This window comes from Serpentinimonas sp. SMBJO2, from assembly GCF_056341105.1.
This window is the reverse complement of the sequence record NZ_CP150628.1, coordinates 2,481,151-2,538,637: the sequence shown is the minus strand read 5'-3', so window position 1 is coordinate 2,538,637 and position 57,487 is coordinate 2,481,151. Positions and strand designations below refer to the sequence as shown.

The following is a 57,487-nucleotide window of genomic DNA, read 5'->3' as shown; positions in this document are numbered from 1 at the left end:
TTTTTTGCGTGAAAACATCCGCCTCAAACTGCTCAGCGCGCGCTTGGGCGTGTTGACGCGCCAGTTCGACGCCGCCCGGGCCGACGTGCAAGCGGTGCAGGCGCTGGTGCAGCGCTACTTCGACCCCGCCGCCCCCGAAACCCGGCGCGCGCTCGAACAGCTGGCGCAACTGCAAGCCGATATGCAGCAGCCTGATCTGCCCCGGCCCGACGCCACGCTGGCGGCGCTGCAGATCGCCGCGGGCGGCCGCTGACCACGGGGGCCTGGCACCGACATGAAAAACGTGATCTGGTTTTTGCTGCTGGCCGCCGCGGCGGTGGTGGCGGCCTTGTTGCTGGGGGACAACCAGGCGATCGTGAGCGTGTACTGGCCGCCGTGGCGCATCGATGTGTCGCTCAACCTGGTGCTGGTCGGTTTGCTGCTGGCTTTCGTGCTGCTGCATCTGGCGCTGCGTGGCATTGCCCTGCTGCGCGCTTTGCCGCAGCGGGCCCAGCGCTGGCGCCAGCGCCAGCAAGAAAAGGCGGTCTATGTCGGGCTGCTCGAGGCCCTGGTGCAGCACTGGGCGGGGCGGTTTGTGCGCGCCCAGACCAGCGCCGAGCAGGCGCTGCAGGTGCTCGAGCGCCTGCCCGAAGGCACGTTCGCGCACCAGGGCCGCTGGCTGCTGCTGGCGCGCCTGCTGCTGGCCGAGAGCGCGCACAGCCTGGGCAACACCGGGCGGCGCGACGCCACCATCGAAGCGGCGCTGGCCGGCGCTGGACCCGACGCCGCGGCGGCGCGCGAGGCGGCCCTGCTGCGCGCCAGCGCCTGGGCGATCGAAGCCCGCGACGCGGTGCAAGCGCGCCACTGGTGGCAGCAATTGCCGCAAGGCGCGGCGCGGCGCATCCAGGCGCTGCGGCTGCGCCTCAAGCTGGCGCAACTCGAGCGCGACAGCCTGGGCGCGATCGAGATGGTGCGCCAGCTCAAAAAGCACAAGGCTTTTTCCGACGCCATCGCCACCCGCTTGCTGCATACGCTGGTGGGCGAGGCCTTGCAGCAGACCCACGATGCCGAGCAGTTGCTGCGCGTCTGGAAAGGGCTGGACGCCCGGGAGCGCGCCGACGCCGGGCTGGCGCTGGAATTTTTGCACCAGGGGCTGCGCGTCTGGTCCCAGGGGGCTGAAGGAAGCGATGGGGTCGCTGGCGTTGCTGCTGCCATGCCCCTGCCCGAGGCCAGACGCTGGCGCGACGAGGCCCTGCAAACCCTGCTGGCGGCCTACCCGCAACTCGAGGGCGTGGCGCAGCGGCGCAGCATCCGGGTGCTGCAAGACTGGCTGCCGGCGCTCAATGCGCGCTGGCTGGCGCAACTGGATGCGGCGCAGGCCGCCCGCCCGGCCGATGCCGGGTTGCAGTACCTCTGCGGCCTGGCCTTGTTGCAGCGCCAGCTCTGGGGCAAGGCGGGCCAGATGCTGCAGCAGGCCAGCCGCAGCCTGCAAGATGCCGGTTTGCGCCGCCGTGCTTGGCGCGCACTGGCGCAACTGGCCGAGCAGCGCGGCGACGAGGCCGCAGCGCAACAGGCCTGGAAGCAAGCCGCCGCGTGCGCAGAAACGGGGCCTTGAAAGACGCGCCCGCCGGCGGCCGCCTCAATCGGGGTTGCGCATTTTGCGCAAGCGCTGCCGGCGCGCCAGGCGCACCCGCAGCGTCCAGATGGCGCTGACCCCAAAATACACCGCCATACCGAGGGTCACGGCCAGGATCGACAGCCCCAGAATCAGCGGTCTGCCGACTTCGCCCAGCCTGCGCCAGCCTTGCTGGATCTGCTGCGTCAGGGTCAGTTCGCCGGCCTGCACGTGGTCCTGGGCTTTGCGCTCGACGATGCGGGCCAACTCCTCTTCGCTGGCGGCGCTTTCCCGCAGGATCACGCGGCCCAGTTCGTAGGCGGCGTAGTACACCGGCGCAAAGGTGACGGGGTTGGTCACCAGCGTGCTGGCCGCAGCCGCAGGCAGGTGGGCGCGCAGCAGCACCGAGGCCACCGCCGAGGCCGGAATTTGCGCCACCGGGATCAACAGCCCAAAAAAAACCCCGATCGCCATGCCCAGCGCCACACCCTTGCGACTCAGGTGCCAGAGCCGTGGGTGCCCCAACCAGGGCTTCAGCCAGCGCAGCCAGCGGTTTTGCTGCAGGCGTTCGCGCTCGGGCATGAGCTTTTTGAGGCGGTCGAGCATGTGCGGGCAGGGATAAGGCGCTGGCGTGCGATCACTGCGCTGATTGTCGTCGAAGGGCTCGCGGCGCACACGGCGCGCAACCGAAAAATCGGCTCCGCAGAGCGCCGCTGTGGCACTGGCGCCGGCCAAAGCCGGCTATGCTCGCCCCCATGCAACTGCAGGCAATTTTGTATAGCCAGGGTTTTGGCACGCGGCGCGTGTGCAGCGGCCTGATCGAGCAAGGTTGGGTGGCACTGGGCGAGCCCGCCCAGATCTGCCGCGACCCGTGGCGGGAATGCGAGCCCGAGGGGCTGGTGTTTTGGGTGCAAGGCCAGCGCTGGACGCACCAGCGTCTGGCCTACCTGATGTTGCACAAGCCCGCCGGCTACGAATGCTCGCAGAATCCGGGCGCGTGGCCCAGCGTGTATGGCCTGCTGCCCAGCCCCTTGCGCCAGCGTCCGGGCGGCGCGGCCAGCGGCGTGCAGGCGGTGGGCCGGCTCGATCAGGACACCACCGGCCTGCTGTTGCTCAGCGACGACGGTGCCTTCATCCACCGCATGGCCTCCCCGCGCCACCACGTGCCCAAGGTCTATGAGGTGCGCTGCAAGCACCCGCTGCAAGCGGTCCAGATCGAGCGCCTGCTGCAAGGCGTGGTGCTCGACGACGACCCAAAGCCGGTGCGGGCCGCGGCCTGTGAGGCGGTGGACGCGCAGCACCTGCGCCTGACGCTTACCGAGGGCAAGTACCACCAGGTCAAGCGCATGCTGGCGGCCGTGGGCAACCGGGTCGAGGCCCTGCACCGCAGCCGCATCGGCCCCGTGAGCCTACCCGAGGACCTCAAACCCGGCGCATGGCGCTGGTTGACGCCGGAGCAGGTGGCCGGCCTCACGGCCAAGGCCTGAGCCAACGCCTCCGCGCCGCAGGGAGGGCGTCTGGCCGGGTGCGCGTGGTCTTCGGCTTTTCCATGCGGGCATGTGCATCGACGCCAAAGCCGCCACCTTGGGGTATTCTCTGGGGATGCGCACACTGGTCAGTTCATTCTTGCGATCGGCGGCCTATTGCCTGCACCCGCGTGTCATCGCCTGGTCTCTCATCCCGCTGCTGCTGATGGTGCTGGCGGCCTTTGCGCTGGCTTATTTTTTTTGGGACGCGGCCGTGGCTGCGGTGCAGCTCTGGCTCGAGCAGTGGGCGCTGGTGGTGTTTGCCCTGCAATGGCTGGAGTCGGTCGGGCTGGGTTTTCTGCAGGCGGTGCTGGCGCCGCTGATCGTGCTGTTGCTGGCTTCGCCGCTGATCGTGCTCGTCACCTTGCTGCTGGTGGCGGTGGTGCTCACGCCGGTGGCGGTCGAGCTGGTGGCGCGGCGTCGCTTTGCCCACCTGGAGCGGCGCCGGGGCGGATCGTGGCTGGGCAGCTTGGGCTGGTCGCTGGGGCACAGCGTGCTGGCGCTGCTGGCGCTGCTGGTCTCGCTGCCGCTGTGGCTGATTCCGCCGCTGGGGCTGGTGCTGCCGCCCCTGATCCTGGGCTGGCTGAGCTACCGCGTGCTGGCCTTCGACGCGCTGGCCGAACACGCCAGCCGCGCCGAACGCCACGAGCTGCTGCGCCGCCACCGCACCGTGCTGCTGCTCATGGGTGTGTTCTGCGGCCTGCTGAGCGCAATACCCAGTCTGCTGTGGGCTTCGGGCGCCATGTTCATCGCCATGGCGCCGCTGTTGGTGCCGCTGGCGGTGTGGGTGTACACGTGGGTGTTTGCGCTGGCCGCGCTGTGGTTCGTGCACTTCCTGTTGGAGTCGCTGCAGGCGCTGCGCGCCGAAGCCGCCGCCGACATCGAAGCCGCTGCCGCCCTGCCGCCCGAGCCGCAGCGGATCCACGCCGCCACGGTCGAGCCCGAGCCGGAGGCCGCCCGCCCAGGCCCCGGATTGGTGCGTTGAGGGCTGCGGGAGCGCGTGCGCCCCATGGCGGTGCGCATACGCACCAAAAAAGTGCGCTAAAGCGGCGCGCGCGCACGATCGCTGGCCCGCCGCCAAGCGCGGCGCGGGTCGCCGGGCAGTCACCAAGTTGGCACGGTTGCTGCTATAAACTGTGCACAGATTTTGCCCCCCTTTTTCAACGCAACCGGAGTATCCCAAATGAGCAAAAGCGTCGCCGACGTGATGAGCATGGTGCTGACCAACGAAGTCAAGTTCGTTGACTTGCGCTTCACCGACACCCGTGGCAAAGAGCAGCACGTGACCGTGCCGATTTCGCACTTCGACGAAGACAAGTTCAGCTCTGGCCACGCCTTCGACGGCTCGTCGATCGCCGGCTGGAAAGGCATCGAGGCTTCGGACATGCTCTTGATGCCGGACCCGAACACGGCCCAGATCGACCCGTTTTTTGAAGAAACCACGGTCTTTATCCAGTGCGACGTGGTCGAACCCAGCGATGGCAAGGCCTACGACCGCGACCCGCGCTCGATCGCCCGCCGCGCCGAAGCCTACCTCAAGGCCTCGGGCCTGGGCGACACCGCCTACTTCGGCCCCGAGCCCGAGTTTTTCCTGTTCGACAACGTGCGCTGGAGCACCGAGCCCGGCCGCAGCTTCTACGAAATCGAGGAATACGAAGCGCCCTGGAACACCGGCAGCAAGCTCGAAGGCGGCAACCGCGGCCACCGCCCGCGCACCAAGGGCGGCTACTTTCCGGTGCCTCCGGTGGACAGCACGCACGACATGCGCGCCGAGATGGTGCTCATCCTGGAGGCTATGGGCATTCCGGTCGAGGTCTTTCACCACGAAGTGGCGGGCGCCGGTCAGTGCGAGATCGGCACCAAGTTCAGCACCCTGGTCGAGCGCGCCGACTGGACGCAAAACCTGAAATACGTGGTCTGGAACGTGGCCAACAGCTACGGCAAGACGGCCACCTTCATGCCCAAGCCCTACCACGGCGACAACGGCAGCGGCATGCACGTGCACCAGTCGGTCTGGAAAGACGGCAAGAACCTGTTTGCCGGCGACGGCTACGCCGGCCTGAGCGACTTTGCGCTCTACTACATCGGCGGCATCATCAAGCACGCGCGCGCGCTCAACGCCATCACCAACCCCGGCACCAACAGCTACAAGCGCCTGGTGCCGCACTTCGAGGCCCCGGTCAAGCTCGCCTACTCGGCCAAGAACCGCTCGGCCTCGATCCGCATCCCCTACGTCGCCAACCCCAAGGGGCGCCGCGTCGAAGCGCGCTTCCCCGATCCGCTGATGAACCCCTACCTGGGCTTTGCCGCGCTGCTGATGGCCGGCCTCGACGGTGTGGAGAACAAGATCCACCCCGGCGAAGCCGCGACCAAAGACCTGTATCACCTGCCGCCCGAAGAGGACAAGCTGGTGCCCACGGTCTGCCACAGCCTGGATCAGGCGCTCGGCTACCTCGACCAGGACCGCGCCTTCCTGACCAAAGGCGGCGTGTTCAGCGACGCCATGCTCGATGCCTACATCGAGCTCAAGATGGGCGAAGTCACGCGCGCCCGGGTCGAAGTCACGCCGACTGAGTTCGATCTGTACTTCAGCAACTGAAAACAGGGGGCGCGCCGCCTGCTGCTATCATGGCCGGATGATGAGCAAGGCCTTGAAACCAGTGGGCGCGCGCGCGCGGTGGCGGCTGGCTGCAGGGGCGGCGGCGGTGGCCGCTGCCACCGCGCTGGTGGCGCCCCCCGCGCTGGCGCAGGGGCAGATCTGGCGCTGCGGCAACGAGTACACCAACCAGCCCGGCGAGCGCCCCGAGGCGCGCGGCTGCCGCTTGCTGCAGGGCGGAAACTTGAGCGTCGTCGAGGGGCGCCGGCCGGCGGGCAATCAAGCGGCGGCGGATGCAAGCCCCGCTGCCGCCAGCGCCGGCGCGCGCGCTGCCCCCAGCGCCGAGTCGCGCCCCCCGAGTCAGCGCGTGGACCGCACCGAGCAGCAGGCCCGCGACCGCGATGCGCGCCTGATCCTGGAAACCGAACTGCGCCGCGCACAAGAACGGGTGCGCGAACTGCAGGCCGAATTCAACCAGGGCCGACCGCTGCCGTTGCCCAGCGAACGCGGCGACGAGGCCCGGCTGGCGCAGCGCACCGAGGAACTGCGGCGCCGGCTCGAGCGCGCCCAAGGCGACGTGACGGCGATCGAGCGCGAAATCGGCCGCCTGCCACCGGCGCAGCCGACGGCTGGGGCCCTGGGCGGCGCCGGTGCGGCGGGCGCATCGGCCAGCGTGGTTGGTGCGGGAACTGCGACCAGGGCGGTGGCGGGCCCAGCGGCGGGGCAGTTCATCCCTTTGCCCGCAGCGCCGCCCTCGGCGTCCGGCCCGGCCCGTTAGGCCCAGCGCATGAAGGCCACGCGGCCACGTTCGGCGCCCGCTGTGGCCAGCGGGCCCCAGTACCAGGCACTCGATCGGCTCGCCACCCTGGTGGCGGTGGTCGATGCCGGCGGCGCCATCCGCTACGCCAACAACGCGCTCGAAGACGCGGTCGGCCTGTCGCGGCGCACGCTCGCCGGCTTGCCCTTGGCCGACTGGTTTACCGAGCCCAACCTGCTGCAAAACGCTGTATCTGGCGTCAACAGCCACGAATACGCCGTCATACGCTACGACGCGTGGCTGCTGCGGCTGAACAACGAGCCGCTGCCGGTGCACGTGGTGCTGGCCAGAACCGAGCACGGGGGCGAGCTGGTGGTGGAGCTTTTGCCGCTCGAGCAGCAAACGCGCCTGGAGCGCGAACAGCGCCTGCTGGAGCAGGCGCACGCCAACAAAGAGCTGATCCGCAACCTCGCGCACGAGATCAAAAACCCACTGGGCGGCATCCGCGGCGCGGCGCAGTTGCTGCAGCTCGAACCCGATGCGCGCGAATTGGCCGAATACGCCCAAGTCATCATCCACGAAGCCGACCGCTTGCAGGCCTTGGTCGATCGGCTGCTGGCACCGCACCGGCGTGCCCGGGTGGTGGACGACGTCAACATCCACGAGGTCTGCGAGCGCGTGCGCGCGCTGGTGCTGGCCGAGTTTCCGCGCGGCTTGCGCGTGCAGCGCGACTACGACCCCTCGATCCCCGAGTTTCGCGGCGACCGCGAACAGCTCATCCAGGCCGTGCTCAACCTGGCACAAAACGCCGCCCAGGCGTTGCGCGCACGCATCGCAGCCGGCGACGCCGAGATCGTGCTGCGCAGCCGGGTGTTGCGCCAGGTCACCTTTGGGCGCCAGCGCTACCGCCTGGCATTGGAATTGCATGTGATCGACAACGGGCCCGGCGTGCCCGAAGCGATCAAGGACCGCATCTTCTACCCCCTGGTGTCGGGGCGCGAAGGCGGTTGCGGCCTGGGGCTGACGTTGGCGCAGACCATCGTGCAGCAACACCACGGTTTGATCGAGTGCGACAGCGCGCCGGGCCGAACCGATTTCAAGCTGCTCATACCCCTGCCTTGAGCGCCTGCCGACGGTCGGTTCTGGCCGTGACCGGATAGGCTGCAGGGGCAAAAAACGTCGAAAGGAACGCAGGCATGAAACCCATCTGGATCGTCGACGACGACCAATCGATCCGCTTCGTGCTCGAAAAAGCGCTGCAGCGCGAGGGCCTGCCCACGCGCAGCTTCAGCCAGCCGCGCGAGGTGATGGCGGCGCTGGTGGCGGGCGACGACGCCGGCCCGCAGGTGCTGGTGAGCGACATCCGCATGCCGGGCGGCTGCGGGCTGGATTTGTTGCAGCAGGTCAAGCAGCACCTGCCGGGCCTGCCGGTGATCATCATGACCGCCTACTCCGACCTCGACAGCGCCGTGGCCTCGTTCCAGGGCGGGGCCTTCGAGTACCTGCCCAAGCCCTTTGACCTGACGGCGGCGGTCGATCTGATCCGGCGCGCCATGCAAGAGAGCCAGCGCGAGCAGGTGGCCGAAGAGGGCGCGGCCGCTGCGCCCGAGATGCTGGGCCAGGCCAGCGCGATGCAAGACGTGTTTCGGGCCATCGGGCGCCTGAGCCAAAGCCTGGTCACGGTGATGATCACGGGCGAATCGGGCACCGGCAAAGAGCTGGTGGCGCGGGCGCTGCACAAGCATTCGGCGCGCGCGCGCGGGCCGTTCGTGGCCATCAACACCGCCGCCATCCCCAAAGACCTGCTCGAGAGCGAACTCTTCGGCCACGAACGCGGCGCCTTCACCGGCGCCCAGACCATGCGCCGCGGCCGCTTCGAGCAGGCCGAGGGCGGCACCCTGTTCCTCGATGAAATCGGCGACATGCCCTTCGAGCTGCAAACGCGGCTGCTGCGCGTGCTCTCGGACGGGCAGTTCTACCGCGTCGGCGGCCACAGCGCCGTCAAGTCGCAGGTGCGGGTGATCGCCGCCACGCACCAGAACCTCGAGCAGCGGGTGCGCGAGGGCGCCTTTCGCGAAGACTTGCTGCACCGCCTCAACGTCATCCGCCTGCGCCTGCCGCCGCTGCGCGAACGGCGCGAAGACGTGCCGTTGCTGACGCGTTTTTTCCTGCAGCAAAGCGCCAGGCAGCTCGGGGTTGAGCCCAAGCGCATCAGCACCCCAGCGCTGCATGCCCTGGCCGCCTTTGATTTTCCGGGCAACGTGCGTCAGCTGGAAAACATCTGCCACTGGCTCACCGTCATGGCGCCGGCCCAGGTGGTGGAGCGCAAAGACTTGCCGCCCGAGGTGCTGCAGGCCGTGGCGGATGCGGGCGCCGGGGCTGCGCCTGCGGCTTGTGCAGTGGCAGCGGGGGCTGGCGTGGCTGGGGTGGGGGATGGGGTTGGGGCGGCCGGTGCGACGTGGGAGGCGGGCCTCTATGCCCAGGCGCAGGAGCTGCTGGCCGCAGGCCACAACGGCGTTTGGGACCAGTTGCTGCACCGCTTCGAGGCCCGTTTGCTCGAGGCCGCGCTGGCGCACACCCAAGGCCGGCGCATCGAGGCGGCGCAGCAGTTGGGCATCGGCCGCAACACCCTGACGCGCAAGCTGCACGAGCTCGGTTTGGGCTAGCAGGGCGCCAGCCTGCGGCTCAGAGCCCTTGCAACTGCACCCACAGCGGCGCGTGGTCGCTGGGCTGTGGGTGCTTGCGCGGGCTGCGGTCGATCTGGCAGGCCTTGGCCAGCGGGCGCAGCGCATCGCTGAGCAAAATGTGGTCGATGCGCAGGCCACGGTTTTTTTGGAAGCCCAGCTGGCGATAGTCCCACCACGTATAGCTTTTGGGCGGCTGCGCAAACAGGCGGTGCGCGTCGTGCAGGCCCAGCGCCAGCAAGGCCTGCAACTGCGCCCGCTCCACGCTGCTGCAGTGCAGGCTTTCGCGCAGGCCCTCCGGGTCCCAGACGTCGGCGTCGTCGAAGGTGATGTTGAAGTCGCCCAGCAGCAGCAGCCGTGGGTGGCGCTGCATTTCGTCGGCCAGCCAGCCGCGCAGCGCCTCAAGCCAGCGCAGCTTGTAGGCAAACTTGTCGCTGCCCAGCGCCTGCCCGTTGGGGAAATAGGCACCGACCACGCGCAGCGCGGGAGTGCCGGCGCCAGCGGTTATCTGGGCGCTCGCCGTGTCAATCGCACCCAAGGTGGCGGCGATCAGCCGCGCCTGTGGGTCGTCGAAGCCGGGCAGGTTGCGCTGCACCGCGCTCCAGCCCGAGCGCGCCAGCAAGGCCACGCCGTTGTAGGTTTTTTGGCCGTGCCAGACGGCTTGATAGCCGGCCTGCGCGAAAGCGGCGGCGGGAAACTTGTCGTCGCTGAGCTTGAGCTCCTGCAGCGCCAGCACATCCACCGGCGCACCTGCGCTGGCCTGCGCCGCCAGCCAGTCCAACACCTGCGGCAGGCGCACGGTGAGCGAGTTCACGTTCCAGGTGGCGATTTTCATGGTCGCGGCAAGTATAGGGCCCCGGCAGACAGGGCGCTGTTGCGGCCGCTGGGCGCGTCCAGTCGGGGTGCGCTTGGGGCACAGCGTGGGCCCCAAACGCCTGCAGCCGAGCCGCGATCGGCCACAATGGAGTGCCTCGCTGCACCAGCCGCCCATGAAGCCCCACGCCACCTTGCCCGATTTTCGCAACCTCGGGGTGTGGCTGCGCATCTTGCTGCTGGCGCAGGCGCTGCGGCTGGCTTTTGTGGTGCTGGCTGGGCCCGGCGGCCAGCCGTGGCTGGAGCAGCTGCTGCAGCAGTCGGTGCGTTTTGATCCGCCCCTGCTGGCGACCGTGTTGCTGCTCTATCTGCTGCAGCCGCTGCTGGCACAAACCGGCTACCGGCGCGGGCTGGTGCTGGTGGTGCTGCTGGCTGCGAGCGTGGCGGCGCTGTGGCACGTGGCGGTGGAGCAGGGGCTGGGGCTGGCGCTGGCGGGCTCGGCGGCGCACAGCGCCAGCGTGGCGGGGCTGCTGGCGGCGGCGCTGCTGTTTTATTTTGACTGGCGCCAGCAGCGCCTGTCGCCGGCGCTGGCCGAGGCGCGGCTGGCGGCGTTGCAGGCGCGCATTCGGCCGCATTTTCTGTTCAACAGCCTCAACAGCGTGCTGGCGCTGCTGCGCCACCAGCCGCAGCAGGCCGAGGCGGTGCTGCACGATCTGGCCGATTTGTACCGCGCGCTGCTGTCGGAGGCGCGCACCCTGGTGCCGCTGGGGCAGGAGCTGGCGCTGGCGCGCGCCTACATCGAGATTGAAACCCTGCGCCTGGGCGCGCAGCGCTTGCGCATGCAGTGGCGCACCGAGCACGCGCCGCTGCAGGCGCTGGTGCCGCCGCTGCTGCTGCAACCGCTGCTCGAAAACGCAGTGCGCTACGGCGTCGAGCCGGCGCCCGAGGGGGCCGAGGTGTCGTTGGAGGTGTACCTGGACGGCAGCGAGCTGCGTCTGTTCGTGCGCAACTCGCTGGCGCCAGGGCCGCTGGCGGCGGCAGCGGCCGCCGCCGGGGGCAACCACATGGCGCTGGGCAATATCCGCGAACGGTTGCAGCTGCATTTTGATGCCGAGGCGCAGATCAGGCGCTACCACACCGACAGCGAGCACGTGGTGCTGGTGCGGCTGCCGCTGCGCAAGGGCGCGGCTGCAGCGGCGGCTGGATGAGTTTCTTGCAAGGGCACAACGCCCAGGCAGGCGGGTTCAGTGCACCCGCACCGCTTCGGCGACTTCGCCGCGCAGCGAATGCGCCCGTGCCTCGGTGATGCGCAGGTCCAGCAGCTGCCCGATCAGACGCGTGCCATGGCTGCCGGCGTCGAAGTTGACGCTGCGGTTGCAGGCGGTGCGGCCGGTGAGCTCGTGCGCGTGTTTGCGCGATGGGCCTTCGACCAGAATGCGCTGCACGCTGCCCACCAGGCCCGTGGCGATGGCTTGCGCCTGCTGCTCGAGCAAGGCCTGCAGCGCGTGCAGGCGCTGCAGCTTGAGCGCCGGCGGGGTGTCGTCGGGCAGATTGGCCGCCGGGGTGCCGGGGCGCGGGCTGAAGACGAAGCTGAAGCTGGAGTCAAAACCGACGTCGCGCACCAGCTTGAGCAGTTGCTCGAAATCGGCCTCGGTCTCGCCGGGGAAGCCGACGATGAAGTCGCTCGACAGCGACAGGTCGGGGCGCACGGCACGCAGCTTGCGCACCGTGCTTTTGTACTCGAGCGCGCTGTAGCCGCGCTTCATGGCCGCCAGCATGCGGTCGCTGCCGTGCTGCACCGGCAGGTGCAAGTGGCTCACCAGCTTGGGCAGGCGCGCGTAGACCTCGATCAGGCGTGGCGTGAATTCCTTGGGGTGGCTGGTGGTGTAGCGGATGCGCTCGATGCCGGGGATTTCATGCACGCACTCGAGCAGCAGCGCAAAGTCGGCCAGATCGGCGCTGGGTGCCATGGCGCCCTGGTAGGCGTTGACGTTTTGCCCCAGCAGCGTGATTTCCTTCACGCCCTGCTCGGCCAGGGTGGCGACTTCGAGCAGCACCTCGTCGAGCGGGCGGCTGAACTCCTCACCGCGGGTGTAGGGCACCACGCAGTAGCTGCAATACTTGCTGCAGCCCTCCATGACGCTGACGAAGGCGCTGACGCCTTCGACCCGCGCCGGCGGCAGGTGATCGAATTTCTCGATCTCGGGAAAGCTGATGTCCACCTGCGGCCGCTGTTGCGCCGCGCGCGCCTGCAGCAGCTCGGGCAGGCGGTGCAGGGTCTGCGGGCCAAACACCACGTCCACATAGGGTGCACGGCGGACGATTTCCTCGCCCTCCTGGCTGGCGACGCAGCCACCGACGCCGATGAGCACGCCTTTGTGCTTGAGGTGGCGCACCCGGCCCAGGTCAGAAAACACCTTTTCCTGCGCCTTTTCACGCACCGAGCAGGTGTTGAACAGGATCAGGTCGGCCTGCTCCACATCGCTGGTGGGTTCGTAGCCTTCGGCGGCGGCGAGCACGGCGCCCATTTTGTCCGAGTCGTACTCGTTCATCTGGCAGCCGAAGGTTTTGATATAGACTTTTTTGCTCATGGCGGGCAGCGGTTCGTGGTGTAGATCCAGAGGCTGTCGGGGGCAACAGGGCCGCGGATTTTAGCCCGGGCTGGCGGCTTCCTGTGCGGCGCGCTCCATGGCGGCAGCCACGCCCTGCATGAAGCCCAGCAAGGCGGGTGGGGCTTGGGTGTGCTGTTGCAGCAGCAGGGCCAGCTGCCAGGCGTCGCGCGCCTGCCCGATGCGGGTTTGCCACAGGGTGGCGTCCTTGACCCACTGCTGGCTCTGGTGCAGCCGCTTGGCCGGCAGGGTGCTGGCCATGGCCTCGCTGCCGTAGCGCAGCCGTTTGGCCAGCAGGCGCGCTTCGTGCAGCGTGGCCACGTCGAGCAACTGGGCCTGTTCGCCCTGCAGCAGGCGGTGCAGGCGGCGGTGCCAGCCCGCGAGCCTGGCGCCGATCGCGCGTTTTTCGATCGCCATGGGTTGCTGCCCTGCCTGCCACAGATGGCGCGTCAGCGCCAGCAGCGCCTGGCCGGTGGCGGGGTCGAGCAGGGTCTGGCGCAAGCGCGAGCGCTGGGCGCTGCGCGCCGCTTGCAGCTCGGCCAGGGCTAGAGCGCAGGCCTTGGGGGTGGCGTCGTCGGGCGCGGGGGGCACCGGTGCAGCGCCGTCGGCTGCGCCGGCCTGAGCACAGGCCCAGGCGCCGCTCCAGGCGGGCAGGGTTTCGCTGCAGGCCACATCGAGGTTGCGCTGTGCGCCCAAGGCCTCGAGCAGTGGGCGCAGCGCCGCGAAATCGGGGCCGGGGCCCAGCCACGGGCGCAGCAGGCGCAGCAGGCTGCGCCAGCGCCGCCAGCCCACCCGCGCCTGATGCACCCATTCGGGCGCCTCGCTGTGCAGCAGGCCTTCGAGGTTGCGCAGGAATTGATCCAGCGCCTCGCCCAGCACGCGCAAAGCCAGCGCCGGCAGGGCCTCGCCGCGCTGGCGCTCGAGGCGGCGCGCCCGCACCGGCTGCAGCAGTTGCCCGTTGGCCAGCAGACCGGCGCGCTCGGCCTTGCTCAGGTTGCAGGGCAGGCAGGGCAGGCGCCGGGCCAGTTCGTCGGCCAGTTCGAACAAGGCCGTGGGCGCGCCGGCCAAGAGTTCGAGCTCGATTTCCAGCAGCGGCTGCGTCTGCCCGTCGGCGAGCACTTCGCCGGCGTCGAACGCGACCTCGAGCAGCGTGCCGTCGCGGCGCGCCACCAGCCAGGTGGTGCGCAGACAGCGCGTCTCGAAGCAGGGTTGCAGGCGCTCGAACAGCGCGCCATCGGGGTCGAGCGCGTCCCAGGCGGTGCCGCGAAGCCCGGCGCGCTCGGGTTGGTCGGCGGCCACCAGGCACTCCCACTCGCCGCGCTGGCTCAGACCGGCGCTGGACGAGCCTGCCGTCTTGAGGGTCTGCACCCACACCGCAGCGCCCGTGAGCGTGTCGCCTTCGGCGCCCGTGCCTGCGTGCAGATCGCGGCGCTGACGCACGCGCAGGGCGCAGCGCTGCTGCTGCAGCAAGCGCTCGGGGGTATCAAAGTAGCGGTTCACCAGCTGCTGCTGGCGCAGCTTGCGCCGCGCCAGGCTGGGTGCGCGGCGCAGCAACTGCAGGGCCGCCTCGTGCGTCAAGCCCGGCACCAGCAGCTTGAGTTCGATTTCCTGTGGGTTGCTCATGTAGGGTCTGTGGTGCCTGGGGGCCAAAGGTTCCTCTGCCTTTCATTATGGGCGGCGTGCGGTATTTTGGCAAGCTCGAGGCCGCAGCCACAGGGCTGCGCTTGCGGCACAATGCGCAGCATGGATGCGACCTCCCCACCCCTATCGACTTCACCTTCGTCCACCCTGGCCCCGGCCGAGCGTGCCGCAGTGCTGGCCGAGCTCCTGCCCAGTCTGCGTGCGCAGCAGGGCCAGACGCTGGTCATCAAGTACGGCGGCAACGCCATGACCGAGCCCGCGCTGCAGCTCGCTTTTGCCCAGGACGTGGTGCTGCTGCAACTGCTGGGCATGCGTCCGGTGGTGGTGCACGGGGGCGGCCCACAGATCGAAAACCTGCTGCAGCGCCTGGGCAAGCAGGGCCGCTTCGTGCAGGGCATGCGCGTCACCGACGCCGACACCATGCAGGTGGTCGAATGGGTGCTGGCCGGCCAGGTGCAACAAGAAATCGTGGGCCTGATCAACCAGGCCGGTGGCCGGGCGCTGGGGCTGACCGGGCGCGACGGCGGCCTGATCCGCGCCCAGGCGCTGCGCCTGCCCGACGCCACCGACCCCAGCCGCTGGCACGACATCGGGCAGGTGGGCGACATCGTGGCCGTCGATCCGGCCTTGCTGCACACCGTGCAGGCACAGGGCTACATCCCGGTGGTGAGCCCGATCGGTTTCGGCGCCGGCAACGAGCGCTTCAACATCAACGCCGACGTGGTGGCGGCGCGGCTGGCCACCAGCTTGCAGGCCGACAAGCTGCTCATGCTCACCAACATCCCCGGCGTGCTCGACCGCCAGGGCCAGCTGCTGGCGCGCCTGAGCATGGCGCAGATCGAGGCCCTGATGGCCGACGGCACCATCAGCGGCGGCATGATCCCCAAGATCGCCGGCGCGCTCGAGGCCGCCCAAAGCGGCGTCAAGGCGGTGCACATCATCGACGGCCGGGTGCCGCACGCCATGCTGCTCGAGGCGCTGGGTCTACACGCCTGCGGTACCACCCTCTGCGTGGCTTGAGCAGGGCCCCCGCCTGGGGCCGACAGAGCCGAAAGATTTAGGGAAAACCCTAGGCCTCTGGGGCGCGCTGCACGCCTTGACAGGCTGCGGCTTGGGCATAAAATAGCACGATCGTTCGTATTTTTTGCCATGACCCTCATGCCCCCTGCTCCCAAAGTCCAGATCGAGGCCGTCCAGCGCCCGCGCCGGGTGGCCGCTGCGGGCCTGCGCGCCGGGCGGGCGTTGCAAAAGGGCCAGCAGACGCGCGCCGCCATTTTGGATGCGGCGCTGGCGCTGGCGGCGCCGGTCGGGCTCGAGGGCTTGAGCATCGGGGCCATTGCCGAGGTCATGGGCATGAGCAAGTCGGGCGTGTTTGCCCATTTTGGCTCGCGCGAAGAATTGCAGATTGCGGTGGTGCGCGAATACCACCGGCGCTTCGAGCGCGACGTGTTCTACCCGGCGCTGCAGCAGCCGCGCGGGTTGCCACGGTTGCGCGCGCTGTTCGATCTGTGGATGCGCCAGACGGCGCTCGAGATCGATGCGGGTTGTGTCTACATCAGCGGCGCGGTCGAGTTCGACGACCGTCCCGGCCCGGTGCGCGACGAGCTGGTGCAGACCGTCAAGACCTGGCAGGCGGCGCTGCGGCGCGCGGTCGAACAGGCCATCGCCGAAGGCCATCTGAAACCCAGCGCGCAGCCGGAGCAGATCGCTTTCGAGATCCACGGCCTGATTCTGGCGCTGCACTACGACGCCCGTTTTCTGCGCAACCCGCAAGGGCTGAACCTGGCGCGGCAAGGCTTTGAGCACTTGCTGGAGCGCCACCTCCGTTGACCCCCTTTCCACCGTCCTTTCCCATCAGGAGACCTGTCCCATGCCCGCTTACACCCCGCCGCTGCGCGACATGCAGTTCGTGTTGCACGAAGTGTTCCACGCCGTCGATGCGCTCAAGGCTTGCCCGGTGCACGCCGACGTCGATGTCGATACCCTCAACGCGGTGCTCGAAGAGGGCGGAAAATTTGCCGCCGAGGTGGCGTTTCCGCTCAACCTCAGCGGCGACCTGGAGGGTTGCACGCTCGACCAAAGCACCCACGAAGTGCGCGCGCCCAGCGGTTTCAAGGCCGCCTACGAGCAGTACGTGGCCGGCGGTTGGCCGGCCCTGAGCTGCGACCCCGAATACGGTGGCCAAGGGCTGCCGTTCGTGGTCAACCAGTGCTTCTATGAAATGCTCAACAGCGCCAACCAGGCTTGGGCCATGTACCCGGGGCTGAGCCACGGCGCCTACGAGTGCCTGCACGCCCACGGCACCCCCGAGCAGAAAAAAGCCTATCTTTCCAAGCTCGTGAGCGGCGAGTGGACCGGCACCATGTGCCTGACCGAACCGCATTGCGGCACCGACCTCGGGCTGCTGCGCACCAAGGCCGAGCCGCTGCCCGACGGCACCTACCGGATCAGCGGGCAAAAGATTTTCATCAGCGCTGGTGAGCACGACCTCACCGCCAACATCCTGCACCTGGTGCTGGCGCGCTTGCCCGGCGCCCCGGCGGGCAGCAAGGGCATCAGCCTGTTTCTGGTGCCCAAATACCACGTGCAGCCCGATGGCTCGCTGGGCGCGCGCAACCCGATCCATTGCGCCGGCCTGGAGCACAAAATGGGCATCCACGGCAACTCCACGGCGCAACTGGTGCTCGACGGCGCCATCGGCACGCTGGTGGGGCAGCCCAACAAGGGCCTGCAGGCCATGTTCGTGATGATGAACGCCGCCCGCCTGGGCGTGGGCAACCAGTCGCTGGGCCTGACCGAAGTCGCGTACCAAAATGCGCTCGCCTACGCCAAGGACCGCATCCAGATGCGTTCGCTCTCGGGCGCCAAGGCCAAGGACAAGCCGGCCGACCCGATCATCGTGCACCCGGACGTGCGCAAGATGCTGCTCACCGCCAAGGCCTGGGCCGAAGGCGGGCGCGCGCTCATGAGCTACTGCGCCCTGTTGCTCGACCAGGAAATCAACCACCCCGACGAGAAGGTGCGCAAAGACAGCGCCGAGCTGCTGGCGCTGCTCACTCCGATCGCCAAAGCCTTTGTGTCCGACAACGGCTGGCAGGCCACGGTCATGTGCCAGCAGGTATTCGGTGGCCATGGCTACATCAGGGAGTGGGGCATGGAGCAGTACGTGCGCGATGCCCGCATCAACATGATCTACGAAGGCACCAACACGGTGCAAAGCCTCGACTTGCTCGGGCGCAAGGTGTTGGGCAACAACGGCGCATCGCTGAAAAAATTCGGCAAGCTGGTGGCGGCGCTGGTGGAGGAAGAAGGCACCAACGAGAAAATGGCCGAGTTCATCAATCCGCTGGCTTACCTGGGCGAGCAGATGACCAAGTTCACGACCGAGATCGGCTTCAAGGGCCTGCAAAACCCCGACGAAGTGGGCGCGGCGGCGGTGGACTACCTGCGCGTGGCCGGGCACCTGGTGTATGCCTACTTCTTTGCCCGCATGGCCTCGGTGGCGCTGCGCCAGATCGCCACCGGCAGCACCGATCCGTTCTACACTGCCAAGCTGCAAACGGCGCGTTTCTACTTTGCCAAGCTGCTGCCCGAGACCGCCATGCTGATGCGCACCGCGCGCGCCGGCAGCGCCGCGCTGATGGACACCGAGGCCGCCTTGGCCTGATGACTTGCCCACCCCACCCAGGAGACACGACATGAAACACGCACTACGCACCTTTGGGCGCTCGTCCCTGCTGGCCGCTGGCCTGCTGTTGGCGGCATCGGCCTGGGCCCAGATGACCCCGGTCGGCACCTGGCAGTCGATCGACGACCAGACCAACCAGCCGCGCACCGAAGTGGTGATCAGCGAGCAAGGCGGCGTGCTTACCGGGCGCATCACGCGCCTGTTGCGCCCAGGCGCCGACCCGCAAGGGCGCTGCACCGCCTGCACCGACGACCGCAAGGATCAACCGATGATCGGGCTCGAGATCATCCGCGGCGCACGCCAGGCCGAAGGGCGCGCCGTCTGGGAGGGTGGGCGCATCCTCGACCCCGAAGACGGCCGCACCTACACCCTGCGCCTGACGCCGATCGAAGAGGGCCGCAAGCTGCAGGTGCGCGGCTCCATCGGCCCCTTTGGTCGCACCCAGACCTGGGTCCGCGTCCAGTGACGGCAGCCCGCTTCAACGCAAGGAACATTCCGTGAGCCGATTTCAAATCAAGCAAGTCGCCGTGCTCGGCGCCGGTGTGATGGGGGCGCAGATCGCAGCGCACCTGGTCAACTGCAAGGTGCCGGTGATTTTGTACGACCTGCCCCAGGCCGATGCGGGCACGGGCGACCTGAGCGCCATCGCCAACCGCGCCATCGCCAACCTCAAAAAGCTCAAGCCCGCCCCGCTGGGGGTGGCCGACGACGCCGAGCTGATCGAGGCCGCCAACTACGAGCAGCACCTCGAGCGCCTGCGCGGCTGCGACCTGATCATCGAGGCCATCGCCGAGCGCATGGACTGGAAGCGCGAACTCTACGCCAGGATCGCGCCCTTTGTCGCCGAAGGCGCGCTGCTGGCCTCGAACACCTCGGGGCTGTCGATAGGCGCGCTCTCGGATGTGCTGCCAGTGGCCTTGCGCGCGCGCTTTTGCGGCATCCACTTCTTCAACCCGCCGCGCTACATGCCGCTGGTCGAACTCATCGCCACCCCGGACACCGGGCCGCAGGTGCTCGATCAGCTCGAAACCTTTGTCACCAGCGTGCTGGGCAAGAGCGTGGTGCGCGCCAAGGACACGCCCAACTTCATCGCCAACCGCATCGGCATCGCGGGCATGCTCTCGACCATGCAAGAGGCCGAGCGCTTTGGCCTGACGTTCGAACGTGGTCGATGACCTGACCGGCAAGCGCCTGGGGCGCGCCAGCAGCGGCACCTTCCGCACCGCCGACGTGGTGGGCCTGGACACGCTGGCGCACGTCATCAAGACGCTGCAAGACACCCTCAGCCCGGCCACCGACCCCTTCTACCCCAGCTTCCAGACTCCCGAGGTGCTCAAGGCCCTGCTCGAGCTCGGGCACCTGGGGCAAAAAACCAAGGCCGGTTTTTTCAAGAAGGTCGGGCGCGACATCCACCGCTTCGAGCTCGCCAGCCGCGACTACGTGCCCTGCGCCGACGGCAAGGGCCAGAAGGCCGACGAAGTCTATGGCCGCATGCTCAAGAAGCCGGCGCCCGAGCGCCTCAGGCTGCTGCGCAACGCCGAGGGGCCGCAGGGGCGTTTTCTGTGGGCGATACTGCGCAACGCCTTTCACTACGCTGCGCTGCACCTGGCCACCATTGCCGACTGCGCGCGCGACGTCGATCAGGCCATGCGCTGGGGCTTTGGCATGCAGCAAGGCCCGTTCGAGCTCTGGCAAGAGGCCGGCTGGCTCGAGGTGGCGCAGTTGGTGCAAGCCGACATCGACGCCGGGCTGGCGCTGTGCCGCACGCCGCTGCCCGCTTGGGTCTTTGATGGCCCGGTGGCCGCGCGCGGGGGTGTGCACCAGCCCGAAGGCTCGTGGAACCCCAGCCTGGGCCAGTTTCAGCCCCGGCGCGAGCTGCCCGTGTATGGGCGCCAGCTGTTCCGCGAGACCTTGCTTGGCGAGGGCGCGCAGCCCTTCCACAGCGCTGGCCAAACCGTGTACGAAGACGCCGACATCCGCCTCTGGACGCTGGCGCAGGGCGACCTGGCCGGCGTGCTCATCGCCAGCCTCAAGAGCAAGATGCACGCCATCGGCCCCGGCGTCACCGAGGGTCTGAGCCGCGCCGTCGATCTGGCCGAGGGCGGCTACCAGGGCCTGGTGATCTGGTCGGGCGACGAGCCGTTCAGCGTCGGCGCCGATTTGCAAGCCGTGATGCCGGCCTTCCTGGCCGCGGGCGTGTCGGCGATCGAAGACGTGGAGGCCGAACTGCAGCGCGTCATGCTCAAGCTGCGCTACGCCCAGGTGCCGGTGGTGGCGGCGGTGCGCGGCATGGCGCTGGGCGGTGGCTGCGAGCTGCTGCTGCACTGCGCGCACCGGGTGGTGCACCTCGAGAGCTACATCGGTCTCGTGGAAGTGGGCGTGGGCCTGATCCCGGGCGCCGGCGGGCTGACCTACATCGCCCGGCGCGCGGCCGAAAACGCCCGCGCCAGCACCGGCACCGATATGCTGCCGTTCCTGAGCGAAGGCTTCAAGGCCGCCGCCATGGCCAGCGTGGGCACCAGCGCCCTCGAGAGCCGCAAACTCGGCTACCTGCTGCCCAGCGACACCATCGTCGCGCACAAGGACGAGCTGCTGTACGTGGCCATCGGGCAGGCGCAGGCGCTGCAGCGCGCCGGCTACCGGCCGCCGCTCAAGCGCCTGTTCCCGGCCGCTGGGCGCTCGGTCAAAGCCACCCTCCTGGGTTCGCTGCTCAACATGCGCGACGGCGGCTTCATCAGCCAGCACGACTTTTACATCGCCAGCCAGATCGCCCACGTGGTCTGCGGCGGCGAGGTCGATGCCGGCACGCTGGTGAGCGAGGAGTACCTGATGCAACTCGAGCGCCAGGCTTTTTGCAGCCTGATCGTGCACCCCAAAACGCAGGCGCGCATCATGGGAATGCTGCAAACCGGCAAACCGCTGCGCAACTAAATACCCGGAGCCCTCCCCGATGAAACCCCTACAAGACGCCTACATCGTTGCGGCCAAGCGCACGCCGATCGGCAAATCGCACCGCGGCGCCTTCAGGCACACCCGCCCCGACGACCTGCTGGCGCACGTGCTGCGCGCCGTGCTGGCCGAGGTGCCCACCCTCGACCCGGCGGCGATCGAAGACGTGATCTGCGGCTGCGCCATCCCCGAGGCGCAGCAGGGCCTGAACGTGGCCCGCATCGGCGCCGTGTTGGCTGGGCTGCCCAACAGCGTGGGCGGCATCACCGTCAACCGCTTTTGCGCCTCGGGCCTGAGCGCGGTGCAAATGGCGGCCGACCGCATCCGCGTCGGCGAGTCCGACGTGATGATCGCCGCTGGCGTGGAAAGCATGAGCATGGTGCCGATGATGGGCAACGCGCCCAGCCTGTCGCCAGCGGCGTTTCGCAACACCGAGCGCGTCGAGGACTACGGCATTGCCTACGGCATGGGTCTGACGGCCGAAAAAGTGGCGCAGCAGTGGAAGGTGAGCCGCGCCGACCAGGACGCCTTTGCCCTGCAATCGCACCAGCGCGCGCTGGCGGCGCAGGCGGCGGGCGAGTTCGGCGCCGAAATCACGCCGGTGGCGGTCACCGAGCGCCGGCTCGACCTCGCCAGCGGCCAGGTGCACGAACAGCAGCGCGTGGTCAGCCTGGACGAAGGTGCGCGCCCCGACACCTCGCTCGAAGGGCTGGCCAAGCTCAAGCCGCCGTTTGCGGTGCCGCGCCGTGCCGACGGCACCCCGACCGGGCTGGGCAGCGTCACCGCCGGCAACAGTTCCCAGACCTCCGACGGCGCCGGGGCGCTGCTGCTGGCCAGCGGCGCGGCCGTGCAGCGCTTTGGCCTCAAGCCGCTGGCGCGCTTCGTCGGTTACGCCAGCCGCGGCGTGCCGCCGCACCTGATGGGCATCGGGCCGATCGAGGCCATTCCGGCGGCGCTCAAGGCCGCTGGCATCGGCCAGCACGACCTGGACTGGATCGAACTCAACGAAGCCTTTGCCGCGCAGGCGCTGGCGGTGCTGCGCTCGCTCGGGCTCGATCCGGCGCGTGTCAACCCCATGGGCGGGGCCATCGCCCTTGGGCACCCGCTGGGCGCCACCGGTGCCATCCGCGCCGCCACCGTGGTGCACGCCTTGCAGCGGCACCAGTTGCGCTACGGCATGGTGACCATGTGCGTGGGCATGGGGCAGGGCGCAGCCGGTATTTTCGAGCGGGTTTGAGGCCTGCTGGGTTTAAGATCGTGCACCGGGCCGCCGCCGCAGGCGGCCCGTGCGCTTTGTGCGCCCGATTCGCCCTTTTTCCCTCCACGAGGTGCCCCCACGGTGAGAACGCAGCAGATCAAGGTCAAAGACGGTTTCAAGCTCGGCGTGCGGGTGTTCGAGTCCACGGGGCCGGCGACGGGCAGCGTGGTCATCGCTGCGGCCATGGGCGTGCGCCAGGATTTTTACACCCCCTTTGCCCAGTGGCTGGCGGGGCAGGGCTGGCGCGTCCTGAGCTTCAGCTACCGCGGCACGGGGGATTCCCTGCCCGCCGGGGTGCGGTTGCGCGGCTTCCAGGCCGATCTGCACGACTGGGTGCGCGACTTTGAGGCGGTGATCGACTTTGCCCACACCGACCGCCCCAAGCTGCCGCTGCTGCTGCTGGGCCACAGCCTGGGCGCACAGCTGGCCGGGCTGCTGGCCAACGCCGACAAGGTCAGCGGCCTGTTGAGTGTGGCCGCCGGAAGCGGTTACTGGCGCGAAAACACGCCGCGGCTGCGCTTCGTGGTGCCCTACTTCTGGTTTTTCGTGGTGCCACTGGCCACGCGCCTGTGCGGCTACTTCCCTGGCCGCAGTCTGCGCATGGTGGGCGACATTCCGGCCGGCGCCATGCTGCAGTGGCGGCGCTGGTGCCTGCACCCGCGCTACAGCGTGGGCGTAGAGGGCGAGGCCGCGCGCGCGCGCTACGCCGGCGTGCGCTACCCGCTGCTGGCGCTGTCCATCAGCGACGACGAGCTCATGACCCTGCAGGGCACGCGCAGCCTCGTGCGCCTGTACGCAAACGCCCCGAGCGAGGTGCGCCGCATCGTCCCCGCCGATCTGGGGCTGCGCCGCATCGGGCATTTTGGTCCCTTCAAGGCCGAACACGAGCCGGGACTGTGGCCCCTGATGCAGCAGGCCCTGCACGAGTTGCTGCAGCGGCCCGTGCGGCTGGGGCAAGATTGATTCACGCATCGATTCCAGACATTCATTCAAGGAGACCGATCCATGTCCGACATACTGAGCCACCTCGAAGGCGGGGTGCATACCCTGACCCTGAACCGCGTGGAGCGCAAAAACGCGCTCACCAGCGCCATGTACAGCGAGCTGGCCGCGGCGCTCGAGCAGGCCGCCACCGACCCCGCCGTGCGCGTGCTGGTGCTGCAGGGCGACGCCACGGTATTCTGTGCCGGCAACGATCTCAACGATTTCTTGCACAGCCCGCCTCTGGGCCCCGATTCGCCGGTGCTGCGCTTTCTGCGCGCCAGCGCCAGCTTCCCCAAGCCCTTGCTGGCGGCGGTCTGCGGCCCGGCGGTGGGCATCGGCACCACCTTGCTGCTGCACTGCGACCTGGTCTATGCCGGCGACAACGCCGCGTTCTCCATGCCCTTTGTCAACCTCGGGCTGTGCGCCGAAGGGGCTTCCAGCCTGTTGCTGGCGCAGCTCATGGGGCACCAGCGCGCCGCCGAGGCGCTGCTGCTCGGTGAGCCCTTTTATGCCGAAGCCGCGCTCGAAGCCGGGCTCGTCAACAAGGTGCTGCCGCCGACCGAGGTCAACGGCTATGCCCAAAGCGTGGCGCGCAAGCTCGCCGCCAAGCCGCAGCCCTCGTTGCTCGAAACCAAGCGCCTGATGAAGCAGGGCCAGCAGGCGCTGGTGCTGCAGACCATCGAGCAAGAGGCGCTGGTGTTTGGCCGCATGCTGCGCGAGCCGGCGGCCAAAGAAGCCTTCGGCGCCTTCATGCAAAAGCGTCAGCCAGATTTTTCGCGCCTCTGAGCCACCCGCCGCCATGAGCAAACCCCCATCCGCAGCAGCGCCACCGCCGCACGTTTTCGAGCCCGAATTCATCGACGGCGTGCGCGAGATATTCGAGCGCCGCATTCTGTTCAACGCCTTGCTGGGTTTGCAGATCACCGCCATCAGCCCCGAGCTGGTGACGGCGCAGATCGCCATGCGCCCCGACCTGATCGGGCACTTTGCCCACAACCGCATCCACGGCGGCGTCATCAGCGCCGGGCTCGATGCCATGGGCGGGCTGGCGGTGATGGCCGCCATCGGCGCGCGCCACCTCGACGAGCCGGTGCTGGCGCGCCTGCACCGTTTTGCCAAGCTGGGCACCATCGATCTGCGCATCGACTACCTGCGCCCCGGTATCGGCGAGCGCTTCGAGTTGCGCGCCGAGGTGCTGCGGCTGGGCTCGCGCGTGGCCTCCACGCGCATGGGATTTCACGCCGCCGACGGCAAGCTGCTGGCCACCGGCGCGGCGGCCTATATCGTCTCGTAGGGCGCTTGCTGGCCCTCATCTCCTGGCGGCTGGGCAGCGCTGGTGTGCGCTGGGCGCGCGCTGTCATGGGCGGCACGCACGGGCTTGTTATGATGGCGACGGCCGAAGCCCCACCCCTTGCCACCCCTTCCCAGCCCTGGAGAGCCGCGCCTTGCCGCAATTCGACCTGTTCAACCAGCTCTGGCTGACGCTGTTTCTGGTCATCCCCATGGTGCTGATCGCGCGCACCGTGGTCGCCGGTTCGTGTTATTCGCCGATCCTGATCATCGTCATCTTTGGGCTCGCGCTCGGCCATGTGCTGGTGGCCACCGGCGCCGGTGCGCCGGGTCTGGCCGAGTTCTCGCTCCTGGGGCTGCTCAGCGGCACCACGGTGGTGGTGCTGACGGCGGCCTTTTTTGCCGGCGGGCAGCAGTTGCGGCGCATCTTTGGCCAGTTGCAGGTGCCCCCCGACGACTCGATGCAGCCCTGCACCGAGGAAACCCTGCTCGGCACCAACCGCACCCAGCTCATGTTCGTGCTGCGCTCGGTGTTTTTGCTGCTCGGCGTCGAGGCCGCCCGGCGCGTGCTCATGGGTGTCGACAGCGGGCCGCTGGTCGCCTACTACCCGCTGATCGCTTACATCGGTCTGTTGCTGGCCTTCATCCTGATCGACCACAAGGCACAGCTGCGCAACAAGCGCGAGTACCTGGGCAAGGGCGTGCTCGAACTCGGGGCGCTGGTGGCACTGCTGCTGGCGGCCTGGTTGCTGGCGCAAAGCGTGCGCCCCTTGCTCGCACTGCCGACGATCTTCTTTGCCATGCTGCTGGCCTGTGGCCTGGGGGCGCTGGCGTGGCGCTGGCAGTTTGGCCCGACGCTGCGCGCGCTGCTGTTTGCCGGCATCCCGGTGGTGCTGGCGGCCAACTTTGTCATCGGCGGCTCGCGCATCGCCGATGCGTTCCAGATCGAGGGCATGGACGCGGTGCTGGCCTACGGCTTCTTTGGCCAGATGCTGTGGATGTTTGGCGGCATCGCGCTGCTGATGGGGTTGGGGCGCACCAATCAGGTGCGCAACCTGGCACCCGGAATGGCCGGGGCGCTCTCGCACGCCGGCCTGACCGGGGCCTGCACGGCGGGCGACCTGGGGCCGACGGCGGCGCAGCGGGCGCCGATCATGATCAACGTGCCCTTCATCGGCCACATCTTCGTCTTTTCCATCCTGGCCATCAGCATGGAGTATGGGCAGTTGCTGTGGCCCGCGGCGCTGGCGGTGTTCGTGGGCGGGCTGCTGCTCACGGCGCTGGCGCTGCGCAGCCTGAGCCGCGCCGATGGGGCCGATGCGCCCGAGGTCAAGGGCCTGATGCAGTTCTCGCTCGGCTGGCAGCTCACGGCCATGTTCGGCGGCCTGCTGCTGCTGGCGCTGTTTGCCATGCCGCTGGAACATTCGGCACTGGCCAAGGCGGCCTCGCTGTCGCATTTCGGGCTCTTTGCCGCCACCCAGGGCGGCATGTTTGGCCCCGAGGCGGCGGGGTTGATCGCGCTCATCTTCTCCATGCCCTTTTTGGTGCATCCGTTCGTGTTCTTCATGTTTGGTCGCGCCATGGCCAACGGCGGCGCCATGCCGCGCTGGCCGGTGTTCGTGCTGGCGGGCGCGGGGCTGTTCGGGGTGGCGCTGACGCTGGCGCGTTTTTGAGCGCCGGGCAGGGGGCAGGCCGCGCTGGGGCGCAGCCGACCGGGAGCAGGGCATGGGCGCGGCTTGTGGCAGCCCAGCCACAGTCTGGGCCTGTGCGGGTTTTCGTGATTGCGTCCTGGCACTTTCTTTGCTTCAATCTGCTGGCGTAGTCCCTAATTTTTACCAGGAGCTTTCCATGCGCGCTTTCCCTTTTGCTCTCTCCGCTCTGGCAGTTGCGGCGGCCTTGGCCCTGCCCGCTGCGGCACAGGCCCAGCTTTCGTTCAACATCGGCGCGGTGTCGCTGTACAAATACAACGGCATCGACCAAGACTCGCGCCAAGGGCTGCGTGCACGCGACTTCCGGCCGGCCCTGCAAGGCGGGGTCGATTACGATTTCGGCAACGGCCTTTACATCGGCAACTGGAACTCCACCGGGCGCTTTGGCCAGGCCAACCTGGAGATCAACCTCTACGGCGGCTACAGCGGCGAATTCGCCAACGGCATGGGCTTCGACGTAGGCTACATCACCTACCTCTACCCCAACAGCGGCGGCGGCTGGAACGGCAGCGAGGTCTATGGCAGCCTGAGCGTGGGCATCCTGACAACCAAGCTGAGCTGGGGCACCAGCGGCGTGATCGACGAGCATGCGCGCCTGAGCTTTCTGATCGAGCAGCCCCTGACCGAGCGCCTGACGCTCGAGGCCGGCGTGGGTTTTCGCAACCGCCAAAACTTCAACACAGGCGCCACCGACTACCGCTTCGGCCTCACCTACGCCCTGACCGAAAGCCTGAGCACCTCGGCGATCTGGTCCGGTGCCGACACCGACCGTGCCGGACAGGCCGGCAAGGGCCGCCTGGTGCTGGGCCTGACGCAGTCGTTCTGACTGTGAACGAGAGCTTGCGGGTTGTCGCCAGTTGCCGCGCTGCAGCACGCAGGGCACAATGGGCCCTGGCGCATCCCGGCATGGGGCCGGAGGCGTGCCGCTTACATGCACTACAGGAGCCCGGTTTCATGCGCAGCCAAGTCATCGTCAGCTGGGGAGACACCCAAGAGTACACATTCGATCTGGAAGAAATGCAGCCCATGCCCAACGGGCTGGCGCGCGAGTGGCTGGATCAGCAGTTCGTCGAACTGGGTTGCGAACCACTGCGCCTGTCGGGCAAGGTGTTGCTGGCCGACAAGGTGGCGGTGATCGCCCGCACCGCCGGCGAAGCCCATTTTTCAGACCCCGCCCAGCGCGCCTGGGCACTGGCCTTTGCCCAAGCCGCCAGCGCCACGCTGGCGCGGCCCGTGGTGCACATCGATGTGCCGACGATGACCGTGAGTTACTAGAGAGGGTCTGGGTCAAAGCGCTGCCGCAGCGCGTGCAGCAGCTTGTGGTGCACGCCGCCAAAGCCACCGTTGCTCATGCACAACAGGTGGTCGCCCGCTTGCGCGGCCGCCACCGCCTGCTGCACCAGGCTGTCGATGTCGGCGGCCACCACGGCCCGAGCGCCCAGGGGGGCCAGCGCCGCAGCGGCGTCCCAGCCCAGGCCGCCGCTGTGGCAAAAAGCCAGGTCGGCGTGCTCCAGGCTCCAAGGCAGTTGCGCCTTCATGGTGCCCAGCTTCATGGTGTTGGAGCGCGGCTCGAACAGCGCCAGGATGCGCTGCCCGCTGCCGCCGCGACGGTCGAGCTGGCGCCGCAGGCCGTCGATGGTGCTGCGCATGGCGCTGGGGTGGTGCGCAAAGTCGTCATAGACCGTGATGGCGCCGTCGGTGCCGGCCGGCCCAGCGCCCGCGAGCTGTCCCGGCGTCGGCCTGGCCACCTGCACCTGCCCGCGCACTTCGAGGCGCCGTTTCACGCCGGCAAAGCGGCCCAGCGCCGCGGCTGCCAGCGCCAGCGGCACGCCCAAGTGCTCGGCGGCAGCGGCGGCGGCCAAGGCGTTGAGCTGGTTGTGTACCCCGCTCAGCCCCCAGCGCACGCGGCCGCTGGCGTGGCCGCGCTGGCGCAGCACGAAGTCGTCGGCTTCGCCTTCGGCGCAAAAGTCGCTCACCGCGCTGCCGAAACTGCGCTGCTCGCTCCAGCAGCCCTGGTGCAGCACGCGCGCCAGGCTTTCTTCGAGGCCGTTGTAGATCACGCGGCCACTGGCCGGCACGGTGCGCAACAGGTGGTGAAACTGGCGCTCGATGGCCGCGAGGTCGTCGAAGATGTCGGCGTGGTCGAACTCGAGGTTGTTGAGCACGGCGGTGCGCGGCCGGTAGTGCACGAACTTGCTGCGCTTGTCAAAGAAGGCGGTGTCGTATTCGTCGGCCTCGATCACGAACGGGGCCGCGGCCGCTCCCAGCCGCGCCGAGACGCCAAAATTTTGCGGCACGCCACCGATCAGAAAACCCGGTTGCCGCCCGGCGTGTTCCAGAATCCAGGCCAGCATGGCGCTGGTGCTGGTTTTGCCGTGCGTGCCCGCCACCGCCAGCACGTGGCGGCCGTGCAAAAGCTGCTCGCTCAGCCACTGCGGGCCGCTGCTGTAGCGTGCGCCGGCGTCCAGAATGGCTTCCATGAGCGGAAATTTGGGCGTGCCGTCGGGGCTGCGGGCACGCGACACCACGTTGCCCACCACGTACACGTCGGGCTGCAGCGCCATTTGCTCGGCGCCAAAGCCTTCGATCAGGTCGATGCCGAGTGCCTGCAGCTGCTCGCTCATGGGCGGATAGACGCCGGCGTCGCAGCCGGTGACGCGGTGGCCGGCGGCGCGCGCCAAGGCCGCCAGGCCGCCCATGAAAGTGCCGCAAATGCCTAGGATGTGGATGTGCATGGGGCGCGATTATCGCGGTTGCAGCCAGCCGGCATGGAGCTGCGGCGCCGCAACGGCTGGCGAGCACAAAAAGCCCTGGAACTGGTCGCAACCGAGTGCCTGCAGGTGCTGGCGCTGCGCTTCCAGCTCCACGCCTTCGGCCACCACCTCCATTTTGAGCGCCCGCGCCAATTGGATGATCGAGGCGACGATGGCGGCATCGACCGCGTCGTGGTGCATGGTGGCGATGAAGCTGCGGTCGATCTTGATCTGCTGCAACGGGAAGCGTTTGAGGTAGCTCAGGCTCGAGTAGCCGGTGCCGAAGTCGTCGAGCGAGAGCCGCACACCCAGGGCGCGCAGCGCCTGCATCCGCGCCAGCGCTTCGTCGGCATCCTCGATCAGGATCGATTCGGTCAGCTCCAGCTCCAGCAACTGCGCCTGCAGCCCGTAGGTGCCGAGCAACTGCTGCACCCGCATGACCAGGCCGTCCGGGTGAAATTGCAGCGCCGAGAGGTTGACCGCCACCGGGCACGGCGTGCCCGCGTCCTGCCAGGCGGCCGCTTGGCGCACGGCTTGCTCCAGCACCCAGTCGCCCAAGGCGACGATGAAGCCGGTTTCTTCGGCCACGCCGATGAACTCCCCCGGCAACACCAGGCCGCGTTCCGGGTGTTGCCAGCGCAGCAGCGCCTCGCACGAGCGCATTTGGCCATTGTCCAGGGCGACGCGCGGCTGGTAGTGCAGCACGAATTGCTGCGCTCGCAAGCCTTCGCGCAGGGCGTGGTCGAGCTGCAGGCGCGCCAGCAGGTTGGCGTTCATTTCGGGCCGGTAAAAGCGGTAGTGGCCTTTGCCGCGTCCTTTGACCTCGTACATGGCGGTGTCGGCGTGGCGGATGAGCGCATCGAGCGTGTCGCCGTCTTCGGGGTAGAGCGCGATCCCCAGGCTGCACGACAGGTTGAAGTGCATCTCGTCGATCTCGATCGGGCGCACCACGGCGTCGATCAGGCGCTGGGCGCTGTTTTCGGCCCCGATGGCATCGGTTTCGTGCAGGTGGACGACGAACTCGTCGCCGCCGAGGCGGCACAGGGTGTCGGTCTGGCGCAGGCAGTGCTTGAGTCGGCTGGCGATCTCGATCAGCACCTTGTCGCCAAACAGGTGACCGAGCGAGTCGTTGATGCTTTTGAAGCGGTCCAGGTCGAGGAACAGCACGGCAAAACCGCGCCCGTTGCGCTGCGCCAGCCGGATCGCATGCACGACGCGCTCGGTCAGCGTCAGGCGGTTGGGCAGGCCGGTCAGGGCGTCGGTGTAGGCGAGCTGCTCGATGCGCTGCTGCGCCGCCAGTTTTTCGGACAAATCCTTGGCAAACAAGACCGTGTTGAGCGCCTGCCCGGCGGCGTCGCGCAGCACCACCCACGAGACCTGCAGGGCCAGCGTGGCACCGTCGGCGCGGCGGTGCCAGAGCTCGTCCTGCCAGTAGCCCGGCCCCTCGAGCTGATGGCGCAATGTGGTTTGCCAGTCGATCTGGCTGGGGGCAAAAAACAGCGTGCTGGCGGGCGCGCCCACCAGATCGGCTTCCTGGCTTTGCGTCAGGCGCAGCGCCGCCGGGTTGCACGCCAGGATGCGTTGCTGCGGGTCGGTGATGAAAATCGCATCGAGGCTGGACTCGAACACCTTGGCGGCCAGCTTGAGCTGCGACTCGGCGGCACAGCGTTCGGTGATGTCGCGAAAGGCATAGACGCGCCCGATCGGCCGCCCGCGCGCCAGTTGCGGCCGCGTGACGCGCTCGAGCAAGCGCCCGCTTTGCAGCAGCAGCACGTCGCTGGCTTCGAGCAGGGGCGAGCGCTGGATCAGCCCGAGCCGCAGCCGGTAGCCCTCGGCGTCGGTGACGCGGCTGCTCAACCAGTGGTGGATCGCTTCGTCGTTTTGCTGCGTCAGCAGCGCTTCAGGCAGCTCCCAAAGCTGGGCAAACAGGCGGTTGAAGGCGCGAATGCGGCCGTCGAGGTCGCACACCAGGATGCCGTCGGCGGTGGATTCGAGCGTGGCGCGCAGTTCGGCCAGCAGGTATTCCAGCTGCTGTTGCGTGGCGTGCTGCATGCTCAGGTCTTGCATTGCCACCAGGCGCAAGGGCGCGGCGGGTTCGTTGGGCAGCGGTGTGATGCGCCGCAGCACCTGCACCGTGCTGCCGTCGGAGCGGCGCAAGACCGTCTCGGACTGCAGCAACGGGGTTTCGGGTTGCGCCAGCGTGTCCCAGTACAGCGCGTCTTCGGGGCTGACCGTCCAGTCGGTCACCAAGGTGCCGCAGATGGCGGGCGCCGGCAGGCGCTGCAGGGCCGACGCGGCCTGATTGGCGCACAGGATGCGCCGCGTCTGTGCATCGACCAGCCACACCGCCTCGAGCAAGCCTTCGATCAGCGGTGGCCAGTGAAAATAACTCATGCAAGCTCCCCGGAGCGCTCGGCGGGGCTGAGGACGCGCTCGAAAAAATAGCAGTAACGTGGCTTGGGCGAAAGGCACAGCAGCACCGGGCGTGGCAGTTGCTGCGGCCGCAGGCTGCGCAGGATGTGGAGTTGCGGCTCCTGCTGCAAGTCGAGCAGCTGCACCACCTCGGTGCTGGCGGTGGGGCCTTCATAGACCATGACCTCGGGTTTGAGCGGGCGCGCGGTGTTGACCGACAGCACCACGGCGTAGCGCTCGTCGCTGAGCTGCACCACCGAGCCGGGCGGGTAAATCCCCATCATGCGGATGAAGGCGCTCAGGGTGCGGGGTTCGTGTTGCGCCCTGTGCTTGGCAAACAGCAGCGACAGCGCCTCGTGCGGTGTGACGGCATGCAGCGGGTTGTGCGGGTTGCACAGGGAATCGTAGTGGTTGACCAGCGCCAGAATGCCGCCTACAGTGCCGATCTGCTCGGCGCGCAGGCCCTGCGGGAAGCCGCTGCCATCGGCGCATTCGTGGTGCAGGGCAATGGCCTGCAGCACCGGTTCGGCCAAGCCCATGCGCTTGCCCCAGGCCAGGCTGTGCCCCACGTGCTGGCGATAGACCTTGAGGTGGGCGGCGCTCAGGCTGGCGTCGCGGTGGCGCACCAGCGCCGGCAAGTCGATTTTGCCGACGTCATGCAGCAGGCCCGCCAGGCCCAGGGTGTGCAGATCGGCGGCGGGCAGTTGCAGAGCGCGCCCGAGCAGCAGGCTGAGCACCGAGACGTTGAGCGCGTGCTGGGTGCGGTGATCCGATGAGGTGTCGGCCAGCAGACGCAGGGCCGACTCCTGCTGCCCGAGCATCTCGTCGAGCAGGTTTTGCACCAATTGCTGGCTCGCGGCGCCGGCGCTGGCGGGGTCGGACTCGAGTTGCGCGTAAACCGCCTTCACGGCGCGGCTGCTCTGGGCGTGCTGGCGCTCGCAGTGGCAGCAGGATTTTTTCCAGGACTCTGCAGGGGTTGCGGTTTTCTGGGGGGTGGTGACAGCCGCTTGTGCGGCGGCTGCGGGTGTCGCATCGGTGTCAGGGGCGGCACTGGCGGGCACGGCCGCCGGATGCGCAGGGCCAGCCTGTGGTGCCGCTTGTGCCGCTGGTGCCGCTGGTGCCGCTTGTGCCGCTGGTGCCGCTGCGCCGGGCAAGGCCTGCGCATCGCTGAGTTCGGGCGCGTAGCGCAGCGTCTGCAGTCCGAGGGCGCGGATGGTGTCGATCTGCTCCTGGGCCGTGATCTTGAACCGGTTCAGGGGAAAGGGGTGATCCATCCAACCCAGATCGAGATAAACGTACAGCCCCACGCGCAGCTCGGACACGGCGACGGTGGGGGGGCGGGGTTCAGACACGAAACGGGCTCCTCGGACGCAATTCTATTTCTAACGGTATCTTAAAAAAAGCAAGGCTCATGCGTAGTCTGTTCATGTGGCCGCGCACGCTGCTAGCATACACGCATGCGTGTCCCCTTGTCACTGGATCAGATCGAACTCGAGGCGCCCTTGCCATTGAATCTCTGGGACGGCAACGGCGTGCTGCTGCTGCGCCGTGGGGAAACCATTCGCAACCTGGAGCACCGCCAGTTGCTGCAGTCGCGTGGTCCGATGGCCGACGAAGAGGAGTTGCGCCAATGGACTTTTCGCTACACCACCGAAATCGACCGCAAACTGCGCGGCAATGCCAGCTTGGCGAGCATTGCCAGCGTGGCGCGCCCCATGGGCCCTGGGCCCGAGCGCTCGGAGCAGGAACTGCCGGTGCCGGCGCGTTGGGCCGACCTGCACACCAGCCTGGGGTTGTTGTTGCACCAAGGCGAGCAGGCACAGGATTTTCTGCGTCGGCTGAGTCTGGTCCGCGTGCGCATCGATGAGGTGCTGCAGTCGCGCATCGACGACAGCCTGTTCGTGCTGGTGCAGATGCTGCTCGATCGCACCTTGGGTTACAGCACCGGCCATGCCTTGCTGTGTGGGCTGTTGTGCCGCATCGTCGGCAAGCTGCTGCTCAAGGAGCCCAGCCAGATCGATGCCCTGATCAACGCCGCGCTGACCATGAACATCGGCATGACGCGTCTGCAAGACGAACTGGCCTTGCAAACCGAGCCGCCCAGCGCCGAACAGCGCCGCCGCATCGACCAGCACCCCTGGCTTGGGGTGCGCTGTCTGCAGCACCTGGGTGTGCAGGATGAAACCTGGCTGCGGCTGGTGCAACACCACCACACCCAGCCCACCACCCTGGGCAGCCTGGAGCACGCCGAGCCGCTGCTGCTGATGGCGCACCTGCTCGCTCTGGTCGATGTGTTTGTTGCGCGCATCAGCCCGCGTGTCAGCCGCAAGGGCTTGCCAGCGCAGCGCGCGGCACGTGACGCCTACCTGACCGCCGACGGCCAACCCAACCCCCTCGGGGCGGCGCTGATCAAGGCCGTTGGCGTCTATATCCCGGGCAGTTTTGTGCGGCTGGCCAGCGAGGAACTGGCGGTGGTGGTGCGGCGCCAGCGCCGCGCCAACGAACCGCTGGTGTTTGCACTGGTCGGGCGCAGCGGCATGCCGCTGGGCGAGCCGGCGCTGCGCGACACCAGCGAGGCGGCCTACGAAATCAAGGCCGGCCTGGCGGCCGACGAGGTGCGGGTGCGCGTGAACACCGCCAAGCTGCTGGCGCGGCTCTGAGGCCCTCAGCGCGGTCTGGCGCGCTGTTGCTGGCGGTATTCCCACGGTGGCGTCGGGGCCGGGTCGGCCCACAGCCCGCGCTGCTCGCGCTGCGCCTGGCGTTCGGCGCGGGCATAGCGCCAGCGCTCCAGCCACCACTGATCGGCGGCGTAGGGTTTGTGGTGCCAGGCCAGCCCAGCGCGCAGCAGTTGCAGGTTCACGTCCTGACCCTGCAGGCGCAGCGTGCCGACCAAACGGCCATGGCGGTCGGTCTTGGCAAAGTCCACCTGCACCTCGCGCTGCAAGACCAGGGCCTTCAGGTGCGCGCCCGCCTCGGCGCCCCAAGGCTGCGCTTGCTCGGGCGCATCGATGCCCAGCAGCCGCACCCGGTGGCGCCGTTGCTGGGCATCGATCACGGTCACGCTGTCGCCGTCGGCCACCGCAATCACGCGGCCATGCAGCGGGCTGGATAGGGCCTGGGCCTGCAGCGGCGCGCTGCCCAGCGCCAAGGCGATGGCCAGCCACAGCCACCGCCACCGCCAATGCCAAGGCAATGGCTTGAAGCAAGCGGCGGCGACAGCGTCCATCCGCCGCAGTTTAACCGGCGGCTGTGACGCGCAGGATCAACGCCCGGCTTGCAGCACGCTGCCGGTCTTGGCCTGGTCGCGGGCCAGTGCCTCGCGGTCGGCGATGCGGCGAAACGCCAGCGTGACGAAGGTGCTGGTGATCACGATGAAGAGCGAGTACAGCACCGGGATCAGCAGCACGTCTTGCTGCATCGTGCCGGTAAAGGTCAGGGTGACGATCAGCACCCCCAGCGGGCCGTTCTGGATGCCGGTCTCGAGCGCGATGGTGCGGCTGCGGCTGCGGTCCTGGCGCAGCAGGCGCGCCAGCCAAAAACCCAGCGCCATGCCGATCAGCCCCAGGCCGATGACCGCAAAGTAAACCGAGAACGGAGTCGCTGCCAGCAGCATGTGGTTGCGCGGCACCCAGGTGACGATCAGGAACACAATCACGAAGATGCCCATGAAACTGCCGATCAGTTCCATGGTGGCGCCGATGTTGGGGTTGAGCTTGCGCGTGACCATGCCAATGATCGTGGGCACCAGCAACACCACCAGCACCTGCGCCACGTTGCTGGCGGGCACGGCAAACTCGCTGCCGATACCGGCCGCACCGGTGTAGAAAGCCAGCAGCGCCGGCACCGCCACCAGCGCCACCAGGGTCGAGATGCTGGTCATCATGATCGACAGCGCCAACACGCCCTTGCTGAAGTAGGCAAAGATGTTCGACGTGGTGCCGCCCGGCATGCAGCCCATCAGAATCAGGCCCACCGCCAGCGCAGGCGGAAAGTTGAGCACCATGGCCAAGGTAAAGCCCAAAAAGGGCATGATGCCGTACTGGCACACCAAGCCCACCAGCACGCCCTTGGGTTTGCGAAAGGCGATCAGAAAGTCGCGGTGGGTGAGCGAGGCGCCCATGCCCAGCATGATGACCATCATCATCAGGCCGAGCAGTTGGGTTTCAAATTCGGTAAGCATGGGGTCTGGTCTCCGGGATCTTTGGTGTGTGGGTGCTCAGCCGTTCAGTGCTGCAGGCTGGCCTTGAGTTGCGCCTGCCACTCGGCCTTGACTTCGGCCTTGAGGTTCTTGCGCAGCACCTTGCCGACCGCCGTTTTGGGCAGTTCTTCGCGGATCACGATGCTCTTGGGCACCTTGTAGGGCGCCAGAAACTTGCGGCAGTGGGCGATCACGGCGTCGGCTTGCAGGGCCCCTTCGTGTTCCGGGTTGTGCACCACGTAGGCGCGCACCGCCTCGCCGGTTTTTTCGTCCGGGGTGCCGACCACCGCCACCTCGAGCACGGCGTCCATCTGGGCGATCACGTCCTCGATCTCGTTCGGATAGACGTTGAAGCCCGAGACCAAGATCATGTCTTTCTTGCGATCGACGATGTGCATGAAGCCCTTTTCGTCCATCTCGGCCACGTCGCCAGTGGCCAGCCAGCCGTCGCGCAACACCTCTGCGCTTTCGGCTGGCTGGTGCCAGTAGCCCTGCATGACCTGCGGGCCGCGCACGTAAATCTCGCCCGCTTGGCCAGCGCCCACGTCCTTGCCGTCCTCGCCCACCAAGCGCACTTCGGTGCCCGGCGCCGGGATGCCGATGCTGCCCAGACGCGGCTCGCCGTGCAGCGGGTTGAAGCTCACCACCGGCGAGGTTTCGGTCAGGCCGTAACCCTCGGCGATGGGTGTTTGGGTGACTTCGCGCCAGCGCTTGGCCACGGCGCTGTGCAGCGAGGTGCCACCGGCGATGGAGGCCTTGAGCTTGCGCGGCGGGTAGGCGACGAACCACTCCTCATTGAGCAGGCCGTTGTAGAGCGTGTTGACGCCCGTCATCCAGGTGATGGGGTAGTTCTCGACCGCGCGCTGCAGGTTTTGCACCGGGCGCGGGCTGGGGATGAGGATGTTTTGTGCCCCGATGGCGAGAAATCCCAGCAAATTGGCGGTAAAGGCAAAGATGTGATACAGCGGCAGCGCAGTCAGCACGCATTCCTTGCCGGGTTCCATGTGCGTCCCGCCCATGGCCAGCATCTGTTGCACGTTGTGCAGCAGGTTGCTGTGGCTGATCATGGCGCCCTTGCTCACCCCGGTGGTGCCGCCGGTGTATTGCAGCAGCGCCAGTTCGTGTGGCTGAATGGCTTTCCAGTAGTTCTGGGCGTGCACGCGGCCGCCGGCTTTTTGCAGCGCGGCGCGGCCCTGGGCCAGCGCAGCGGCCAGGCGCGTGTGCGGCACCGTGACCGGGGGCAGCACCTGCGCCCAGACCTTTTGCACCCCACGGATGACGAGCTTGGGGATGACGGGGAAAAACTCCGGCACCCCAGCCAGCACCACGTGCTTGATGGTGGTCATGGCCAGCACCGAGGGCAGCTTGTCGGCAAACATGTCGATCAGCACCAGGGCCTTGACGCCGGCGTCCTTGTACTGATGCACCATTTCGGCCGGGGTGTAGAGCGGGTTGGTGTTGACCAGCACACACCCGGCCTTGAGAATGCCAAACACCACCACCGGGTAGGACAGGCCGTTGGGCATCTGCACCGCCACCCGGTCGCCCACGTGCAGGCCCAGCACCTCGCGCAGATAGGCGGCAAAATAGTCTGATAATTCATCGACTTGGGCAAAACCCAGGCTGCCGTTCATGCCGTTGGGCACGACGCAGGTGAAAGCCGCCTTGGCCTTGCTCTCGCGCGCCCAGCGCGTACAGGCATCGTGGATGAAGGCCCCCAGGTTGGGGTGGCTCAAAGGCGGCAGCTCGGGCACGATGCCGACTTCTCGGTACACAGCGGCCCAAGGGCGGGGCGTGTCGGCTGGCGGGTGTTGCATGATCGGTGTAAGGTTGAAACGAACGATCGTGCTATTTTGCCCGAAGCGTGGCCGAGTGGTGCAAAAAAATGTCCGACTAACGGCAAAAAACGAACATTTGATGGTAGGGATAAACCCTGATATCTGCCTGTCCTCGCAGCAAGACCAAAGCGCCGCAGTCAAGGTTGATCAAACTTCCTCGCCCGAAATGAAAAACCCGCTGGCCTCGCGGCAGCGGGTTTTGGCATTTTGGTGGCGCTTCAGGGATTCGAACCCCGGACCTGCGGATTATGATTCCGTCGCTCTAACCGGCTGAGCTAAAGCGCCTTCCAGCCCAGCATTGTAGCAGGTCTGAAACCCCCTCGCCGACACCGGCGCCTGCGCGCCGGCGTTGCAGCCGGCGCGGCCTCACTGATGCGTGAACTGCGCCGGGCGTTTTTCGACGAAGGCGGCCATGCCCTCTTTTTGGTCGGCGGTGGCAAACAGGGCGTGGAACAGGCGGCGCTCGAAGGCCATGCCGTCGGCCAAGGTGCCCTCGAAGGCCTTGTTGACCGCCTCTTTGGCCGCCATGACGGCGATCTGCGAGTAGCCGGCGATGGTCAGGGCGGCAGCCAGGGCCTCGTCCTGCAGTTGCTCCAGCGGCACGACGCGGCTGACCAAGCCGGCGCGTTCGGCCTCGGTGGCGTCCATCATGCGCCCGGTGAGCACCAGCTCCATGGCCTTGGACTTGCCCACGGCGCGTGGCAGGCGCTGGGTGCCGCCGGCGCCGGGGATGATGCCGAGCTTGATTTCGGGCTGACCGAATTTGGCGTTGTCGGCGGCGATGATGAAGTCGCACATCATGGCCAGTTCACAGCCGCCACCCAGGGCAAAACCGCTCACGGCGGCGATGATGGGCTTGCGGATGCTGCGCACGGTTTCCCAGTTGCGGGTGATGTAGTCGCCCTTGTACACGTCGGCAAAGCTGTACTGGGCCATGGCGCCGATGTCGGCGCCGGCAGCGAAGGCTTTTTCGCTGCCACTGAGCACGATGCAGCCGATGTCGGCGTCGGCGTCAAAGGCTTTGAGGGCGGCGCCGAGCTCGTCCATGAGATCGTCGTTGAGGGCGTTGAGTTGCTTGGGGCGGTTGAGGGTGATCAGGCCGACGCGGCCTTCGGTGCGCACCAGGATGTTCAGATAAGTTGGGCTCATGGGTGGTGTCTCTGGTTCAGGGTTGGGCGGGAGCGGTCACTATAGCGCGCCGGCAAGGCGGTGCCACGGCGCATCGGGGCGGGCTGCCTGGTCTGGGCTGGCCGGTGGTGGGCTGGCCGCTGTTGCGGTGGCCGCTGCGGCAAGGCGCTGCAGCCGCACCGTGAGCGCTTGGGGCTGCTCGGGTGTGGGCCAGCGCAGCGGCAGACGCAGCAGCCGGCCGTCGCGCGCCACCAGCGCCACGACGCTGGTTTGCCCGTGGGCGTGGCGCGCGGCGTCGTCGAGTGTGCGCACGCGCCAGGCGCTGGGGGTGGCGTGGGTGTTGCCGTTGCGGGTGCAGCCGTTGCTTGCGCCGCCCACTTCCAGGCCCAGCCATTCGTCGCCAGCGGCCAGCCCGGCCTGCTCGGCCAGCGAGCCGCGCAGCACGTTTTTGATCAGCAGGCCCTCGCTTTCGCTCACGCGCAGCCCCAGCTGCTGCGTCAGCGGCGCGGGCTCGGTGAGCCAGTCCATGCCTTGGGTGCGCAGCAACTCGGGCAATGGCAGATCGGCGCAGCCATGCACCCAGGCCGCGATTTCGGGGGCGTAGCTGCGCCCGCCGCATTGCTCGAGCACCGCCAGCAGGTCGGCCTCGTGCATTGGGCCGCCCTGGCCGCGCTGGTAGAGCGTGCGCAGCACCGCGTCGAGGCTGCTGCGGCCCTCGGCGCGCAGCTGCAGGTCCAGCGCCAGCGCCACCAAGGACCCTTTGGCGTAGTAGCTCACGGTGGCGTTGGGGCTGTTTTCGCTCACGCGGTAGTATTTGGTCCAGGCCTCGAAGCTGGATTGGGCCAGGCTGTGCACCAGCCGGCCCGGGCTGTGCAGCACTTGGTTGAGGGTTTTGGCGAGCAACTGCAAGTAGCAGGCTTCGTCGATCAGGCCGGCGCGCAGCAGCAGCAGGTCGTCGTAGTAGCTGGTGAAGCCTTCGAACAGCCACAGCAGCTCGGTGTGCTGTTCGCCGTCGTAGTCGTAACGGCTGAACTCGGCCGGGCGCAGGCGCTTGACGTGCCAGGCGTGAAAGTATTCGTGGCTGATGAGGCCCAGCAGGCTGGTGTAGCCGTCGCTGGCGCCCAGGGCTGGAACCTGGGCCGCAGTGGCGGTGAGCGCCGGGGCGGGGGCGCCACCCAGAGGCAGCTGCGGCAGGTCGGCGCGGCGGCAGATCAGGGCGGTGCTGTGGCGGTGCTCGAGCCCGCCGTAGCCTTCGTGGCGGGCGTTGAGCATGAACAGGTAGTGGTCAAAGGGCGGCGCCTCGTGCGCACCGTGCCAGAATTCGATGCCAGCTTGGCAGATGGCCTGGGTGTCGCGCAGCAGGCGCGAGCCATCGAAACCCGGCCCGGCACCGCTGACCACGAGCCGGTGAGCGACGCCGCGCACGCAAAACGCGGCGCTCCAGAAGCGGCCCAGTTCGAAGGGGCTGTCGGCCAACTGGTCGTAGTCGGCGGCCTGCCAGCGGCCCAGGCGGTGGGGGGCGTCGGCATGGGCCGCATCGGGGGCAATGGGCGCCAGGGCCGTGGCCACTTGCCAGCCTTGGGTGGCGGCGCTGCCCCAGAGCTCGAGCGTGTGCGAGCGCGCTTGCTGCCCATGCACGCGCAGGCACAGGCTGGTGGGGTTGAAGAAACCGCGTTCGGCGTCGAGCCAGGCGCTGCGCACCGAGGCGTCGTAGGCATAGACCTGGTAGCGCAGCCGCAGCAGCTGGGCACCGGCTGGGGTGGGGGCTTCCCAGGTGTTTTTGTTGAGCTGGCGCAGCGGCACGGCGTGGCCGTCGCAGTCGGCGCACAGGCCGTGCAGGTGCTGGGCAAACTCGCGCACCAGATAGCTGCCCGGTATCCACACCGGCAGGCTGACGCGCTGCTGCCGCGCCGGCTGGCTGATGTGCAGGGTGAGCGTGTACAGGTGGGCGTGCAGCTCGATCAGTTCGACGACGTAGCGCGGGCCGGGGGGCTGAGCGGGGGCAGCGGTGGCGGTGGCGGTTCCTGCCGGCCCTGCGGACGCAGGCGGCGCGGGGTCGTTCGATGGGGCGCGGCTGGCAGTGGTCATGGGCGCGGGGGTAGGCGGGATGGGCCGATCTGCGCCCGCTCAACGCGCCGCCGCCGCGCTCAGGCGCTGCTCGAGCACCTCGAAGCCGGCGGCGCCCGAAAGCCGCGAGCCGTCGGCAAAGAAGGTGGTGGGGGTGCCGGTGATGGCGTGCCGTTGCCCAAACGCCAGGTTGCGCTGCAGCGCGCTGGTGTCGCAGCTGGCCGCAGGCGGATCGACGTTGCGCAGCATCCAGTTCTCCCACACTTGGGCGCGGTTGCGCGCGCACCAGATGTGCTGCGACTTGGCGAGCGAGTCGCGCCCCAGAATCGGGTACAGGAAGATGTGGATGGTGACATGGTTCAGGCGGCTCAGATCGCGCTCGAGCCGTTTGCAAAAGCCGCAGTTCGGGTCTTGGAACACGGCCACGCGGCGCTGGCCGTTGCCGCGCACGATGGTGAATGCATCGCGCAGCGGCAACTGATCGAAGGCGATGGCGTTGAGTTGTTCGAGCCGCTGTTCGGTCAGGTTGTTGCGGCCGCGGGTGTCGATCAGTTGGCCCTGAAGCAGGAAGTTGCCCTCGGCGTCGGAGTAGAAAATCTGGTTGGCGCCGATGCGCACCTCGAACAGGCCGCGCATGGGTGTCGCGCGCACCTCCTCGATCTGGGGCAGGTTGGGCAGCCGCTCGGCCAGGTTGGCGCGGATGGTGGCTTCGTTGGCGCTGGCCAGCGTGCCCACGGCGAGCAGGGCGGCCAGGGCGCCGGCGCGCCAGCACGCGCGCCACAAGCCAAGCCAAACAGTGCCCAACCCAGTGCCTAATCCAGTGCGCCGCGCTGGCGCCGGTCGCGGCGGTTGGGGCCCTGCTGCCGCGGCATGGCAGCGAGCTGGGGTGGCGGTGCCGACAGGAGGGCTTTGCATCTGGGGGCTCGGGTGGAGGGCTTAGGGGGTGGCACAGGGCGCAGCATTCGCCTCGGTGCCACCCATCGCCAGGCGGATGGCGTGGTGTTTGAGCGGCGTCAGGGTGTCGAAGCGCCGCAGCCCCCAGCGCCGCAGCGCCGCGACGCGCGCGTCGCCGTGGCCAAACAGGCTGTAGAGGCCGTCGGTGAGGGTGGCCATGCGCTCGAAATCGGCGCGGCGCGCGCGCTCGTAGCGCCGCAACAGGCGCCAGTCGCCGGGGCTGCGCCAGTATTCGCGCGTGCGCAAGACGCGGCCCAGTTCGGCCACGTCGCCCAGACCCATGTTCAGCCCCTGGCCGGCCAAGGGGTGCATGGCGTGGGCGGCGTCGCCTGCCAGCGCCAAGCCGGGCCGCACCCAATGCCGGGCGCGCGACAGCTGCAAGGGCCAGCCGGCGGGGGTGCCTTCGGTGCTCATGGCGCCCAAGGCGTGGTCGCAGGCTTGGGCCACGGCGTCGGCAAAGGCGGGCGCCGGCAAGGCCAGCAGCTCGGCTGCGCGCGCGTGGGGCACCGACCAGACCAGGGCCACCAGCTGGCCCTCGGGGCCGTCCATGGGCAACAGCGCCAGCACCTCGCCATGCTGGAACCACTGCCGCGCCACGCCCTCGTGCGCACGCGCGCAGCGCAGCCGCGCCGCCACGGCGGTGTGGGCGTAGGGTGTGACCTCGTATTCGATGCCGAACTGGGCGCGGCTGCGGCTGTGCTTGCCCTCGCAGATCACGGACAGTTCGGCGGCGGGGGGGCTGCTCACGAGGTCGATGCCGCTCTGAAACGGCAGCGCCTGCGCCAGCCGCTGCTCCAGCGCCGGCACATCCACGATCCAGGCCAGTGGCTGCTGCGCCGCAGGCGCGTGCAGGTTGAGGGCGGCAGGCCGCTCGGCGTCGGGCTCGCAGACCCACATCTGGCGCACCGGCGTCACCGCCGGGGCCTCGGGCCAGACGCGCAGATCGCTCAGCAGCGCCACCGCGGCCTGGTTGAGGGCGTAGGCGCGGATGTCGGGGCTGGCCGCCGCTGGCGCTGGCTGGCGCAGCAGCGCCACCCGCAGGCGCTCGCGCGCCAGCAGCAGCGCCAGCGTGTGTGCCACCACACCGCTGCCCAAAATGGCGACGTCGTACCGTGGGTTCATGCGCGCATTGTAGGTCGGGGCAGCGGCCGGGGCAGCACGGTTTGTGGCATCACGCGCTGGGCCTCACTGAAACGCGACCTCGGCAAAGCTGCGCAGCTTGCGGCTGTGCAGCTGATCGACGCCGCCGGCGCGCAGGCGCTCGATGGCGCGCAGGCCAATGCGCAGGTGCTGATCGACGCGCTCGCGGTAAAAGGCGTTGGCCATGCCGGGCAGTTTGATTTCGCCGTGCAGCGGTTTGTCGCTCACGCACAGCAGGGTGCCGTAGGGCACGCGCAGCCTGAAGCCGTTGGCGGCGATGGTGGCGCTTTCCATGTCGAGCGCCACGGCGCGGCTCTGGCTGAAGCGGCGTTGCGGCGTCTGGCCGGGCAGCAGCTCCCAGTTGCGGTTGTCGGTGCTGGCCACGGTGCCGGTGCGCAAAATGCGCTTGAGTTCGGCGCCGCTCAAACCGGTCACGTCGGCCACTGCGCCTTCGAGCGCGAGCTGGATTTCGGCCAACGCGGGGATGGGCACCCACAGCGGCAGTTCTTCGTCCAGCACGTGGTCTTCGCGCACGTAGGCGTGGGCCAGCACGTAATCCCCCAGCTGTTGGCTGTTGCGCAGTCCGGCGCAGTGGCCCAGCATCAGCCAGGCGTGCGGGCGCAGCACGGCGATGTGGTCGGTGATGGTCTTGGCGTTGCTGGGCCCGACGCCGATGTTGAGCAGCGTGATGCCGCTGCCGTCGGCGCGCAGCAGGTGGTAGGCCGGCATCTGCGGCAGGCGCGGCAAAGCGCGGCCCGGTTGGCCTTGTGCAAGTTCGTGCAGCAGCTGTTGTTCGGCGGCGCTCAAACCCGCGCGCGGCGTGAGCACGTTGCCGGGCTCGACCAGGCCTAGGTATTCGCTCGCAGGGTTGGCCAGCGCCTCTTGCCCGAGGCGGATGAACTCATCGACGTAGAAAGGGTAGTTGGTAAACAGCACGAAGCCCTGAAACCAGGCCGGGGCGGTACCGCTGTAGTGGCGCAGCCGCTGCAACGAGTAATCGACCCGCGCCGCACCAAACAGCGCCAGCGGCTGCGCTTCGTGGGCGGCGCTCTGGTGCGTGCCGTTGGCGATGCCGTCGTCCATCAGGCTCAGGTCGGGCAGGTCGAAGCAGTCGCGCAGGGCGGCGCGCTGGGCCGGGCTCAGCTCGCCCTCGAGGTGCTCGTGCTCGGCCAGCGCGAAGTGCAGCGGGATCGGTTGGTTGCTCACCCCCACCTCGAGCGCGCCGCCGTGGTTGTGCAGCAGCAGCTCGAACTGCTCTAGGTAGTAGCTGGCAAACAGATCGGGGCGGGTCAGGGTGGTTTCGTAGCGGCCGGGGCCGGCGACGAAGCCATAGCTCAGGCGGCTGGGCGCGCCCGCGCCGGGCCCGCCGTGGGCGCGCTGGCAGTGCAGGCGCACGAAGGGGTAGCAGGCGCGCACGCGCTGGGGTGCGCTGGCGCCGCCGGCGCGCACGTACTGGTGCAGCGCTTGGCGCAAATGCGCCACCGCGCGCTGGTACAGCGCCTGCACCTGGGCCAGCGCGGCGGCGGCGTCGTTGTAGCTTTGGGGCGGGGTGAAGGGAGGGCTGTGGGGCGGGCTGTGCGGCATGGTGGGGGCATTGTGGCGCAGAAGCGACTGTATAATGGCCGACAAAGGGGGCTTTGGCGTATGCGGGAGGCACTTTTTTCAGTCGTCGGTTGCCAAGTCAAGCGCAGTATTTGCCGTGGCGCTGCGGAGCTGCCGCGCTTGGGCCCGCTGCCGCATCGGGTGTGGCGGTGAACTGCGCCGCACCCACGCAACCTTGGGGCAAGCTCTCCCCCGATGGCCGCCGCCACCCCTTGGCCGACCACTGCCTCGATGTGGCACTGGTGCTGCGTGCGCTGCTCGATTTGCCTGCGCTGGCGCGTCTGGGGGAGCTCAGCAGCGCGCAAAAAGAGCGGCTTTGCGTGATCGCTTTTCTGCACGATTTTGGCAAGTGCAACGCGGGTTTTCAGCGCAAGGCCGAGCCTGAGTCGCGCGACACGGCGGGGCATGTCTTTGAAGCCGCCGCCTTGCTTCTCAACGACAATCTTCGCGCTGCATGGCCCGCCGAGTGGGAAAGCCTCGTCGGCACGTTGTGTGGGTGGTTTAAGCCCAACGAAGATGGTGATGGGGCCTTGCAAATGCTGCTGGCCGCCATTTCGCACCACGGCAAGCCGGTTTCGGTGCTGGATTGCAATGCGGCCGGCCTTCACGCCATGAACCGGCACTGGGTGCCACCGCATCCACAAACGGGAAGCTACTGCCCCATGCAGGCGTTGGCCGATTTGGCCGCTCGGGCGCGGTCTGCCTTTGCGGCTGCTTTTTCTGCTAGCACAGCCCCTATAGCCGCCACACCCGAGTTGCAGCAGCGCTTTGCGGGCTTGGTGATGCTGGCCGACTGGATCGGCTCCGATACCCAGTTTTTTCCCTACCGTGCCTCCGATGACGAAAACCGGTTTCATCTGGCCCAGGTTGCAGCACAGCGGGCGCTGCGCACCATTGGCCTGAGTCCACCCAAGGCGCCCGGATGGCGGCAAGCCAAACCTTTTGCCGAGGTGTTCGGGTTTGCAGCGCACCCCCTGCAACATCTTCTGGCTTACACCCTGCCTGCTGACGACGCGGCGCGCCTGACCTTGATCGAATCCGATACCGGTTCTGGCAAGACGGAGGCCGCGCTGGCTTGGTTCATGCGCCTCTATGCCAGCGGGCAGGTCGAAGGCTTGTACTTCGCCTTGCCCACCCGGGTGGCCGCGCGCGAGTTGTACGGGCGTGTGCTGCGGGCCATCGATGCGGCCTTTGACCCGCCCGCACGGCCCGCGCCCGTGCTGCTGGCCGTGTCCGGTTACACACGGGTCGACGGGGCCCCGATCCTGCCCGATCCGGTTGGCACCTTGTGGGAAGATGATGCCCAAGCGCAGCGGCGCGAAAACCAGTGGGCGGCTGAGCGGCCCAAGCGTTTTCTGGCTGCGCCCGTGGCAGTGGGCACCATCGATCAGGCGCTGATGTCGGTGCTCAAGGCCAAGCACAGCCTGCTGCGTTCGGTTTGCCTAGATCGGCACCTGCTGGTGGTCGATGAGGTGCACGCCTCCGACACCTACATGAGCGAGTTGCTGCGGGTGCTGCTGCGTGCGCACATCAATCGCGGTGGCAGCGCCTTGCTGCTGTCGGCTACGTTGGGCGAAGCGGCGGCGGCAAAATTGTTTGACCGCGAAACCCTGCCGCTGGCGCAAGCGCTGACAAAACCCTATCCCGCATTGGCAACTCGATCCAGCCTAATGCCTGTGGCCAGCGGCCGGGCGGCGCGCACCATCACGGTGGAGTTTCAACCTACGCTGGCCGATGACCCCTTGCTGATGCCGCTGACCGCTGCTTTGCTTCAAGGCGCGCGGGTGCTGGTGGTGTGCAACACCGTAGGGCGCTGCAACAGCCTGCTGCGGGCGCTGGAAGCGCATCTGACTGCACAGGCGCCACAACTGTTGCCTGCTTTGTTTGAACTCAATGGCGTGCGCTGCCCGCACCACGGCCGCTTTGCCCGCCCCGACCGCGAACGGCTCGACGCCGAAGTCACGCGGCGCCTTGGCAAAGGATCGCCCAACGGCCCTTTGCTGCTCGTCGGCACGCAAACGCTGGAGCAAAGCCTAGACATCGACGCCGACTGGTTGGTCACCGACCTGGCTCCGATGGACGTGCTGTTGCAGCGCATAGGGCGCCTACATCGGCATGAACGTATCCATCGGCCTGCTGGATTTGCAGCGGCGCGCGTGCTCGTGCGTTTGCCTGAAAAACCACTGGGTCAGTACTTGCAATCCAGAGGGGAATTGAACGGCCCAGCGGGCTTGGGCAGTGTCTATGCCGACGGTCGGGTGCTGCAATGCACCCTCGAGAGCTTGACCGGTCAGCCCCAGATCGTCATCCCGCAGCAAAACCGCGAGCGCATCGAAACCACCACCCACCCCGAAGTTTGGGCTGCCCTTGGGCCGCTCTGGCGCAAGCACGACGACTACATGAACGGTGATTTTTTGGCCGACTTGCGCCAAGCCGACCGATCGCTGATGCGCGACCTGCCTTTTGGGGAGTTGCACTATGCAAGCGACCAAGGGCGGGTCCTCACCCGGCTGGGTGATCCGAGTTACGAGCTGCCTCTGCGGTCAGCGTGCCGATCCCCCTTCGGGCAGGCGCTGGACAGCCTGACCTTGCCAGCGCGCTGGCTCAAAGGCGCGCCAGCCCCGGAAACCTTGTTGCCGGTGGCAACCGCAGCGGGTTTCGACTTTGCCATTGGTGCGCTCCACTTCAGCTACACCCGTTTCGGGTTGGAGAAAAACGATGCACGACCTGCTGCGCGATGAATTGATCGGTGTGAGCACGCCCCAAGGCGAGCGCCGCGTCGATCTGCCGCAACTCTTGAGCCTGCTTTGCGCGGCTGAGGTGGAGGGTTATACGGGCTTGCGCGCGCACCAAGCCGAGCCTTGGCACGTGTTCTTGGTGCAACTGGCCACTGCGGTGCTGGCACGCCAGCCCAGCGCCACGCCGCCGCCCGACCCCGATTACTGGCGTGCTGGGCTGCTGCTGCTGGCCGCGGGCAAAGCGTCGGCTTGGCACCTTCATGTGGAAGACTCTACGCAGCCGGCCTTCATGCAGCACCCATGGAGCAGCCCAGATGCCAAGATTGAGGGCTACGAGAAGGTCAAAGCCTGCACCCCAAACGAGCTCGATGTGCTGGTCACAGCCAAAAACCACGATGTGAAAGCCGCTCGGTTTTGTCGTCCCGATCCCAAGGCGTGGTTGTACGCCCTGCTGACGCTGCAGACCACCGAGGGCTATCTCGGGGCAGGTAACTTTGGCATTGTGCGCATGAACGGCGGTTTTGCCAGCCGCGCCATCCTCTCTTGGGCAAACGATTTGCACCCGGCACGCCGCTTTCTCGAGGCCTTGCCAATCGTGCTGGCGCATCGCGCCGACATCCTTGCGCACGGGCGCTACGGCTACCGCGCAGATGGCGTGGTGCTCACATGGCTGCATCCGTGGCGGCGCAGCGATCATCAATACACCCTGAGCGATCTGGACCCGTGCTTCATCGAGGCCTGTCGGCCCCTGCGCCTTGGGCTCGATGCCAACGAAAACTTGCTTGCGCTCGGCGCCACCAGCGCTGCGCGCCAGATCGGCCCCAAATCCCCAGACGGTGGCGACGTGGGCGACCCATGGACGGCGATCAATGTGGAGGACAAGAAAAAGGGCGCTTCGGCGCTGACGGTTTCGAGCCAGGGTTTCAGCCCCAAACTGGTGACCGACCTGCTGTTTGCACAAGGCTACGAACTGAGCCCACTGCAGACCCCTCGGGCCGGCCCAACCGCCGGTTGGTTGGTGGGCAGCGTGTTGGTGCGCGGTCAAGGCAAAACCGATGGGCTGCACCGGTTGGAACTCCCTGTTCCGGCCAAGGCGCGTCAGAGCTTTGCCCGCCCAATGGGCGATGCTCAAAGTGCACAACGCAAGCGGCTAGCCGAGCAGGCGCAAACCCTGTTAACCGACGCCAAGCACGCAGCGGCTGCACTGCGCACTGCGTTGACAGTGCTCGCCCAAGGCGGACCGGAGCAGGCCGACTTTGACCGCGAAGCCATCAAGCATTGGGTGGCCGCTGTGCAGCGCGATTTTGAGCGAGATTGGCCGCTGCACTACTACCCCGCCTTGTGGCGCTGCTGCGACGAAGACCCCGAGGTGGTGCTGCGCGACTGGCGCACCCTGCTGGTGCAAAACGCCCGGCGCGTGCTCGACCAAGCCAGTACGCGCCTGCCGCTACCAGCCAACCGCCGCTGGCGCGCCCTCACCCAATCCCACAGCGCCTTCATGGGCGTGCTCAGCAAGCACAGCCTTTTGCCCACAAAGCCCGAACCACAGGAGCGCAATACATGAACACCGAAGCGATCGATCAGCCCACCACCGTGCCCGCCGCCGCCGAGCCGGGGCTAGAGCAAACTGTGAGTCGTCTGGCACACGAGTTGGCCCAGGCACACTACCCCAACGCAGACCGGGCAGCGCTCAAGCGCTGGACCCCGAGTGCGCCCCTGCCGCTGGCCTACTACCGCCTCTGGTTACAGCATCTGCGCACCGAACCGCCCTCCGAGCAGCAAACGCTGGATTGGATGGCCATCGTCTGGGGCTTGGCGCTCTCGGGCTCCAAGGCGCACCAAGCGCAGCGTGCGCTGGGCGAGGCGCTGGCGCAGTCTGGCTTTGCCCAAGCACGCTTGGAGCGCCTGCTTTCGGCCCCCGAGGTGCTGCGCTTTGATTTTTATCAGTCGGCCGCGCGCTTTCTGGCTGCCAAAAACGAGGGCTGCAACTGGACCGACTGGGCCCTCTACCTGCTCACCCACGACCCTGAAAAGCGCGAGAGCCTGCACCGGCGGATCGCGCTGGGCTACTACCGCCACCTGCCAAGCCCGTCAGGTGCCGAGAACTGATCGCCTTGTTTCCATGCCTTTTTGAAAAACCCAAGGAGCCCGCAATGTTTTTGCAAATCCACACCCTTACCGCCTACCCCGCCAGCCTGCTCAACCGCGACGATGCCGGCTTGGCCAAGCGCATCCCCTTTGGCAATGCGCAGCGCCTGCGCGTGTCTTCCCAGTGCCTCAAGCGCCATTGGCGTGAAACCGTGACGCCGCAGCTGCCCGAACTTCCCGATGGCCAGCGCACCCGATCTTTCTTCACCCGCACCGTTTTGCCACAGGCCATTGCTGCGGGCGTGCCACAAGCCTGTGCGCAAAGCCTGATCGAACCGCTGGCCAAAGCCCTGATCAAAGGCGGCGTCAAAGAAGGGGGAGACCTCAACCAGCCGGTGCTGCTGGGGCTGCGTGAGGCCGATTACTTTGTTCAATTAATGCGCGACGCGAGCCAACTGGACGACCCCCTGCGGGCGCTTGAGGAGCGGCTTAAAACCAAAGGGGAGAAAGACAACCTCAAGGCCATGAGCAAAGCTGCGGCCGGTCTGAGCGCGGCCCTGTTTGGCCGCATGGTCACCTCCGACCTGTTGGCCCGTGTCGATGCCCCGGTGCACGTGGCGCACGCCTTCACCGTGCACGCAGCCCAGACCGAAATGGATTACTTCACCGTCGTCGATGACCTCAACCGCGACGATGAAACCGGGGCCGCGCACGCCAACCAAACCGAACTCGGTGCCGGCGTGTACTACGGTTACGTGGTGGTCGATGTGCCATTGCTGGTATCCAACCTGAGCGGCTGCGAGACCAAAGACTGGCTCAGCCCCGACCCGAGCGCGGCGCGCAAGGTGCTGGAGGTGCTGCTCCAAGCCATCTTGCTGCAAAGTCCGGGCGCCAAACTCGGCAGCACCGCACCGTATGCCCATGCCGATTTTCTGCTGCTCGAGGTCGGGCGCACCCAGCCCCGCGCACTGTCCAATGCGTTTCTCAACAGCGTGCGCCCCAGGGACGGTCTGGACTTGCGACAGTCCGCGCTGGAGGCGCTGGCAGGCTATATGGCCCGCCTCGATGCCATGTATGGCAGTGCAGGGGCAAGCCGCCATTGCGCCAGCGCGCTCGATTTGCCGAGCAACCTGCCGGCAGCACAAACGGTGCCCGAGGTGCTTCAGGCCGCACTCGGTGCCCTGTGGTCGCAGCGCACCGCCTGAGACCCAGCCATGGACTGCTTGATGCTGCGCTTTGATGCGCCCTTGATGAGCTTTGGCGCCGTGGTGGTGGACCAACTCAACCCCACTTGGCGCTTTCCCGGCGCCTCCATGCTGACCGGGCTGCTGGGCAATGCCCTAGGCTGGGATCATCGCCAAACGCTGCAGCTGCAAAGCCTGCAACAGCGGCTGCGCTTTGCCGCGCGCTGGGATGCCGAGCCTGAACCCTTGACCGAGTACCAGACCGTGGACCTAGGGCAGGATTTCATGCAAGACACCGGCTGGACGACGCGCGGCAGGCGCGAAGATCGTGGCGATGGAGCCGCCACCCGTGGCACGCACCAGCGCTGGCGCGACCATTGGGCCAATGGTGTGCTGACGCTGGCCATTGCGCTCAATGACGCGCTCGATGATGCTGGTGAGCCTTCGCTGCAAGCGCTGGAGGCGGCCTTGCTTGCCCCAGCCCGTCCACTGTTCATAGGCCGTAAACCCTGTCTGCCGGCGGGCCCGATTTTTCTGGGACGCAGGCAAGCGTCTGGTGTCAGGCAAGCATTGGCCGCCGAACCGCTGGCCGAGATCGGGCCGCGCCACAGAGCGCGGCGCGTGAGCGCCATCTGGCCCCTCGATGAGGGCGACGGCGTGCAGCACGAGGAGCGCTACGATCTGCGCGACTGGGCCCACAACATCCACCGTGGCAGCCAGCGCATGGCGCTCGGGTTTCTGGAGCTTGGGGCATGAGCACACTGCATTTGATCCGCTTGCCGCTGCACTTGCCGGCCTTGCTGCGTTTTGCCGCTGAGCGCGGCGTCACCCACGGCGACAAGGGTCTGGGCTACAGCCTGCATCTGTGGCTGACCGCGTTGTTTGGTGACCATGCGCCCAAGCCGTTTCGATACTTCGATGCCCGCAGCGAAGTGTTGGCCTACACGCCCCTGAGCCAAACCGAACTGCTGGCGCACGCGCAAGCTTTTGCCCCGCCAGCGGCTTGGGCAGTGATGGCGCAAGACGCCGTGGCCAGCAAGCCCATGCCAGACACTTGGAACCCACGGCAGCGCCTGCGGCTGGAGGTGTTGGCCTGCCCGGTGGTGCGCCACGGCGCCGAGGAAAAAGATGCCTACCTGAACGCGCTGGATCGGCTGGGCGACGCCACCCCGGCGCGGGCCGAGGTCTATCGCCAATGGTTCATCGAGCGCTGGGAGCACGCCTTGGACTTCGAGCGCATCGAGCTGCGCGGGCTGATCGCGCGCCAGTCTTTGCTGCGGCGCGCACGCAATGACCGGGTGCGCCTGCAACTGGTGCAGCGTCCGCAAGCGCTGTTTGTGGCCGAGGCAGCGATTGCGCAGCCGCAGCGTTTTGGGGAGTTGTTGGCGCGCGGCATCGGCCGCCACCGCGCCTTCGGCTTTGGCATGGTCTTGCTTGCACCGGCTGGCACATGAGTCCGGCGCTGGGTCTGCTGCATGGGCGCTTGGGGCTGGCCGCAGCGCGCATTCCGCACGCGGATCGGCATGGGTTGCTGTGGCTGGAATACGGCAAGCTGTCGGTGGAAGACGGCACCTTGCGTTTCGTTGCCGCCCAAAGCGAGGTGATGGACGCGGGCGACTACGCCATCCCGTATCAGGCCGTTTCTATGATTTTGCTCGGCCCGGGCACCAGCCTAACGCAGGATGTGCTGCGACTGTGCGCCCGGCACGGAGCCCTGATCGCTGCGGTAGGCGAGGGCGGCGTCAAGAGCTATACCGCGCCGCCCATGGGTCAAGGCCACTCCGACGTGGCAAGGCGGCACGCCCAGCAGTGGGCCGACCCCAAGCAGAGGTTGGACGTTGCACGGCGCCTTTATGGTTGGCGCTTTGGGCGCATCCTGCCACACCGCGACATCGAGACGTTGCGCGGCATCGAAGGCGCGCGCGTCAAGGAAAGTTACCGGCTGGTGGCGCAACGCTTCGGCATCGACTGGCAAGGCCGCCGTTATGAGCGCGGCGACCCCGGTGCCGCCGACCTTCCCAACCAAGCCATCAATCACGCCGCCACTTTTGTCGAGGCGGCCGCCGACATTGCGGTAGCGGTAGTTGGGGCTCTGCCACCGTTGGGCTTTATACACGAAGAATCGAGCAATGCCTTCACGCTCGACATTGCCGACCTCTGGCGCATCGACCTTGTGCTGCCGCTGGCTTTTGGTGCCGTGCAGGCCTGCACAGAAGGCAAGGCCCACAACTTGGAGAGCGAGGTGCGCCGCCGTGCGGTGCGGATGTTCCGGCAGGAAAAGCTGATTCCGCGCATGATCGACCGCATCAAGGAGCTGTTTGATGTCAATGACAGTGGTCGTGACGCGTAATGTGTCGGCGCGGGTGCGCGGCTTGCTGGCATCGGTCATGCTCGAAGTGGCGCCCGGCGTTTACAGCGCTCCGCGCATCTCGCCTGCGGTGCGCTCGCGCCTGTGGAGCGTGCTCGAAGACTGGTTTCCAAACGAACGCGAAGCCTCCATCGTGCTGCTCTGGCAAGAGCGCGATGTGCCGGGCGGTCAAGCCATGCGCACACTCGGCAGCCCGCCGGTTGAGTTGGTCGAGGTGGATGGTCTCCTGCTATCGCGCAGAGCGGCATCCTGACGCCGTACAGGTTCCTTAAAAATCGAAATCACAAGCGCAGTCAATCGCTTATGATCTAGAGTCTCCCCCGCGTGAGCGGGGATCGACCGCGTGCGCAGGCTTTCACCGTTTCTGGCTTGGCGTCTCCCCCGCGTGAGCGGGGATCGACCGCGCCGGACTGCTCTTCGACGGTCACGGTACGAGTCTCCCCCGCGTGAGCGGGGATCGACCCCATCTACAGGAACGGCGTGCAGACCGCCTACAGTCTCCCCCGCGTGAGCGGGGATCGACCGTGGTGAGGCCGGGTGCGGCTGTCGTTGATGGCGTCTCCCCCGCGTGAGCGGGGATCGACCCTTGGCCCAGGCCTCCTGATCGGCCGGTGTCGAGTCTCCCCCGCGTGAGCGGGGATCGACCCTGCGCGCCATAGCCGACCTGGGCGTGCAGGACGTCTCCCCCGCGTGAGCGGGGATCGACCTGATGGCGCGCAGCCATGCGGGGAGTAGGTGGAGTCTCCCCCGCGTGAGCGGGGATCGACCCAGTGCGACCGCAGGACGCGTGTTTGTTAGGAAGTCTCCCCCGCGTGAGCGGGGATCGACCTCATTGGTGACCGTGCCCGGCCCCCTGACGTAGGTCTCCCCCGCGTGAGCGGGGATCGACCCACCCCACACCAGGGGCATGACCGCGCTGCCCGGTCTCCCCCGCGTGAGCGGGGATCGACCTTTTCTGCGCCGTGTTACCGCCGATGTATCCCAGTCTCCCCCGCGTGAGCGGGGATCGACCTTGACCTCCCGCGTGCTGGCGCTGGCCCTACCCGTCTCCCCCGCGTGAGCGGGGATCGACCCGCTATGTGGCAGAAGGTAATGGATGGCGTGCAGTCTCCCCCGCGTGAGCGGGGATCGACCTTAACACCATCGTCCGCCTCACCGTCCGCCTCGGTCTCCCCCGCGTGAGCGGGGATCGACCCACATGGACAGGCGCACTGTTCACCGACCCGGCGTCTCCCCCGCGTGAGCGGGGATCGACCCGCCCTCATGCGCCTGTACTCCCTGCGGATGAGGTCTCCCCCGCGTGAGCGGGGATCGACCTGCGTCCGTGAGCTTGCGCGAGTAGTCGATAAAGTCTCCCCCGCGTGAGCGGGGATCGACCGCATACGAGCCGAACCAGTGGCAAAGACATGTTGTCTCCCCCGCGTGAGCGGGGATCGACCGTCGTTTCAGCCCACTATCGCTTACCCAAGTTTGTCTCCCCCGCGTGAGCGGGGATCGACCCGTATCCCGCACGACTTTCGCCGCGCTGTTTAAGTCTCCCCCGCGTGAGCGGGGATCGACCCCGAGGAATCGGGGGGTGGGTGGATCAAGTGGAGTCTCCCCCGCGTGAGCGGGGATCGACCTATCCTCGACCAGTGGGAAGGTCGGCAGGTAGTGTCTCCCCCGCGTGAGCGGGGATCGACCTTACGTGCCGCGAGACACGCTGGCGATGGTGCAGTCTCCCCCGCGTGAGCGGGGATCGACCGCCCCGGCGGGCATGGTGCGCGTTTCGATCGTCGTCTCCCCCGCGTGAGCGGGGATCGACCTTAAGCATGCATGGTGGGGTGGTTTTTTGTGGTGTCTCCCCCGCGTGAGCGGGGATCGACCCTTCGGCGCGTGCCGTTGCGCATGGTGACTTCGGTGTCTCCCCCGCGTGAGCGGGGATCGACCGCCACCCATGCATCGGCACGGTCGGGGAATGTCGTCTCCCCCGCGTGAGCGGGGATCGACCCGTGTCGTTTCATTGCATGAACCTGCCGACCACGTCTCCCCCGCGTGAGCGGGGATCGACCTCTCAAGTCCACCAAGGGACTGCACGCGCATGGGTCTCCCCCGCGTGAGCGGGGATCGACCGTCGAAATGTGCCCATGGTGAATCTTTCCACAAGTCTCCCCCGCGTGAGCGGGGATCGACCTTAAAGCAGCCCGAGCGGACGATGATCCCGTCTGTCTCCCCCGCGTGAGCGGGGATCGACCTTAGCGCCACCAAGCGCGGCCAGCAGATCGTTGGTCTCCCCCGCGTGAGCGGGGATCGACCCAGGTGCGGTCTGATCTGCCGCCTCGCCAGTTAGTCTCCCCCGCGTGAGCGGGGATCGACCTCTCTTGCAGTTGCTCAAGCTTTGAACGTAGAGGTCTCCCCCGCGTGAGCGGGGATCGACCTTAGCGCCACCAAGCGCGGCCAGCAGATCGTTGGTCTCCCCCGCGTGAGCGGGGATCGACCTCTGGTCTCTACAATCCGTCGCACACTGAGATGGTCTCCCCCGCGTGAGCGGGGATCGACCCCCCGTACAGTTCCTATTCCATATACGCCACCTGTCTCCCCCGCGTGAGCGGGGATCGACCCGTGGTGTGTCAAATGCTGTAATGGTTCTGCCAGTCTCCCCCGCGTGAGCGGGGATCGACCCGCCGATCTGTCCGGCAGCTACGGCATCAGCAGGTCTCCCCCGCGTGAGCGGGGATCGACCCTATGAGCGGTGTTGATGTTTGCCATGTTGCATGTCTCCCCCGCGTGAGCGGGGATCGACCCGGAAGTCGTCTCATACGAACCTGAACAGTTCCGTCTCCCCCGCGTGAGCGGGGATCGACCCTCACAGGCTCCCCCACTGCTCGGCCATGGCCTGTCTCCCCCGCGTGAGCGGGGATCGACCTTTTGAGGCCGCTGGATTTGTCAAGGTTAGCGGGTCTCCCCCGCGTGAGCGGGGATCGACCCTTGTACGCTCGCTTGATTTCCATTCACGCATTGTCTCCCCCGCGTGAGCGGGGATCGACCGCAGCCCAGCAAGGCAAATTCTCGCACCACTGCGTCTCCCCCGCGTGAGCGGGGATCGACCTGCGCGATGTCCATAGCACCTCCATCGTATAGAGTCTCCCCCGCGTGAGCGGGGATCGACCCACGCCCACCGAGACCGTGCTGGGCGCCGAGGTGTCTCCCCCGCGTGAGCGGGGATCGACCGCGAGACCGCCTGATGGCCACGATCTTCGATGAGTCTCCCCCGCGTGAGCGGGGATCGACCTTTCCCGCACATCTCCCAGGTGGTGCGGCCCCGGTCTCCCCCGCGTGAGCGGGGATCGACCCGCTACGGCACACCGCTGACCAGCACCATCGCCGTCTCCCCCGCGTGAGCGGGGATCGACCCGCATCGGCACCACCCAGACCGTCGAGAAACGTGTCTCCCCCGCGTGAGCGGGGATCGACCGTATCGAAGATGTATTTCCCAGCGATTTGCGAGGTCTCCCCCGCGTGAGCGGGGATCGACCTTCGTGCGCCGGTCACCATTCGTTGATCTCCCGGTCTCCCCCGCGTGAGCGGGGATCGACCCTACTGGAGGCCAGAAGCGACCGACAACACCATGTCTCCCCCGCGTGAGCGGGGATCGACCCACGCCCACCGAGACCGTGCTGGGCGCCGAGGTGTCTCCCCCGCGTGAGCGGGGATCGACCCTGGTGCGACGGATAACGGTTGGAATCGGCCACGTCTCCCCCGCGTGAGCGGGGATCGACCTCAGCTGCTCGATCTGGGCAATCTCCTTCGGGGGTCTCCCCCGCGTGAGCGGGGATCGACCCACGGTGGACTTGACGATGCCCAGCGGCTCGGCGTCTCCCCCGCGTGAGCGGGGATCGACCCGTCGGGAGCTACGCCGTGAAATCACTCGTCTTGTCTCCCCCGCGTGAGCGGGGATCGACCGAAGGCCCCAGTTACCGAGACCGTGCTGGAGCAGTCTCCCCCGCGTGAGCGGGGATCGACCCTATTGCGCGCTCAGGCAGATTGACGTAGTGGCGTCTCCCCCGCGTGAGCGGGGATCGACCCGCAGAGGGCGCTACGTTGGGGCCGCCAAGCGGGTCTCCCCCGCGTGAGCGGGGATCGACCTCGTTCTTGCGTTGAACCAACGCACACCGTTTGGTCTCCCCCGCGTGAGCGGGGATCGACCTGGCACTGGGTGAAGCCTCGCAAATCGCTGGGAGTCTCCCCCGCGTGAGCGGGGATCGACCCGACCGTGCACCGCGAGGGCGAAAGCCCCTTGTGTCTCCCCCGCGTGAGCGGGGATCGACCTCGTTGTGGGATCGCGGCGAAAACCTCATCGGGGTCTCCCCCGCGTGAGCGGGGATCGACCCTGCCGGATTCCCCAGGTGCTGGCCCACGCCTCGTCTCCCCCGCGTGAGCGGGGATCGACCTCTTGCGTGATGGTGGCCGGGTGCTGGCCTTCGGTCTCCCCCGCGTGAGCGGGGATCGACCTCACCCGGCTGACGTGGGCCGACCTCGATGTCGGTCTCCCCCGCGTGAGCGGGGATCGACCGCCGTTGGGCACCAGCTCGTCGGAGTAGCGCCCGTCTCCCCCGCGTGAGCGGGGATCGACCCGACAGCTGCGGGATGCCGATGGTGACGCGCACGTCTCCCCCGCGTGAGCGGGGATCGACCGTGAAGCGGGGTTCGGTACCGCCGAAGCCATTGGTCTCCCCCGCGTGAGCGGGGATCGACCTCCGAAGGCGCCCTTCACCAGTCCACCGAAGGCGTCTCCCCCGCGTGAGCGGGGATCGACCCCCCAGCCAGCATCGAAGCCATGCTCTCCAGCAGTCTCCCCCGCGTGAGCGGGGATCGACCCATGGCTGTACCTTGGTAGTCAAGCCCCTTTGTGTCTCCCCCGCGTGAGCGGGGATCGACCC

Annotated in this window: 44 protein-coding genes, 1 tRNA gene, 1 pseudogene and 1 CRISPR repeat array (2 of these 47 running past the window's edge); of the genes and pseudogenes, 30 read left to right on the top strand and 16 right to left on the bottom strand. The window is 67.7% G+C overall.

The genetic code is table 11. The features are described from left to right. Together AAAZ40_RS11835 and AAAZ40_RS11830 are read left to right on the top strand one after the other, a co-directional pair. Positions 1 to 253 carry the 3' portion of a uroporphyrinogen-III C-methyltransferase gene (locus AAAZ40_RS11835; protein ID WP_476660542.1) on the top strand. 1,001 nt of this gene lie to the left of the window's left edge, so the window shows 253 of its 1,254 coding nt (coding positions 1,002–1,254); its start codon lies off the left edge, out of view; it ends in the stop codon at positions 251 to 253. A 21-nt stretch (positions 254 to 274) separates the two neighbouring features. Further along, positions 275 to 1,594, top strand: a complete 1,320-nt coding sequence (locus tag AAAZ40_RS11830; protein WP_476660541.1) for a heme biosynthesis HemY N-terminal domain-containing protein — start codon at positions 275 to 277, stop codon at positions 1,592 to 1,594. A gap of 24 nt (positions 1,595 to 1,618) precedes the next feature. Here the strand turns inward: AAAZ40_RS11830 and AAAZ40_RS11825 are convergent, their stop codons facing one another. Then, complete coding sequence (locus tag AAAZ40_RS11825; protein WP_476660540.1) at positions 1,619 to 2,200, bottom strand: DUF2062 domain-containing protein; 582 nt, start codon at positions 2,198 to 2,200, stop codon at positions 1,619 to 1,621. Positions 2,201 to 2,349: 149 nt separating this feature from the next. Between AAAZ40_RS11825 and AAAZ40_RS11820 the strand changes: the two genes are divergently transcribed. The 6 genes from AAAZ40_RS11820 (at position 2,350) to ntrC (ending at position 9,139) form a co-directional block, all read left to right on the top strand. Next, complete coding sequence (locus tag AAAZ40_RS11820; RefSeq protein ID WP_476660539.1) at positions 2,350 to 3,081, top strand: pseudouridine synthase; 732 nt, start codon at positions 2,350 to 2,352, stop codon at positions 3,079 to 3,081. 115 nt (positions 3,082 to 3,196) lie between these two features. Next, entirely contained in the window at positions 3,197 to 4,105 is a 909-nt protein-coding gene (locus tag AAAZ40_RS11815) for an EI24 domain-containing protein (protein WP_476660538.1), read from the top strand. Positions 4,106 to 4,303: 198 nt separating this feature from the next. After that, positions 4,304 to 5,719 carry a type I glutamate--ammonia ligase gene (gene glnA, locus AAAZ40_RS11810; RefSeq protein WP_476660537.1) on the top strand — a complete coding sequence of 472 codons (1,416 nt, stop codon included), beginning with the start codon at positions 4,304 to 4,306 and terminating at the stop codon, positions 5,717 to 5,719. A 52-nt stretch (positions 5,720 to 5,771) separates the two neighbouring features. Further along, positions 5,772 to 6,494 carry a hypothetical protein gene (locus AAAZ40_RS11805; RefSeq protein ID WP_476660536.1) on the top strand — a complete coding sequence of 241 codons (723 nt, stop codon included), beginning with the start codon at positions 5,772 to 5,774 and terminating at the stop codon, positions 6,492 to 6,494. Between the two features lie 9 nt (positions 6,495 to 6,503). Then, positions 6,504 to 7,595 carry a nitrogen regulation protein NR(II) gene (glnL, locus tag AAAZ40_RS11800; RefSeq protein ID WP_476660535.1) on the top strand — a complete coding sequence of 364 codons (1,092 nt, stop codon included), beginning with the start codon at positions 6,504 to 6,506 and terminating at the stop codon, positions 7,593 to 7,595. A gap of 74 nt (positions 7,596 to 7,669) precedes the next feature. Then, the gene (ntrC, locus tag AAAZ40_RS11795) at positions 7,670 to 9,139 is read left to right on the top strand and encodes a nitrogen regulation protein NR(I) (RefSeq protein ID WP_476660534.1); all 1,470 of its coding nucleotides are present in this window, start codon (positions 7,670 to 7,672) and stop codon (positions 9,137 to 9,139) included. Positions 9,140 to 9,158: 19 nt separating this feature from the next. On the opposite strand, the gene xth is transcribed toward ntrC, so the two are convergent. Continuing rightward, positions 9,159 to 9,992 (bottom strand): exodeoxyribonuclease III, encoded by an 834-nt coding sequence (xth, locus tag AAAZ40_RS11790; RefSeq protein WP_476660533.1) that lies wholly within the window; start codon positions 9,990 to 9,992, stop codon positions 9,159 to 9,161. Between the two features lie 154 nt (positions 9,993 to 10,146). Here xth and AAAZ40_RS11785 point away from each other — a divergent pair, with 154 nt between their 5' ends. Continuing rightward, the gene (locus AAAZ40_RS11785) at positions 10,147 to 11,178 is read left to right on the top strand and encodes a sensor histidine kinase (protein WP_476660532.1); all 1,032 of its coding nucleotides are present in this window, start codon (positions 10,147 to 10,149) and stop codon (positions 11,176 to 11,178) included. 36 nt (positions 11,179 to 11,214) lie between these two features. Here AAAZ40_RS11785 and miaB read toward each other — a convergent pair whose 3' ends face one another. Both miaB and AAAZ40_RS11775 read right to left on the bottom strand, forming a co-directional pair. Then, positions 11,215 to 12,561: a tRNA (N6-isopentenyl adenosine(37)-C2)-methylthiotransferase MiaB gene (gene miaB / locus AAAZ40_RS11780; protein WP_476660531.1), complete on the bottom strand. Its 1,347-nt coding sequence runs from the start codon at positions 12,559 to 12,561 to the stop codon at positions 11,215 to 11,217. Positions 12,562 to 12,621: 60 nt separating this feature from the next. Next, positions 12,622 to 14,202, bottom strand: coding sequence for a CYTH and CHAD domain-containing protein (locus tag AAAZ40_RS11775; RefSeq protein ID WP_476660530.1), 1,581 nt, complete (start codon positions 14,200 to 14,202; stop codon positions 12,622 to 12,624). A 120-nt stretch (positions 14,203 to 14,322) separates the two neighbouring features. On the opposite strand from AAAZ40_RS11775, the gene argB reads away from it, so the two are divergent. From argB to AAAZ40_RS11715, 12 genes and pseudogenes are all read left to right on the top strand, one after another. Then, on the top strand, positions 14,323 to 15,240 hold the full coding sequence (gene argB / locus AAAZ40_RS11770) for an acetylglutamate kinase (RefSeq protein ID WP_476660529.1): 918 nt from the start codon (positions 14,323 to 14,325) through the stop codon (positions 15,238 to 15,240). 138 nt (positions 15,241 to 15,378) lie between these two features. Next, the gene (locus tag AAAZ40_RS11765) at positions 15,379 to 16,050 is read left to right on the top strand and encodes a TetR/AcrR family transcriptional regulator (RefSeq protein WP_476660528.1); all 672 of its coding nucleotides are present in this window, start codon (positions 15,379 to 15,381) and stop codon (positions 16,048 to 16,050) included. A gap of 40 nt (positions 16,051 to 16,090) precedes the next feature. Continuing rightward, positions 16,091 to 17,887, top strand: coding sequence for an acyl-CoA dehydrogenase C-terminal domain-containing protein (locus AAAZ40_RS11760; protein WP_476660527.1), 1,797 nt, complete (start codon positions 16,091 to 16,093; stop codon positions 17,885 to 17,887). Positions 17,888 to 17,918: 31 nt separating this feature from the next. Continuing rightward, the gene (locus AAAZ40_RS11755) at positions 17,919 to 18,374 is read left to right on the top strand and encodes a DUF2147 domain-containing protein (RefSeq protein ID WP_476660526.1); all 456 of its coding nucleotides are present in this window, start codon (positions 17,919 to 17,921) and stop codon (positions 18,372 to 18,374) included. 31 nt (positions 18,375 to 18,405) lie between these two features. Further along, positions 18,406 to 20,839, top strand: a pseudogene (locus AAAZ40_RS11750) (3-hydroxyacyl-CoA dehydrogenase/enoyl-CoA hydratase family protein). 19 nt (positions 20,840 to 20,858) lie between these two features. After that, a complete protein-coding gene (locus AAAZ40_RS11745; protein ID WP_476660525.1) occupies positions 20,859 to 22,094 on the top strand; it encodes an acetyl-CoA C-acyltransferase in 1,236 nt (411 codons plus the stop codon). 102 nt (positions 22,095 to 22,196) lie between these two features. After that, positions 22,197 to 23,078, top strand: a complete 882-nt coding sequence (locus AAAZ40_RS11740) for an alpha/beta hydrolase family protein (protein WP_476660524.1) — start codon at positions 22,197 to 22,199, stop codon at positions 23,076 to 23,078. Between the two features lie 42 nt (positions 23,079 to 23,120). Beyond that, a complete protein-coding gene (locus AAAZ40_RS11735; protein WP_476660523.1) occupies positions 23,121 to 23,885 on the top strand; it encodes an enoyl-CoA hydratase in 765 nt (254 codons plus the stop codon). A gap of 13 nt (positions 23,886 to 23,898) precedes the next feature. Beyond that, positions 23,899 to 24,393, top strand: coding sequence for a thioesterase family protein (locus AAAZ40_RS11730; RefSeq protein ID WP_476660522.1), 495 nt, complete (start codon positions 23,899 to 23,901; stop codon positions 24,391 to 24,393). A 151-nt stretch (positions 24,394 to 24,544) separates the two neighbouring features. Beyond that, a complete protein-coding gene (locus tag AAAZ40_RS11725) occupies positions 24,545 to 26,062 on the top strand; it encodes a hypothetical protein (RefSeq protein WP_476660521.1) in 1,518 nt (505 codons plus the stop codon). Positions 26,063 to 26,237: 175 nt separating this feature from the next. Further along, complete coding sequence (locus tag AAAZ40_RS11720; RefSeq protein WP_476660520.1) at positions 26,238 to 26,924, top strand: TorF family putative porin; 687 nt, start codon at positions 26,238 to 26,240, stop codon at positions 26,922 to 26,924. A gap of 128 nt (positions 26,925 to 27,052) precedes the next feature. Continuing rightward, positions 27,053 to 27,373: a hypothetical protein gene (locus AAAZ40_RS11715; protein WP_476660519.1), complete on the top strand. Its 321-nt coding sequence runs from the start codon at positions 27,053 to 27,055 to the stop codon at positions 27,371 to 27,373. Here AAAZ40_RS11715 and mpl read toward each other — a convergent pair. From mpl to AAAZ40_RS11700, 3 genes are read right to left on the bottom strand one after another with little or no spacing between them, the layout of a single operon-like run. Continuing rightward, positions 27,370 to 28,833 (bottom strand): UDP-N-acetylmuramate:L-alanyl-gamma-D-glutamyl-meso-diaminopimelate ligase, encoded by a 1,464-nt coding sequence (gene mpl / locus AAAZ40_RS11710; RefSeq protein ID WP_476660518.1) that lies wholly within the window; start codon positions 28,831 to 28,833, stop codon positions 27,370 to 27,372. The genes AAAZ40_RS11715 and mpl overlap by 4 nt on opposite strands. A gap of 9 nt (positions 28,834 to 28,842) precedes the next feature. Further along, positions 28,843 to 31,245, bottom strand: coding sequence for a putative bifunctional diguanylate cyclase/phosphodiesterase (locus AAAZ40_RS11705; protein WP_476660517.1), 2,403 nt, complete (start codon positions 31,243 to 31,245; stop codon positions 28,843 to 28,845). Then, positions 31,242 to 32,615, bottom strand: a complete 1,374-nt coding sequence (locus tag AAAZ40_RS11700) for an HD-GYP domain-containing protein (RefSeq protein ID WP_476660516.1) — start codon at positions 32,613 to 32,615, stop codon at positions 31,242 to 31,244. Before AAAZ40_RS11700 ends, AAAZ40_RS11705 begins: the two co-directional genes overlap by 4 nt. Positions 32,616 to 32,720: 105 nt before the next feature. Between AAAZ40_RS11700 and AAAZ40_RS11695 the strand changes: the two genes are divergently transcribed. Beyond that, on the top strand, positions 32,721 to 33,923 hold the full coding sequence (locus AAAZ40_RS11695; protein WP_476660515.1) for an HD-GYP domain-containing protein: 1,203 nt from the start codon (positions 32,721 to 32,723) through the stop codon (positions 33,921 to 33,923). Positions 33,924 to 33,928: 5 nt separating this feature from the next. On the opposite strand, the gene AAAZ40_RS11690 is transcribed toward AAAZ40_RS11695, so the two are convergent. The 9 genes from AAAZ40_RS11690 to AAAZ40_RS11650 form a co-directional block, all read right to left on the bottom strand. After that, positions 33,929 to 34,489, bottom strand: a complete 561-nt coding sequence (locus AAAZ40_RS11690) for a thermonuclease family protein (RefSeq protein WP_476660514.1) — start codon at positions 34,487 to 34,489, stop codon at positions 33,929 to 33,931. Positions 34,490 to 34,525: 36 nt separating this feature from the next. Then, on the bottom strand, positions 34,526 to 35,443 hold the full coding sequence (locus AAAZ40_RS11685; protein ID WP_476660513.1) for a bile acid:sodium symporter: 918 nt from the start codon (positions 35,441 to 35,443) through the stop codon (positions 34,526 to 34,528). Between the two features lie 44 nt (positions 35,444 to 35,487). Further along, positions 35,488 to 37,278 (bottom strand): AMP-binding protein, encoded by a 1,791-nt coding sequence (locus tag AAAZ40_RS11680; RefSeq protein WP_476660512.1) that lies wholly within the window; start codon positions 37,276 to 37,278, stop codon positions 35,488 to 35,490. Positions 37,279 to 37,507: 229 nt separating this feature from the next. Next, positions 37,508 to 37,584: transfer RNA gene (locus tag AAAZ40_RS11675), tRNA-Met, on the bottom strand. 81 nt (positions 37,585 to 37,665) lie between these two features. Next, the gene (locus tag AAAZ40_RS11670; RefSeq protein WP_476660511.1) at positions 37,666 to 38,448 is read right to left on the bottom strand and encodes an enoyl-CoA hydratase; all 783 of its coding nucleotides are present in this window, start codon (positions 38,446 to 38,448) and stop codon (positions 37,666 to 37,668) included. 39 nt (positions 38,449 to 38,487) lie between these two features. After that, positions 38,488 to 40,515 (bottom strand): M61 family metallopeptidase, encoded by a 2,028-nt coding sequence (locus tag AAAZ40_RS11665; RefSeq protein WP_476660510.1) that lies wholly within the window; start codon positions 40,513 to 40,515, stop codon positions 38,488 to 38,490. Between the two features lie 39 nt (positions 40,516 to 40,554). Next, positions 40,555 to 41,277, bottom strand: a complete 723-nt coding sequence (locus AAAZ40_RS11660; RefSeq protein WP_476660509.1) for a DsbC family protein — start codon at positions 41,275 to 41,277, stop codon at positions 40,555 to 40,557. A gap of 153 nt (positions 41,278 to 41,430) precedes the next feature. Next, positions 41,431 to 42,570 (bottom strand): FAD-dependent monooxygenase, encoded by a 1,140-nt coding sequence (locus tag AAAZ40_RS11655; RefSeq protein WP_476660508.1) that lies wholly within the window; start codon positions 42,568 to 42,570, stop codon positions 41,431 to 41,433. A gap of 63 nt (positions 42,571 to 42,633) precedes the next feature. After that, positions 42,634 to 44,172 carry an AMP nucleosidase gene (locus AAAZ40_RS11650; protein WP_476660507.1) on the bottom strand — a complete coding sequence of 513 codons (1,539 nt, stop codon included), beginning with the start codon at positions 44,170 to 44,172 and terminating at the stop codon, positions 42,634 to 42,636. A 161-nt stretch (positions 44,173 to 44,333) separates the two neighbouring features. Here AAAZ40_RS11650 and cas3 point away from each other — a divergent pair, with 161 nt between their 5' ends. The 8 genes from cas3 to cas2e are packed head-to-tail and all read left to right on the top strand — an operon-like array spanning position 44,334 to position 52,821. Then, positions 44,334 to 46,931, top strand: coding sequence for a CRISPR-associated helicase Cas3' (cas3, locus tag AAAZ40_RS11645; protein WP_476660506.1), 2,598 nt, complete (start codon positions 44,334 to 44,336; stop codon positions 46,929 to 46,931). Then, entirely contained in the window at positions 46,909 to 48,492 is a 1,584-nt protein-coding gene (gene casA, locus AAAZ40_RS11640; RefSeq protein WP_476660505.1) for a type I-E CRISPR-associated protein Cse1/CasA, read from the top strand. The genes cas3 and casA overlap by 23 nt, the downstream gene beginning before the upstream one ends. Next, positions 48,489 to 49,037, top strand: coding sequence for a type I-E CRISPR-associated protein Cse2/CasB (gene casB / locus AAAZ40_RS11635; RefSeq protein ID WP_476464031.1), 549 nt, complete (start codon positions 48,489 to 48,491; stop codon positions 49,035 to 49,037). Before casA ends, casB begins: the two co-directional genes overlap by 4 nt. Before the next feature lie 44 nt (positions 49,038 to 49,081). Beyond that, complete coding sequence (cas7e, locus tag AAAZ40_RS11630) at positions 49,082 to 50,221, top strand: type I-E CRISPR-associated protein Cas7/Cse4/CasC (protein WP_476464032.1); 1,140 nt, start codon at positions 49,082 to 49,084, stop codon at positions 50,219 to 50,221. Positions 50,222 to 50,230: 9 nt separating this feature from the next. After that, positions 50,231 to 50,956, top strand: coding sequence for a type I-E CRISPR-associated protein Cas5/CasD (cas5e, locus tag AAAZ40_RS11625; protein ID WP_476464033.1), 726 nt, complete (start codon positions 50,231 to 50,233; stop codon positions 50,954 to 50,956). Then, positions 50,953 to 51,654, top strand: a complete 702-nt coding sequence (locus tag AAAZ40_RS11620) for a type I-E CRISPR-associated protein Cas6/Cse3/CasE (RefSeq protein ID WP_476660504.1) — start codon at positions 50,953 to 50,955, stop codon at positions 51,652 to 51,654. Before cas5e ends, AAAZ40_RS11620 begins: the two co-directional genes overlap by 4 nt. 29 nt (positions 51,655 to 51,683) lie before the next feature. Beyond that, a complete protein-coding gene (gene cas1e, locus AAAZ40_RS11615) occupies positions 51,684 to 52,550 on the top strand; it encodes a type I-E CRISPR-associated endonuclease Cas1e (protein ID WP_476660503.1) in 867 nt (288 codons plus the stop codon). Further along, positions 52,522 to 52,821, top strand: a complete 300-nt coding sequence (gene cas2e / locus AAAZ40_RS11610; protein ID WP_476464036.1) for a type I-E CRISPR-associated endoribonuclease Cas2e — start codon at positions 52,522 to 52,524, stop codon at positions 52,819 to 52,821. Before cas1e ends, cas2e begins: the two co-directional genes overlap by 29 nt. Positions 52,822 to 52,881: 60 nt before the next feature. Then, positions 52,882 to 57,487: direct repeats of the CRISPR family, unit length 28 nt; unit sequence GTCTCCCCCGCGTGAGCGGGGATCGACC (it continues 6,953 nt past the right edge of the window).

Excerpts from the sequence above, each read along its gene's own strand:
- AAAZ40_RS11755 (WP_476660526.1), top strand. The coding sequence starts at position 17,919 with ATGAAACACGCACTACGCACCTTTGGGCGCTCGTCCCTGCTGGCCGCT.
- AAAZ40_RS11730 (WP_476660522.1), top strand. The coding sequence starts at position 23,899 with ATGAGCAAACCCCCATCCGCAGCAGCGCCACCGCCGCACGTTTTCGAG.
- AAAZ40_RS11705 (WP_476660517.1), bottom strand. The coding sequence starts at position 31,245 with ATGAGTTATTTTCACTGGCCACCGCTGATCGAAGGCTTGCTCGAGGCG.
- ntrC (WP_476660534.1), top strand. The coding sequence starts at position 7,670 with ATGAAACCCATCTGGATCGTCGACGACGACCAATCGATCCGCTTCGTG.
- AAAZ40_RS11745 (WP_476660525.1), top strand. The coding sequence starts at position 20,859 with ATGAAACCCCTACAAGACGCCTACATCGTTGCGGCCAAGCGCACGCCG.
- AAAZ40_RS11650 (WP_476660507.1), bottom strand. The coding sequence starts at position 44,172 with ATGCCGCACAGCCCGCCCCACAGCCCTCCCTTCACCCCGCCCCAAAGC.
- AAAZ40_RS11775 (WP_476660530.1), bottom strand. The coding sequence starts at position 14,202 with ATGAGCAACCCACAGGAAATCGAACTCAAGCTGCTGGTGCCGGGCTTG.
- mpl (WP_476660518.1), bottom strand. The coding sequence starts at position 28,833 with ATGCACATCCACATCCTAGGCATTTGCGGCACTTTCATGGGCGGCCTG.
- AAAZ40_RS11620 (WP_476660504.1), top strand. The coding sequence starts at position 50,953 with ATGAGCACACTGCATTTGATCCGCTTGCCGCTGCACTTGCCGGCCTTG.
- AAAZ40_RS11670 (WP_476660511.1), bottom strand. The coding sequence starts at position 38,448 with ATGAGCCCAACTTATCTGAACATCCTGGTGCGCACCGAAGGCCGCGTC.
- cas7e (WP_476464032.1), top strand. The coding sequence starts at position 49,082 with ATGTTTTTGCAAATCCACACCCTTACCGCCTACCCCGCCAGCCTGCTC.
- casA (WP_476660505.1), top strand. The coding sequence starts at position 46,909 with ATGCACGACCTGCTGCGCGATGAATTGATCGGTGTGAGCACGCCCCAA.
- xth (WP_476660533.1), bottom strand. The coding sequence starts at position 9,992 with ATGAAAATCGCCACCTGGAACGTGAACTCGCTCACCGTGCGCCTGCCG.
- argB (WP_476660529.1), top strand. The coding sequence starts at position 14,323 with ATGGATGCGACCTCCCCACCCCTATCGACTTCACCTTCGTCCACCCTG.
- cas2e (WP_476464036.1), top strand. The coding sequence starts at position 52,522 with ATGTCAATGACAGTGGTCGTGACGCGTAATGTGTCGGCGCGGGTGCGC.
- AAAZ40_RS11785 (WP_476660532.1), top strand. The coding sequence starts at position 10,147 with ATGAAGCCCCACGCCACCTTGCCCGATTTTCGCAACCTCGGGGTGTGG.
- AAAZ40_RS11715 (WP_476660519.1), top strand. The coding sequence starts at position 27,053 with ATGCGCAGCCAAGTCATCGTCAGCTGGGGAGACACCCAAGAGTACACA.
- glnA (WP_476660537.1), top strand. The coding sequence starts at position 4,304 with ATGAGCAAAAGCGTCGCCGACGTGATGAGCATGGTGCTGACCAACGAA.
- glnL (WP_476660535.1), top strand. The coding sequence starts at position 6,504 with ATGAAGGCCACGCGGCCACGTTCGGCGCCCGCTGTGGCCAGCGGGCCC.
- AAAZ40_RS11695 (WP_476660515.1), top strand. The coding sequence starts at position 32,721 with ATGCGTGTCCCCTTGTCACTGGATCAGATCGAACTCGAGGCGCCCTTG.
- casB (WP_476464031.1), top strand. The coding sequence starts at position 48,489 with ATGAACACCGAAGCGATCGATCAGCCCACCACCGTGCCCGCCGCCGCC.
- AAAZ40_RS11820 (WP_476660539.1), top strand. The coding sequence starts at position 2,350 with ATGCAACTGCAGGCAATTTTGTATAGCCAGGGTTTTGGCACGCGGCGC.
- AAAZ40_RS11655 (WP_476660508.1), bottom strand. The coding sequence starts at position 42,570 with ATGAACCCACGGTACGACGTCGCCATTTTGGGCAGCGGTGTGGTGGCA.
- AAAZ40_RS11680 (WP_476660512.1), bottom strand. The coding sequence starts at position 37,278 with ATGCAACACCCGCCAGCCGACACGCCCCGCCCTTGGGCCGCTGTGTAC.
- AAAZ40_RS11830 (WP_476660541.1), top strand. The coding sequence starts at position 275 with ATGAAAAACGTGATCTGGTTTTTGCTGCTGGCCGCCGCGGCGGTGGTG.
- cas5e (WP_476464033.1), top strand. The coding sequence starts at position 50,231 with ATGGACTGCTTGATGCTGCGCTTTGATGCGCCCTTGATGAGCTTTGGC.
- AAAZ40_RS11825 (WP_476660540.1), bottom strand. The coding sequence starts at position 2,200 with ATGCTCGACCGCCTCAAAAAGCTCATGCCCGAGCGCGAACGCCTGCAG.
- AAAZ40_RS11665 (WP_476660510.1), bottom strand. The coding sequence starts at position 40,515 with ATGACCACTGCCAGCCGCGCCCCATCGAACGACCCCGCGCCGCCTGCG.
- AAAZ40_RS11760 (WP_476660527.1), top strand. The coding sequence starts at position 16,091 with ATGCCCGCTTACACCCCGCCGCTGCGCGACATGCAGTTCGTGTTGCAC.
- AAAZ40_RS11735 (WP_476660523.1), top strand. The coding sequence starts at position 23,121 with ATGTCCGACATACTGAGCCACCTCGAAGGCGGGGTGCATACCCTGACC.
- AAAZ40_RS11765 (WP_476660528.1), top strand. The coding sequence starts at position 15,379 with ATGCCCCCTGCTCCCAAAGTCCAGATCGAGGCCGTCCAGCGCCCGCGC.
- AAAZ40_RS11690 (WP_476660514.1), bottom strand. The coding sequence starts at position 34,489 with ATGGACGCTGTCGCCGCCGCTTGCTTCAAGCCATTGCCTTGGCATTGG.
- AAAZ40_RS11815 (WP_476660538.1), top strand. The coding sequence starts at position 3,197 with ATGCGCACACTGGTCAGTTCATTCTTGCGATCGGCGGCCTATTGCCTG.
- miaB (WP_476660531.1), bottom strand. The coding sequence starts at position 12,561 with ATGAGCAAAAAAGTCTATATCAAAACCTTCGGCTGCCAGATGAACGAG.
- AAAZ40_RS11720 (WP_476660520.1), top strand. The coding sequence starts at position 26,238 with ATGCGCGCTTTCCCTTTTGCTCTCTCCGCTCTGGCAGTTGCGGCGGCC.
- AAAZ40_RS11685 (WP_476660513.1), bottom strand. The coding sequence starts at position 35,443 with ATGCTTACCGAATTTGAAACCCAACTGCTCGGCCTGATGATGATGGTC.